This window comes from Flavobacterium cutihirudinis (assembly GCF_003385895.1).
GTDB lineage: Bacteria > Bacteroidota > Bacteroidia > Flavobacteriales > Flavobacteriaceae > Flavobacterium > Flavobacterium cutihirudinis.
Genome location: NZ_QRDQ01000008.1, coordinates 780,711 through 838,381, shown reverse-complemented (window position 1 = coordinate 838,381; position 57,671 = coordinate 780,711). Strand labels below are relative to the sequence as shown.

Here is a 57,671-nt window from a genome sequence, read left to right as displayed (position 1 = left end):
GAAATTAATGCAATATTTATTCGGGTAGAAAGATGCAACAATATCCAGCTTCTTATAAGTTCTAAACCGGTTTTTCCGGCAAATAGAAATAACTGCGCAAACAGAATTAAATAAATAAAATGAATATTCTGGTTTTGTATTCCGACATCGACAATACTCTGTGTCAGGAAAGGAAAAATTAGCTGCAATAAACTACTGGCCAATAAGCCAATACTCAACTGTATTAGAAATGATTTATAACGAAAAACATACTGAAACAAAAGCCCAAAACCCAGACCTTTATTATCTTCCTTATCAAAATCAGATTGAAAAAACTTTGGTGTTGCCTCTATCAATAGTGCAACTCCTTCTTTTGTTTGATCGTCAGCATTGTTTCCGATCCAGAATTTTAAAAAGTCTTCTCTATTGTATTCAATTAAACCAAAAGCAGGATCAGAGATGTAATAAATTCCTTTTTTGATTTTGTAAAGTACGACGTAATGATTTTTATTCCAATGCAAAATACAGGGAAGAGGCGCTTCGTTGAGTCTTTCGGCACTTAATTTTACACCTAATGTTCTAAAACCAATTTTTTCTGCGGCATCACTTAAAAAAAGCAAATTGCTTCCTTCACGAGTTGTTTCACTTATGTCTCTCAACTCCTGTATGTTGATTGTTTTGCCGTAATGTTTTGCAACAATTTTTAAACATGTGGGGCCACAATCTTTAAAATCTGCCTGTTTGTAATTGGTAAATTTTTTCAATCCTTAATTTGGGTTTAGCAACAGCAATTTATACAAAAATTCTTAAAAATGAACCATTAATTCAAAGAGACTGAATTTTTAATTTTTGGTTCTAAATATTTTTATTAAAAACAAAAAAGCTTTGCTGAAACAACAAAGCTTTGTAAAATAAATATGTAAAAGTTTATTGTGGCAAATTACAATTTTCTTCAATTGCAGCTCTGCAGTCATCGCTTCCAATAATAATAGCAGCAAGGATATTGGTATCCGGACAATAGCAGGCGAAAGCGCCAATTCCGCCGCCGTTAATACTTTTCTTTTCTTCGACAGTTAAAATTTCAACTCCTTCAAGATTTTTTAATTTTTTCATAATGTAGGTTTTTATTAATTGTTTTTTGATTTGCTCTACTTCAGTGATTAATGACAGCTGAAGCCCTGTCTTTTCGGGGAGATATTCTTCGTAGTAATTTTATTACTATTTTGATTTTGGAGAAAAAAAAGAGAGAACTAATTCCTCTCTATTCCTATTTTCGATAATATACTTTTTTCTCTAGGAGGTGGCACTTGTTTGACCCTAACCAAATAAAATCAATCCAAGTGACCAGTTATCCTGAGAATCCCGACACCAATCATCAATGTTGGGATATTTGCTCAATGTTCCACGATCGAGCGCCTATACTTTAAAAAAAACATGACTAAATTTTAAAAAGGCTTTATATTGTATATCTATCTTTTAATTTTAAAATTAACAGCAAAGACGATCTGAATCGCAAATGCCTGCTTCTGTATTTATCGGACAAACACCACCATTGGGTATCAAAATACATCCGGCTTCTATGGCATAAATCCAACATTCAGGAATTCCTCCTCCTATGTTCTTTTGCTCAGTCTTACTGATTCTCTGAGACCCGCTTAAATTAAGTAATTGTTTTATCATCGCTTTTCACTATTTTGGGTTAACAATCAGCTTTTTTTATAATCATTTAGGTATAAAACCAGACTTAAAATTTAGAACGTATCAGTAAAATATATTTTCAAATTTTACTTATTTGTACATTGTCTATCACCATCAGCCACTGCATAATGTTCTCCTGCTTTAACGGGTGCATTTGTGTCAGTGCTATCACAAGGAACTTCTCCAAAAATTGATTTTTGCTCGCTTGTTGTCAGCTTTTCAGCTCCTTCCAGGTTTAAAATTCTTTTTAACATAACATATTTATTAAAATCAATACTTCAATTATTTTTAAGACACTTGAAGCTTTCTGTCTTTGCCGAAACGATATTTATCTTTAGGCTATTTTTTCAAGAACTGTTTCTTTCTCTTCAGTAAAATCATTCAGAAAACACTTCAATTCGTTTAATTCGTATTCACTTGGAAACAACTTCTCATTTACAATTTTCACGGGAGTGTAATTAAAATTGTTTTTTGAGCACCATTCATATTGTTTGTTTATTTCCTGAATGGTCATCATACTGACATTTTCAACATGCCATTTTTTAAGCCACTTTTTAAGATTCATCCTTTTTATATACCAATCTGAAATAGCTTCAACCGTTTTTCCCGGTGTTGATCTGTTAATCGTTAAAAGTCTTTCGACAACAGTTTTGTATGGATTATCAGCATTTTCCGGATTTACATTAAATAAAATACTTAGAAAGATTTTATCCGGGAATTTTAAAACCAAATCGAATGCTTCCTTAAATGTTTTATAACAATGTCCACAACTCGGACTTAAAATTATTGTCAATTTTACAACCGCATTACGATTACCAAAACTCAATCCTCTTAAATCGTCAAAACCGTGCGTATAAGTAACTTTTTTAGAAAGAAAGTTCAACAACGAATAGTTTCTTTTGAATTTTTTTAAGTCTTTCAATGAATTTTCATTCTCCAAAATATTTTTCAAATGCCCTTTTATTACTAACCAAATTGGCATTAAAACAATAAATGAGAATAGAAAAGGAAAAATATTTTCAAAGCTAAATGAGAGCGTAAACAAATCTGATGCAAACCAGATAAGACTTTGTACAAAAATCAGAAATGAAACCGCTAAACACATTGTACACCATTTTTGAATCTCGAATTTCTGAATCCAAATTGACGATACAATTATTGGGATTGCTAATAAACTTAAAAATCCAATAAAAATTGATGACTCTAAAGGGCGTATAAGAATTGCGATTAAACTCGAGCTAAAAAACAACAATGGCAAATCTGAAAAATTGAAAAGCCAATTTTGATTTCCTTCATTAAAATTTATAACTGAGTTACAAGATGAATTGGAACTCAGATTACAAAATTTTGAAATGAAACTATTATTGAAACCTAACTTTTCCTGAACGATCAAAACACTGACAACCAAACCAAATGTCGATGTAATCAAGAAAATAAGACTGAATAAACTATACGGATTGTAAAAAAATGAAAGTCCTGTTAGCAAAACAAAAGGAAGAAAATATTTCAGCCAATTGTATTCGATTTTTAAATTCTCTCTGGAGATGGTCGTATTTGGCTCGATAGCAACAATTACACCATTCCAGTCCAAAAGGAATTTCTCATAAGGAATTTTTTGCATCCCTTTTTTTACCGTAGTGATACGAACGTAATTTTTAAATTTTTCAACGACTGAAAGTTCATCTTTGAAATAAGCCAAAAAGTTTTCCGGCAAATCGACGATCTGTTCTTTCGAAACTCTTACGGCAGCATTCTCTATCGACAACAAATCCAGCGAATCTGTTATCGCAAACAAGCTTGGATAATTTGGATGAGAAAGAAACAAATCTTTGAACTCATTTTTAATCTCCGAGTACTTGTTTATCTGAAGAAATTTTTGAACCAGTTTCAACATTTTTTTCGAATCGTTTAGTGCTTAATTACACTGCAAAGATTGGTGATTTTATTTAAAAAAAACGGGGGTATATACACATTTTATCAATTATACTACATACAATTTATAAATTATGCCTGTCAAAACACCACAACAACTACACTGAATATCAGATAATTACACTCAAAAAAGCGATACAAAAACCGTCAAAACCCAAATGTCGACCAAGGGTTTTGCTTTTTCTCTAGCTTTGACATATCAGTAATACAGATAGATAAAAAAGGAAAGATTTAAGGTTAAAAACTGAAGATTTTAAGGCTTAAAAATCATCAGAAAAAAGACAAAAATCTTTCATAAAAAGCAGTTTTTGATTCAAAATTTTAACCCGTAAAAAAGTACAAAATTAAAAGAAATTGAAACACTAAATAATAGAATAAAAGCACTAAATAAAAAATTTAAAAATCAAATTATAATCAATTCATCATGAAAAATAACAAAATGAAATTCGAAGATTTTGCAACAGACGTATTAACAAAAACGCAACAAAAAGCTGTTCGTGGCGGAGATGAAACTCCAATTGATCCAAAGAATGATCCATCAAAAGGAGGTAACAACGGAAACGGATAATATATAAAATCACATTATAATCAACTTATCATGAAAAATAACAAAATGAAATTCGAAGATTTTACAACAGACGTATTAACAAAAACACAACAAAAAGCTGTTCGTGGCGGAGATGAAACTCCAATTGACCCAAAAAACGACCCAAGTAAGGGAGGCAATAACGGGAACGGATAATATATAAAGCCCTCAAATAAAATATTCCGCAAATGATCCGATTTTCACAGGATCATTTGCGGAATATTATTTTCGAAACAATTACAAGTTTTAGTAACTCCTAAAATTTCCTACCTATATATAATACTATCAGAATTAAATATTGCTTGCAAACTGCGCCGGCGAAACTCCCGTTCGTTTACGAAATGATTTTGCAAACGAAACTGCGTTTTTAAATCCTACACTTTCTGCAATTGCCTGAGTAGAATATTTACGATACATATGATTGGTGATCATTTCATTAATCACATAATTAATCTTAAGTTCATTCGAGTATTCACCAAAAGATTTTCCGAATCGTTTATTTACAACATAAGATAAATAGGTTGTATTTGTCTTAATCTTTTTAGCTACATAAGGAAGCGTAAAATCAGCATTTAAATATTCCAGTTTGTTTTCCAGCGCCAATAATTTTTCTACAATTTTATTTTCTTTAGCTTCATCAATGCTCAAATTGGCATTTTCTTTTTTGAGCTGTACTTCTTCTAAATCTTCAGTTTCAACTGCTTCAACTACAACTGGGTTTTCTTTTTTCTCTAAATTCGCTTTAAACTCTTCAATTAAAGCATTCATTTTTTTGTGCGCCTTATTTTTATCTCTTATATTCTTTATAAGAGAAAATATAATTCCAACAACCAAGAGAACATAGAATACTTTTAGTGCTTTATTCCATAAAACTTCATTTCTATATTTTTCCTGAATACTTTCCATTTCAGTACCAAGATCTTCAACACCAAGCTTATAATTTACTTCCAGGGCTTCTTCTCTTAATTTGGTTTCTGATTTTTCATAAGTATCCAAATAAATTTTAGAATGTATATAGGCCTTTTCAGGCTCATTCATAATGTTATAAATCTTGGCCTGTAAATAATTCGACTTTAAATAATTTGCGTCTAAAGTTTTATTTTTCAAAGAAATAGAATCTACTTTCTTAAAACATATTAATGCTTTATCATATTTTTTACTCCAAAAATACAAGTCACCTAAATTGTAATTAGCAGCTTGAAATAAGACTTCAGAATTATTCTGTTTCGATAGAAATAAAATGTCAAAATAAGTTTTTTCAGCATTTACCAAATCTTTTTTTACCAAATAGATATTACCCAAACTCATCTTGGCGGCAATTTTATTACTTGCAAAATTTTCAGAATAAGTAACTGCCTTCTTATAAAAGTACTCTGCAGAATCCAATAAATGCATCTTGTCGCGATTCTTCATATAATACCCTTCATATGAACTACCCAAATCCATATTAATGTTACTCTTGCTGTTTTGAAACTGATCCTTGGAATATACGTTTTCATTTTTATTAATGAAATCGTTATTTTGCCTCAAATTCCTGATTGCCAATTGGTAATTTCCAATTTCTTCATTTATAAGTGCAATATTACTTTTGAATTTCACCATTTGAATCACATCATTGACTTCTGTCGAAAATTTGACTCCTTTTTGATAATTATCAAGCGCTTTTCCCAAATTACCCCTTTTCCATTCTGTTAAACCTCTATAATTAAAGACGTAACCGGTAAGTTTAGTTTTTTCAGAAGATGCAGGCATTTTATCCAAATGAGAAATTGCAGCTTTATAATTTTCATCAGATTTAGCTACATTTCCTTTAATTTGGTATAAATAGGAAGCAGCACTATAAGCAAATGCCAAATGCTTATCGTCAGTAGATTTCATCAATTTTACCGTATATGCCAAACCTGTATCGGCATTAGAATTCATGCTAAACCGAATTTTATCTTGCAGGTCTAAGTATTCCTGCTCGCTAATCTGAGTTTTCTGTGCAAACCCAGTAGCAAAAACAAGAAAAAGTAAAAAAGAGATGATTAGCCTCATTTATTTGTTTTTGGTATTCAAAAATAACTTATATATTTTCAATAAACTAAAATTAATTTACGACATCATTGTTAATTTTGTTACAAAATTAAAATATTATAACAATTTTGAATTGTTTTGTTATATTTATATTGCGTAAATTTGTTTTGAAAAACTATACAAAAATGAAACCAGACTTATTTCAATCTCCAGATTATTACAACCTTGACGATTTATTAACAGATGAGCACAAATTAGTACGCGAATCTGCCCGTGCATGGGTTAAAAGAGAAGTTTCTCCTATTATAGAAGAATATGCGCAAAAAGCAGAATTTCCTAAGCAAATTATAAAAGGACTTGGAGAAATAGGTGGTTTTGGCCCGTATATTCCGGTAGAATACGGAGGAGCAGGTTTAGACCAAATTTCTTATGGCTTAATTATGCAGGAAATCGAGCGTGGTGATTCTGGCGTAAGATCGACTTCATCGGTACAATCTTCTTTGGTAATGTACCCAATTTGGAAATACGGAAACGAAGAACAGCGAATGAAATATTTGCCAAAATTAGCAACCGGAGAATTAATTGGTTGTTTTGGATTAACGGAACCTGATCATGGTTCTGATCCGGGTAGTATGATTACCAATTTTAAAGATATGGGCGATCATTATCTTTTAAATGGTGCAAAAATGTGGATTTCAAACGCGCCATTTGCTGATATTGCTGTAGTTTGGGCAAAAAATGAAGAAGGAAGAATTCACGGTTTAATCGTTGAACGCGGCATGGACGGTTTTACAACTCCGGAAACTCATAATAAATGGTCACTTCGTGCATCTGCAACAGGAGAATTAATTTTTGATAATGTAAAAGTCCCAAAAGAGAATCTTTTACCAAACAAATCTGGTTTGGGAGCTCCGCTTGGTTGCTTGGATTCAGCACGTTACGGAATTGCCTGGGGCGCAATTGGTGCGGCAATGGATTGTTATGATACTGCTTTACGATATGCAAAAGAAAGAATTCAATTTGGAAAACCAATTGGAGGAACACAATTGCAACAGAAAAAATTGGCAGAAATGATTACCGAAATCACAAAAGCACAATTATTAACCTGGCGTTTAGGTGTTTTAAGAAACGAAGGAAAAGCAACAACGGCTCAAATTTCGATGGCAAAACGTAACAATGTCGACATGGCGATTCATATTGCACGCGAAGCCAGACAAATGTTGGGCGGAATGGGAATTACCGGCGAATACTCGATTATGCGCCACATGATGAACCTTGAAAGTGTAATTACTTATGAAGGAACTCATGACATTCATTTATTGATTACCGGAATGGATGTAACTGGAATTCCAGCATTTAAATCATAAACAACTATTAAATTATATACAAAAACAATTTAAAAAGCTTCTTCTAAACGAGAAGCTTTTTATCTTTGCACAAAATTTACTTAAATGAATATTGAAACTATAAACAATAGCATTCAACCTCAAAAAGACCAGCTTTTAAAACACTCTTTATACGGCAAAATTCAAAGTATTGATGACTTGCACAGTTTTTTAGAAAATCACGTTTTTGCTGTTTGGGATTTTATGTCATTGCTAAAAGCTTTACAAGCCAAACTTACCTGTACAACAACACCTTGGTTCGCAACAAAAAATCCTGAAACAAGGTATTTAATCAATGAAATTGTTCTTGCAGAAGAAACCGATTTAACAATTGACGGAAGAAGACAAAGCCATTACGAAATGTATCTGGAAGCAATGGAAGATTGCGGTGCGGACACAACAGGAATCAATACATTTTTATCCGAAGTACATTCGCTTCATAATATTTTTGTTGCGATTAAGCAAAGTTCGCTACATCCTGAAATAAAAGCTTTTTTAGACTTTACTTTTAGAGTTATTGAAGAAGGAAAACCGCATCAAATTGCTGCTGCATTTACCTTTGGAAGAGAAGATTTGATTCCGAGTATGTTTACCGAAATTCTGAAAAACTTTCAAAAAAATCTTCCAGAAGTTGATTTAGCAAAACTGCTTTATTACTTTGAAAGACATATTGAACTTGATGCTGACGAGCATGGCCCGATGGCAATGCAAATGATCACCGATTTGTGTGAAGATGATGCTCAAAAATGGAAAGAAGTTGAAGAAGTTTCGATTTTAGCTTTAGAAAAACGCATCGGACTTTGGAATGCTATTGAAGAAGAAATTCTCCTAAAAGCAGAAATGGTTTAAAAAACCAAAACAAGTTATTTAACGTAACTATTTGTTTAAAGAAGCCCGAACTAATTTAGACAAATTATGAAAACGCATTTTAAACAAATAGTTACCGTTATTCTCTCTATCTTTTTATTAAGCTGTAGTTCTGACGATTCCAGTTCTGGAAATACGGTGACACCGCCGGTAAATCCGCCAACCAATCCTACTACTCCTACGATGCCAATTGCAAAAAAGGTCAATTATCTTGCTTTGGGCGACAGTTATACCATTGGTCAAAGTGTTTGCGAAACCTGCCGATATCCGGAACAACTCAAAACGAGTTTAACTTCAATTTATCCTGAAACTACTTTTTCACTAAAAGTTATTGCTACAACAGGCTGGACAACAAGCAATTTGATTTCGGCAATAAACACGCAAAATCTAGATTCTAATTATGATTTGGTCACACTTTTAATTGGCGTCAACAATCAATATCAACATTTGGATTTTTCTGTTTACGAAAAAGAATTTCCGCAATTATTAAACAAGGCAATTTCTTTAGCAAAAGGCGACAACAAAAATGTTATTGTTCTTTCTATTCCGGATTATGCCTATACGCCTTTTACCAAAAATTATACAGAGCAAAATAGAATGAAAATTTCAAACGAAATCGATCAATACAACAATTTTGCTGAAAGTTATTGCATCACTAAAAACGTAGCTTTTATTTCAATTACTGATATTACCAGACAAGGATTAAACAATCCGAATTTGGTTGCATCAGATGGTTTACACCCTTCTGAAACTGCTTATAAAATGTTTGTGGAAAGAATGCTGTCAAAGGTTAAAATGATTTTACAGGATTAATTATTTTAAAAAAAACGATCATATAAAAAAATTGTCAATCATATTCACAATGATCATAGAGACGCGATTAATTGTGGAGACGCGATTAATCGCGTCTCTACCCGCTGTTGGGGAATGATGCATCAATAACATTTTTTTTGGATTGTTTTTATTTTCCACAAAATTTATCTTCATTCCAATTCATTGGATTCTTTTCTATATAATTTTGTATGGTTTCAAAAGATTTTTCATTTCTGATAATATGATCATGAAAACGGGATTGCCAACCAAAATCAGCATGCATTTTTCTCATTTCAAATGAGCATCTTCCTTTATACCATCTTATAATTCGTGAAATATTATCCTGTAGCATCGGGGTTTTGTTTCCGGCAAAACCACCTGTTTTATTTGTTGTTTCGGGTATCGGCATCGGTAGAGACGCGATTAATCGCGTCTCTACTACAAATTCGCATTCGGAAACCGATGCGTTTTTATCAATAATCAAAATTCCATGAACATGATTTGGCATAATCACAAAATTACCCAATTCTACATACGGAAAATGTTCCGGAATTTCCAGCCAAAATTTTTCTGCCAAAATACCTAATTCAGACGCAATAAATTGCGTCTCTACGATTTCTCCAAAAAAATGTTCTCTGTTTTGAGTACAAATCGTAATAAAATAAGCACCATTTGCACCATAATCCCAATTTTGCAATCGAGCTGATGAAATGCGATATTTATTTTGAAATTTTTGAGACATCGTATTTAAAAGGAATTTTTATATTCGAGAAGCCAATAAAAAAACCCCGAAATATATATTTCGGGGTTTGGTATTATATTTTTTTAAAATCTGCAGAAAGGAAGGGATTCGAACCCTCGATACAGTTACCCATATACTAGCTTTCCAGGCTAGCTCCTTAAACCACTCGGACACCTTTCTTTATTGGTCTGCAAATAACACAAAAAAAATCGAGTTACAAAAGTAAAATCAGATATTACTTTACATACTTTTTCTGAATTCATCGATAAATAATTTTACTGCTTTTTTTTGATACGCGCCCTCGATTGTTAATATAAAAGAATCTCGTTTCGTATTAACTCCCGTTATTTCTATTGCCTTAACATTGTTCCAGTCGCGAAGTGCTTTTTCGGTTACTATGGTTGCCCAATCGCTTTCTTCAACCAAACGCAAAAGTGCATGAACGGCATTTAATTCTATTGAAACTTTTGGTTTCATATTATTTTTCAAAAATAATTCATCGAGAAATTCTCTGGAATTAAATCCTTTTACAGGTAAAATAAGCGGAATATCCTCTATTTTTTTAAACGCAATTTTATCAAGAACTGCCAATTCATGTGTTCTCGAAACTGCCATAACCAACTGTGATGTAAATAATGGAATCTTCTGAAAAGGATACTCAATTTCATTTGACGAAATAACCAAAACCAGATCTAGTTCATTGTTCAGCAGTTTTTTTTCTAACGGTTCTGTAGTACCATATTCTACAACTAATTTTAAATGCGGATAGGTTTTGGCAAATAAATTAACGACTGGTAAAACCAATAACCCGAAAATATAGGTGACACCAATTCGTAATTCCCCGCCAATCATTTCATTCAAATCTTCAATTGCCTGTTTTCCGTTTTCTACATTTTCGACTACTTTTTTGGCATGAATCAAAAATACAGAACCCGCTTCGGTAAGTTGGACTTTTTTTCCAATCCTGACAAACAAAGGCATTCCGAGTTCTTCCTCCAGTTTTTTTATTTGCTGAGAAAGCCCGGATTGTGTTACAAAACATAATTCGGCTGCTTTTGTAAAATGCAAAACCTCAGCGGTTTTAATGAAATATTCGAGTTGATACAATTCCATATCGATAAGTTTTACTACTCATTATAAGTAAAATTATTAATTTTTCTAATGAAATCATAATCCCGACCTTTGTATTAAATAATTGAGGTCATGTTTAAAGCGTTAAAATCTAAAAATTTCAAACTGTTCTTTTATGGACAATCGGTTTCTGTTATCGGAACCTGGCTGCAAAAAACTGCTGTCAGCTGGATGGTTTACAGCATTACGGGTTCTGTTTTTTTATTGGGTTTAACCACTTTTTTAAGCATGATTCCTTCTCTGTTTCTGGCTCCGTTGGCCGGAAGTATCATTGGACGATATGACCGACACAAAGCCATGCTTTTATTGCAGTCTCTTGCTATGTTTCAGGCTGGAGCTTTAGCATTACTACTTTATCTTAAAATTTACAACATCAATTTTATTTTAGCACTGAGTTTATTTCAGGGAATCATAAATTCGTTTGATATGACTTGTAGACAAACCATGATGATTGATATTGTCGACAATAAAGAAGATTTGCCAAATGCGGTTGCCCTAAACTCGACTTTAAATAATTTCGCCCGAATTGCTGGTCCAGCTCTTGCCGGAATTATTCTGCATAATTATGGTGAAGACATTTGTTTCATTGGAAATTTCCTTAGTTATATTCCTGTTTTGATTTCGCTTTTAATGATGAAAATTACACCGCATATTAAAGCAGAGGACAAATTTAAGATGCTCGATGATTTTCTTGAAGGTCTGGATTATGTGAAAAAAGAAACTGAAATGGCAAGAATGCTTTTAATGCTAATGTGCAGTAGTTTATTTGTAATTTCTTTCAATACTTTGATGCCTGTTTTTGCTAAAGATATTTTTAGCGGAAACGCTCAGACTTTCAGTTGGTTCGAAAGTGCAGCCGGAATTGGTTCTATTATATCTGCTATTTATTTGGCTAATCTTAAAAAAGCAGACAATATGAGCAAAATAATGCTTGCTGCGAGTTTATTATTAGGTTTTAGCATTATTATACTTGCTTATTCAAATAGTTTGACAATCGCACTTATTTGCATGGCGCTCAGCGGCGTGGGAATGATGGCGCAAACCTCATCAATAAACATTTTTGTTCAGACACAAAGTTCTGTAAATATGCGATCCCGAAGTATTAGTTATTATTTAATGGCATATCAGGGAATGATTCCTGTGGGGAGTTTGATTGTTGGATATGTTTCCCATATCATAGGAACCAGACATACTGTGGCTTTACAGGGAATTATTTGTATTGTTTCTGTTATTGTATACTTGTATTACAAAAAACACAAATCTTCAGAAGAATTGGAAACTTGTCCGGTTCAGTATAGAAATTCCAAAAATTAAATTCTAACTGTGCGCAATCTTGTCATTTCGAGGAATGAGAAACTTTGCGGATATAGCAAACCCGAAAAGTTTTAAAAACCTGTCGGGTTTCATTGTATAATTTTTGTCGCATTTCTTATGTGATCCTTCCTTCGTCAGGATGACAAACTGTACGATTTTTTTCTTTTTTAAATGACCTTATATCACTTATATGGTGAAACTATTAAAGTGAAATCTCTCCACGAAGTGCCGTTTCAAAAATATCTTTAAAGTCGTTCTGCGGAATATTATGTCCCAACAAATACATCAATTTTGTAATGGCAGCTTCTGTAGTAATATCTTTTCCTGAAATAACTCCAAGCGATTTTAAAGCTGTACTGGTTTCGTATTGTCCCATGTTTACGCTTCCGCCTGAACATTGCGTAACATTTACGATATACATTCCGGATTTAATGGCTTTTTCAATTAAATTTAAAAACCAATCTTCCGTTGGTGCATTTCCGGAACCGTAAGTTTCTAAAACAATTCCGCGTAAATCGGGAGTCGCCAGAATTGACGCCAAAACAGCCTCGCTCATTCCTGGGAACATTTTTATGATGGCAACATGATTGTCTAAATTTTTGTGAACAATCAGATTGGCATTTTCTTTTATCGGAAGAAATAAATGTGAATTTAATTTTAGATGAACTCCAGACTCTACCAATTCAGGATAATTTGGTGCAGTAAAAGCTCTGAAATGTTCTGCATTTACTTTTGAAGTTCGGTTTCCGCGGTACAATTTATATTCAAAATACAAGCAAACTTCTGTAATAACCGGTTTTCCGTTTTCCTGAAGCGAAGCAATCTGAATTGCTGTTATCAGATTTTCTTTTGCATCGGTACGCAAATCTCCAATTGGCAACTGAGATCCTGTAAACACAACAGGTTTTGCTAAATTTTCCAGCATAAAACTCAACGCTGAAGCAGAATAAGACATCGTATCTGATCCGTGAAGAATTACAAAACCATCAAAAGAACTATAATTTGCTTCGATAATTTCAGCAATTTTTGTCCATTCCTTCGGATTCATATTCGATGAATCTATTGGATCTTCAAAAGAAACAGTTTCAATCTCACAATCCAATTGTTTGATTTCAGGAATCTTTTGCAATAATTTACTAAAATTAAATGCTTTAAGTGCTCCTGTTTCAAAATCTTTGCTCATACCGATGGTTCCGCCGGTATAAACCAATAATATTTTAGCTTTAGATGACATCCTGGTATTTCAATTTATTGACAACCGGATTGGCATACATGGCAAGGAATCCTTGTCTGGTAACTGGATTATCACTTCCGATACGCATTTCTAAACGACGTTCAAAAAGTGATTTTTCACTCTCTTTATATTTGTGAGCAAATTTATCAGTTGCATTTAGAATATCGTAGGCAATAAAATTAGTTGGCCATAATTGATAGTTTTTCAAAATGACATCATCAATTGTTTGTGCCAAAGCCTGAACTTGTTTGTTTACATTGTCATTTTCAGCAACAATTTGATCGATTTCTGTATCAAGAACATCTCCAACAGAAATATGTATTCTTTTTTTAGTTCCCATGATACCACTTAAAATGGTCATGAAATCTTCATTTTTATCTTTTACGTAAACTTCGTTGTTTGCTTCTGCCATTAATTGTGGCATTTTCAAAACATCAGTCGGGTCATATTCGTATGAAATTGAAACCGGCACGATTTTTAATTTCTTGAAATAATCCATCAAGTTAGGCTCGTCAGAACCCATTCCAATCATTTTTAAAACGCCTGGATTGGTTTCGTCATTTCCGTCTTTCGTTCTTCCTTCTCTTTGCGCAATCCAAACCGAACGATTTTCGCGAAGCAATAATTGTCCCATGTATTCAGCCAATAATTTAGAACTTTGCAACATTTCACGGGGCGTTAATCCTCTTAAAACTAAAAAGTTTCTATTCAATTTTGCTAAAGTTGACAGGAAAGCTTTTTTTACCAGATTATCTCCAATTGCCGAAGCTGTCATCACCAAACCGTGTTCGAACAAACAAACATTCAATAAAGTAGTATCCAAAAGAATATCTCTATGATTGGAGATAAACAAATAAGAAGTATTTGGTTCCAGTTTTTCAAAACCTGAAGTTGTAAGACCTTCAGAGCTTTTTTCTAAAACTTTCTGAATTGTATTGTAAATAAAATTGCATTGAAAATCACGAATAGAGTGAGTTTTCTTTAATTGTTCCTTCCAAACCTCATCTTCCACATCCGGAAAAGTAAAGTTCATCATGGTTTTCATCATAGGATGATTGACAACACCATGAAGTGCTTCATTTATTTCGGAATCATAAAACGGTCTAATGGCATCAAATCTCTGCATTATTTATTTGGGTTTAAGTGGGCAAAAGAACAAAAAAAAAATTAAAGTTTTGTAAGGCTTGGGTTAAATCCCAAAAACGTCTTTCGAATTTTGAGTTGTAATTGCTGCAATTTCTTCGGCAGAAATGCCATAAATATCGCTTAATTTGGCAATAACGTTGACTAAATAACTGCTTTCGTTTCGTTTTCCTCTATAAGGAATTGGTGCCAAATAAGGCGAATCGGTTTCTAAAACGATATGTTTTAAATCGATTTGACTTAAAAACTGATCGATTTTTCCGTTCTTAAAAGTCACCACTCCTCCAATTCCTAATTTCATATTGTAAGAAATCGCTTTCTGTGCTTGTTCTAAAGTTCCGGAAAAACAATGAAAAATCCCAAATAAATCTTCAGATTTTTCTTCTTCGAGCACTTCAAAAATCTCATCGAATGCTTCACGACAGTGAATTACGATTGGAAGTTGGTATTGTTTTGCTAATTGAATTTGTTTCTTAAAAGCAATTTGCTGTTCTTTAAGATGTGTTTTATCCCAATATAAATCGATCCCGATTTCGCCCACGGCGTAGAATTTTCGCTTTGATAATTCGGTTTCTACATGCGCCAATTCGTCCAGATAATTGTCTTTTACGTAAGTGGGATGCAAACCCATCATCAAAAAGATATTATCAGGATAATTTTTCTCCAAATCATACATCGACTGTGTTGCAGCGGCGTCGATTGCAGGAATAAAAAAACGTGTAATTCCGGCAGCAATAGCGCGCTGAATCATTTCGTCACGATCCTGATCAAATTCTTCTGAATATAAATGAGTGTGTGTATCGGTAATAATGGGTGTCGAATTCAATTGTCTAATTTTTTAAAGCTGTCAAAATTACGACAATATTAAAAGAATAGCAATTTTGTAGAGTTTAAGGGACGCGGATTTAACGGATTCACTTCGTGAAAACGCGGATAAAAGCGGATTCTTTCCGTAAAAAAGAAAACCTTTGTCAAAGTTTTAACCATTGACAAAGGTCTGTTTATTAAATTCTTTTAGATTGTCAGACTGAGCGAAGTCGAAGTCCCGCAAAGAGAATCGCCAATCGTTATCAAGTTACTTGCGTGTCCTTCGACTTCGCTCAGGATGACATATTTTACTTATTTCCCGGTTTCAATAAAAAGCAAAGCACGATCCAAAACCTCATCTTTTCCTTCCTGAATTCCTTTTATGGTTGGTTTTACTTCGATATCCGGAACGATTCCTATTCTTTGTGTTTCTCTTCCGTCTGGGTAAAAAACACCAATTCCTGAAAATAGTGTGTGGAATCCTTGAAAATCAAATTGACTTACATTTCCGTCTGCTCCAGCGGTCTGGCTTCCAATAATGGTTGTATTTCCAGCCGTTTGAAAACACATTGCTGTCCATTCTGACTGGCTTACTGATTTTTCGTTAAGCAAAACAATCACTCTTCCTTTGTAATTATCTTTGTTTTCAGAACCACTTTTTGATTCTCCGTCCCAAATAAATTTACCTGGATAATTATAATACGGACGCGTGTAAATTGCAAATTCTTTTTCCTGAGAATTTAAAAATTGTGATATTTCGCCAAAAGTTCCGTTTGGATAATTTCTCATATCGAAAACAATTGCTTTTGTAGTTTTTAATGCATCAATCATGGCTTGAATATTTCTCGGTTTTATAATTCCCATATCGACATAACCAATATTGTTGTCCAAAAGCTTAAACTTGTCTTTCTTTTTCATGGCTCCTTTTTTAAATTCATTTCTGTGAGACTCATGATAATCAAACCATGTCATGGTTTTGGTGATGTAATTGTTATCTTTAAAAAACTCCACTTTCACAGTTTCTGAGTACCCACTTAAAATTTTCTCAGCCAATTTGTCTAAATATGAAGGTTCATTTGATGCACAAATCAAATCTCTGTTTTCTGCCATTATCTCTCCAATTGTTTTATCATTAATTTTAGTAATTATCGTCCCAACCTTTATGTCATCTGCCTGAGCAAGACTATCTCCCAAAATTTCTGTAACGACCAATTTCTCCTCAATAATTTTTCCTTTTGCGGGAAAAAACAACTTCTGTTTACTAACTGCTAAAGACGAAGGATATAAATAAAACTCTGTATGACTGTCATCAATTCTTGAAACTAATTTTCTCATTGTCATATAAAAATCATTGTAATTCTGAGACTGAATTGCAAGAGGTATTATTTTTTCTAAAGTCAAATCCCATTTCTGATCCATTAAATATTTATTCGGAAAAAAATATTCTACTAAATTCCAGTACATAAATATCATTCTCAGTTTTGAATTCTTATTGGTAAAATCTGGATGCTCATAGCTTTCATTTTGCAGATAAACATTTCCAACATGTTCTCCACCATAAACGTAGAATTGTTCTCCTTGAAATCTATTCTGTTCTATAAATGTCAATTTCTTCGAAAGCTTTTTTGAAAACACTTTATCGTTATTTATCCAAGACAAATCGAAGTTTTTGTCAAAAAACTTAACGCCTTTTGACACCGAAATCGGAGCAATTTCTTTTACCGGACCAAGATCATCAATCCAGTTTTCGAGAATTAACGAAAACTCTTCTTTGGTTTGGGCTTTTTCTATTTTAGGAAGTTTTTCTAAAAGTTGATTGTCCCAATTTGTTTTTCCTCCCGCAACTTCCGGATGATAATATTTTAAAAAGCCCCATACTTTACAAGTTGCGACAAGTTTTTCAGTGTCAGAAACTTTCGTGGCGCTAAAAACAATTTGCGAAAAGGCAATAAAAAGTACTAAAGTAATTTTCTTCATGTTTGGTTCAGGTTAAGATAATAGCTTTTGGGTGCGTGTTTCTTTTAAAAAGAAAATCGAATTTAGAATTAAAATTCCAAATCCGATTGAGGTTTCCCGTAAATGAGAAAATATTTCGTGATGTATAACTTATTCTAAATCATCCAAAAGCAATTGCACTTCATCATAATCTTCATAATCCTGAGAAATAGTCTGCAATAGTTCTTTACATGATTTGTAATCTCTTTGTTTTAATTTTGACAATGCCAAATACCAAATCGCTTTTTCTTTGTAAGCCGAATTTCCGGATTTCAATTCGTTAAACACAGCTTCGGCTTTTAAAAACTGACTTTGTTCTAAAAGCGAAATTCCATAAAAATACTGTATTTCGGGTGTTTTTCCTTTCTCTAAAATGGCTTCAAAATGCGGAATTGCCAAAGAATATCTTTTACTATTAAACTCCTGCTCTGCTTGTTTTAAAGGTCCGCCTTCGCTTCCGCGTTCAGCAAAATCAGCTTGCTCTGGGTGGTTATAATCGGCAAAAACCGGATTCTGATTGTAATTAAAAAAGAACAAACCAAATAAAACTATAATCGATAATGCGACTGCAAAATACCATGGTTTTAATCCTATAGCTTTTGGCTTTTTGTTAAAATGCTCTTCTTCTATCTGGCTTAAATTTTCTTTAAATACCTCTCTTTCTTCAAACTCTTCAGATAACGGATTTGACTCTTTTGAAAGTTTCTGGTTTTCTTCAAATTCTTCCGTTTTGCCAATTAACTGAATTGCAGAATCATTCATTGTTCTTGCGTCTTCGACAATCGCGACTTCTGTATCTGAATTTTTTCTCAGCTCTTTTAGCCATTTTCTTTTACATAACAGAAAAAAATAGGAATCAAACGGACATGTTAATTGCATTGCATCTTTCTTTGCCTGATCGTACAGCAAAATCAAAACCTGATGAACAATGCTCTGAGCTTGCTCTTCGGTTCCACCATTATTCATGACAAAAAAAACGACTTTGGGCACAAATTTTTTGTAAATGGCTTGAATAATTGCCGAATCATTTGCAGCAAGTCCATCAATATACATTTGGTCTCGATGTATTTTAGTTTTATCCATAAAAAAGCTTTTGATCAGATAAAGTTAAAAAAGAATCTCAAATAATTTTAAATATAGAGTAACAAAAACGAAATCAGGTTAATGGCGATATTTTTAAAGAAGAAAAATCAGGAAATTATATCTCTTATATCGCTAGTTTATTGGCTGTAATTGGCTTATTTTTGATATTCAATCGGAATCGAAAATGGAAAATCTTCACGAAGTTCTCAAAAAAGAGAAATACAAAAAAATAAAATTCAAAGTTACTAAAACACAACATCTTGCGATAAAAGCAAAAATAAACGGCGTTGCCGGAAATTTCATTTTAGATACCGGAGCTTCAAATTCCTGTGTGGGTTTTGAAAGTATCGAACGATTTGAACTGGACGCAAAAAAATCAAAAACAAAAGCTTCAGGTGCTGGCGGTACCGGAATGAAGACTCAGATTTCGTCTGAAAATAAACTGCAGCTAGGAAGCTGGAAAAATAAAAATTTCAGTATTGTTATTTTTGATCTTTCGCACGTAAATGAAGCTTTAGCGTCGTACAAAGCGAAACCTGTTCACGGCATAATTGGCGCCGATGTTTTGTTGGAAGGAAAAGCAATTATCGATTATTATAATCATTATTTGTATTTGAAATAGTTTTAGAAATTTCTTTTAACAACCTTTATATCATATTTATTTGAGCTAGAGTTTTTTATTTATATTTGTTAAGCCCATTTTAACAAATCTAATACTATGAAAAAAACTCTACTCTGTTTTCTTTTCTTGTTTACCAATTTATTTTATGCTCAAATTAAAGATATTGTGCACTGTGCGGGCGATATTACATTTGATCTTACTGCACAAAAAACACTCTTAATTGGCAACTTAAATCCTGCTGAAACTACTGTCACTTATCATTTAAGTCAGGATGAAGCAACGAATAATTTGAAGCCGATTTCAAATCCTTCCAGTTTTGTCAGTGATGCTAGTTCCAAAACCATTTATGCAAGAATTGAAAATTCAGGAAATTTTACAACTAATTATTTTAATTTAATTGTTTCCAGTTATTTAGAAACAATTGCAACCGTTGATGGAATTTCTTGCGCAAATGAAAAAGGAACTATTACTGCTAAAGGATCTGGTGGACAATCACCTTACCAATATTCATTAGATGGACGTCCTTATTCAACTGCTAATGTATTTACTGATTTAGTTCCTGGGACTTATGTTGTAAACACAAAAGATAGTTTAGGCTGTTTATCATCGGTGGTTATAGTTGTTACTGCAAATGTTCCTATCGTAACAACTTTAACAAAAACAGATGTAAGTTGTTCTGGAATGAACGACGGAGCAATTTCAATAAATGCAGCTGGCGGAAATTTTCCTCTTACATATTCTCTTAAAAATTCTTCTGGAGTTGCAATAGTAAATTCTCAACAAACAACTGTTTTTGCAAATTTAGCCGCAGGAACTTATATCGTTGAAATTACTGATTCTAGAGGATGCACTATAATGATGCAAGTTATGATTTTAGAACCTACAATGCTGAATGTCGATCTTCAGGCAGATAACAAAACCCTTACAGTTAAGGCAACCGGCGGAAGTGGCGAATATGGATATTCATTAGATGGATTAAATTTTCAATCTGGTCCAGTTCTAAAAATTCCTAGTTATGGAACTTATCAAATAATTGTAAGAGATCAAAATGGATGTTCGTTTCTAAAATCTTTCACTATTAATCCGCCTGCTCCCTTAATCGACGGAAAGGAAGAAATAACTTTCGAATTTAAACCGGGACAAACTTTAAAAGATCTTCTTATTGAAGGAGAAAATATAAAATGGTATGGCAGTCCTAAACCTTTGGATGGTAAAATGAGTAAATCTAAAGAAGTAACTTTGCCAGAAACTACTGTTTTGGTTGATGGAACTACATATTACGCATCTCAAACTGTCGATGGAATTGAAAGTACAAAGCGTCTTGCGGTAACTGCAAAATTAAGTGGAAATCTTTCGACTCCTGATTTTGTTTTGCCTAATTTCAAAAATTATCCAAATCCGGTAGAACGCATTTTGAGCATCAGTAATACTTCAACCATAGATGAAATTGAAATCGTTTCTATCTCGGGAAAATCTATTTTATCGAAAAAAATAAATAATACACATTCCGAAATTGATCTGGTTTCTATTTCTTCCGGGTTTTATTTCTTAAAAGTAAGCTCCGAAGGTAAGACCAAAACAATAAAATTTATTAAAAAATAAAAAAAGCCCTCATGATCTAAAATGAGGGCTTTTTGATTTTTATACTATCTCTTCCGTTTCAATTTCTACTTTTGGAACCGAATGTTTTTTTAATGAAAAATAAGCGACAATTGTGCTCAACAACATTAAAAACCCTCCTAAAATAAATGGCGCTCCGGCAAATTTAAAAGGGGCATCGCTGTGGGTAAAAAAGTAAAATGTGTTGGCCATCATTGGCGGACCAATAATCGAAGACGCACTCATTAAACTCGTCAAAGTTCCTTGAATTTCGCCTTGTTCGCTTGGTGAAACTTTACTGGCTACCACCGATTGAAGCGCGGGACCGGCAATTCCGCCAAGACAATATGGAATTAGGAATACAAACATCATCCAGCTTTCTGTTGCAAAAGCAAACAACAACATCCCGATCGTGTATAATCCTAAACCTATATAAATGCTTTTTTCGTTTCCTATTTTCGGATTGATAAAACGAACTAATCCACCTTGTACCACACCGACCAATAAACCAATTATTCCTAATGAGATTCCAATCATTTTTTCATCCCAATTAAATTGATAAATAGTAAAGAAACTCCAATTGCTTTGCACAGCGTGTGAACCTACATACAAAAGAAATATTGCTGAAATCAATCCAATTAATTCCGGATGTTTTCTTAAACCTAAAATTGCTCCGACCGGATTTGCACGTTTCCAATCAAAATCTCTGCGGTTTTCTTTTTTAAGCGATTCAGGTAAAATAAAAAATCCATAAAGGAAATTCACCATACATAAAACGGCTGCTGCATAAAAAGGAACTCTAGATCCGTATTGGCCTAATAAACCGCCAATAACAGGCCCGATGATAAATCCTAATCCAAAAGCAGCACCAATCAAACCAAAGTTTTTTGCTCGGTTTTCGGCCGTACTTACATCTGCAATATAAGCAGAAGCTGTAGTAATACTTGCCCCAGTTACTCCGGCAATTATTCGTCCAATAAAAAGCCAAAGAATTGTCGGGGAAAAAGCCAGCAAAATATAATCCAATGAAAATCCGAAAAGGGAAATTAAGATGATTGGTCTTCTTCCAAATTTATCGCTTAAATTTCCAATTACAGGTGCAAATACAAATTGCGTTATCGCATACGCGAAAGTCAGCCAGCCGCCAATTTTTGCCGCTTCGCTGATATCGCCATGAATCAATTCTTCAATTAATTTCGGAATTACAGGAATAATAATTCCCCATCCGGTAATGTCAATTAACATGGTTATGAAAATGAAACCAATCGCCGCAGATTTATCTTTTTGTAGCATCGTAGTTTAGTAAGGTCATGCAAATAAACATATTTTAAAATTAACAATAAAAAAATCCCAAATTCCAATTAAGGAATTTGGGATTTACAAATCAAAAATTAAATCAATTAATGCGTATGTTTTGGATTAAAACCGTCTTCGCTTAATTCAGTTGGCGTGTAATCAGCCACCATTTCAGCTTCGTAGTCGATTTTTTCTCCTTTAGAGAATTTCTGAATCAATTTCTCCATGATATTATAAATTACAGGAACCACAATCAAGGTTAAGAATAATGAAGAAATTAATCCTCCAATAATTACCCAAGCCAAACCGTTTTTCCACTCTGCTCCTGCTCCTTTTGCCAATGCAATTGGGAACATACCAAATACCATCGCAATTGTTGTCATCAAGATCGGACGTAAACGAGCGTGATTCGCTTGAATTAATGCCGTTCTAATTGACTCTCCTGCTGCTCTTCTTTGGTTGGTATAATCGACCAACATGATCGCATTCTTACACACCAGACCAATCAACATGATGATACCTAAAATGGTAAAGATATTTAACGAGTTGTTTGTTAATGCCAGTGCCATCATTGCTCCAATGAACGAAAGCGGGATCGCAAACAATACTACGAATGGGTGCGCGAAACTGTCATACAAACTCACCATTACAAGGTAAACCAAAATAATAGCAGCTAATAATGCGATTCCTAAAGTACCAAATCCTTCAGACTGATTCTCTTGGTCACCACCCCAGATATAGTTTACTCCGGCTGGTTTTTTCAATTTATCCAATTTCACCTGCCATTGCTGAACGATTGTTCCAGATGGCACACCAACGTTTTGTCCTTTTACGGTTACAGACGCCGATTTATCTCTACGCTCTAACTGGCTAGGACCAGAACCTTCAGTAATATCTGCAAACTGAGACAATTTAATTTGCTGTCCTGCTGCATTGATAAAAATCAAATTACTAACGTCAGTAATACTTTTTCTGTCGAATGCATTGTATCTAATGTTGATATCATATTCGTATTCTCCAGCTCTGTATTTACCATCTGTATTTCCACTAAAAGCAGTTTGCATGGTTAAACCAACTGTTTGAAGCGTTAAACCTAAAGCAGCCATTTTATCACGATCTACTTTTACGTTAATTTCAGGGTTTCCGTCTTCAACCGTTAATTTGATCTCCGTTGTTCCAGGAATTGTACGCAATTCTGCTTCCGCTAATTTCGCAAAAGCCATTGCTGCTTCTGTTGATGGACCAGTAACGATCAATCCTAAAGTTGCATCTTCAGCAGTACCTAAGATACCAACAGGAACCGTTTTTACTTTTGCTCCAACTAATACTTTTTCAAGTTTACGTTTGATTTTTGCAGCATAAACATTCGCATCATCGGTACGATCTTTTTGCTCGATCATTTTTACGTCAATCTCTGCTTTGTATGCTGTAGCTTGTGATGCTCCAAAACCTTCAGAAGTTTGTCCTACCGTTGTAATTTGGCTATGAACATATTCCTGAGCTTTTAAGAAAGCTTCTGCTTTTTGTGTCATGAAGTTCGTTTGCTCTAACGAAGCATCTTTTGGCATCTCAATTTGTACTAAGAACTCTCCACTATCAGAAGAAGCAAAGAACTCTCCTCCAATGAAACCTCCACCCATTAATCCAACAGTTGAAGCAAGGAACAATACAATTACAACCGCAAAAGTTTTAATATAATGATCTAAACACCACGTCAATAAATGAGAAACCCAATCCGTGAAACGTGTTAAATAGCTTTCGAAACCAAGAATGATTCTTCCAAATAAATTCTTTCCTTCAATATGCTCTAATTTTCCGAAACGAGAAGATAACCAAGGAATAATTGTAAATGAAGCCAACAATGACAACATTGTTGAGATAATTACCGTAACACAGAACTGCGTGATGATATTAGAAACCAATCCTGAACTCATTGCGATTGGCAAGAATACTACAACAATTACTAATGTAATCGAAGTTACTGTTCCACCAATTTCAGCTGTTCCGTCATAAGATGCACGAATTCGGCTTTTACCCATTTCCATGTGCCTGTAGATATTCTCCAAAACCACAATCGCGTCATCCACAAGAATACCAACAACAAGAGATAATCCTAATAAACTCATTAAGTTTAATGTGTATCCCATTAAATAAATTCCGATGAAAGTTGCAATTAACGACGCAGGAATCGAAACCATTACAATTAATGAGTTTCTGATACTGTGAAGGAAAAACAACATTACAAATGCTACCAGAATTACCGCAATCAATAAATCGTGTACAACAGAATCTGCTGCTTCAAGAGTAAAGATTGTACTATCTTTTGCAACTTCAAGTTTTAAGTCATTTACTTTATAATCTTTTTCAAGTGTTGCAATTGTTTTTAATAATTGCTCACTTACTGCAACCGCATTTGCATCTGATTGTTTAACGATTTGCAAAACAATCGCACTTTTTTGATCTACACGCGAGATTTTCTCTGCGATTTTCTGAGTATCCTGAACGTCAGCGATATCACTTAAACGAATCTGAATTCCGTTTTGAGATGAAACCACCAAGTTTCTTAATTCTTCAACACTTTTATATTTTCCCGCTAAACGGATTAATATTTTCTGATTACGAGTCTGAATATTTCCTGTTGGGAAATCTAAGTTTGAAGTCAAAATATTTTGTTGAACCTGAGGAATAGATAATCCGTAACCCTGCATTTTTACTGCATCAAGATTTACCTGAATCTCACGTTCTTCACCACCAATAATATTTACCTGCGCAACACCTTGTACACGAGATAAAATAGGAGCAATTTTTTTATCAATTAAGTCATAAAACTCTGCTTCATCCATTTTTCCGTTGGCACCAAGCGTCATAATTGGTAAATCACTCAGCGAGAATTTGGTTAACGAAGGCGTTTCTGCATCATCCGGTAAATCACTAATAATGGCATTGATTTTACGCTGCGCATCATTCAAAGAGAAATCGACTTTTGCATTAGAAGTAAGCGTAATCGATACAATAGACAAACTCTCATATGATTTCGAATCAATTTTCTTGACATTCTCTAAGGAGGCAATCGCATCCTCAATTTTCTTGGTTACTGTATTTTCTACCTCACTTGGAGAAGCTCCAGGATAAATAGTAGAAATTGTAATAACGTTTTGTTCAAATTTTGGGATCAGCTCGTAGCCAAGTTGGCTGTAGCTGAACAATCCACCAAGGGTCAGAATTGTAAACAATACAATTACTAACGACGGACGTTTTATGGATATTTCGGCTAATTTCATATTTGTTGCTTTATGCTGTAGGCTGTAAGCAATAGGCTTTAGGCTTTTTTAAATGGCTTAAAGCTTATAGCTTACGGCTTAAAGCCAATAATTATTTAATAATTTCTACTGTATTACCGTCTTGTAAGTTAATTTGACCTGTAGTAATTACCTTTTCTCCATCTGATAATCCGCTGATGATTTCTACCTGATCTCCTAAAATTCTACCTGCAACAACTTTTTTCAATTTTGCAACACCGTTTTCAGCTACAAAAATTTCGTTACTGCTCACACTTCCAACAAATGCATTTCTAGGAACAACTGTTAAGTTTTGTTTTTGCTGTTTAGATGCAAAATTCGCTGTTCCGTACATACCTGCTTTTAAATCATTATTTGAATTGTTGATGATTTCAATTTCAACTGGGAAATTCAAACTTGCATCTGCTTTTGCTGCGATAAAAGTAATTTTTCCAGAAAAAGTTTTATCAGGATAAACACTTGCTGTAACATTAATGTTGTCACCTAATTTCAAACTTGCAACCTGATTTTCATTTACAGTTACAGTCAATTTTAATTTAGAAACGTTTACAATATCAAATAACGCTGTTGCTGGCATCCCTGTTAAGATAGATCCCGGCTCGATGTATTTTTTATTGATGAATCCGTTGATTGGCGCTTTTACTTTTGTATCACCAACATTGATGTTTGCTTGTTTCAAGTTAGACTCAGCATTTGTCAAAGCCAATTTTGCCTGATCTAATTGTTGTCTGGTTACACCACCCGTTTTAAAAGCATTTTCATATCTCGCATAATCTGATTTTGCGTTATTATAAACTGCCTGAGCTTGTTGTGCACTTACGTTAATGATATCACCTCTCATTGTCAATAAAGTCTGACCTACTTTTACGTAATCACCTTCTTTAGCCAAAACACTAATTACTTTTCCAGATTTTTCAGCAGAAAAAGTCAGTTCCTGAATTGGAGCAAAATTTCCATTAGCAACAAAATCCAAAGAAACAACTTCTGTTTTTACAGGAGTAACTTTTACAGAAACTGCAGCATTTTTCTCTGCTACGATATCTGTTTTTGCCTTGTTTTCTTTCTTATTGTTATTTAAAACATATCCAATCACACCCAAAGCTGCGATTATGATTACGATTGTTATAATAGTTTTCTTCATTGTAATTAGTTATTTAATAAGAGTTTTAAGTTCGCCTTTTGATTTGATTAATGCCACTTCGGCAATTTTATAATTTAAAACAGCTCTTGTGTAATTATTTTGAGCTTCCTGATTTGCGTTTTCAGCATCTAATAAATCGGTTAATGATGCTAAACCTTGAAGATAATTGTTTTTAGTATTACTCAAAATTTCGCCAGCCAAACGCATGTTTTCTTTTTGATTTTGAATCGTTACCATATTATTATCGATTTGCGCCATTGCATTTCTATAATCCAGATCTAGTGATAATTTAGTGTCTTTGATATCTTCCTGAAGTGTTCTAATATCAACATCTGCCTGTCTTACTCTTGCACGGGTTCCAAAACCTGTAAAGATCGGCACACTTAAATTTAATCCAATTCCCGAATAATCAGACCAGTAAACACCTGAAGATGGTTTTGCAAAAAGAGGAAATTCCGGTCCCTGACCAATGTAGTTATAACCTGCTGTCAGAGATAGTTTCGGATAATATTCAGCCTGAACTGCTTTCTTTTGGAAAATCAATAATTCTTCTTGTTTTTTCAAAAGCAGATATTCCGTTCTGTTTTCTACATTTGGAACCTCAGTTAATGATGCTGGAACTGCTTCAAATTCTTCTTTTGGGATAACAATTTGAGTTTCGATAGGCATACCCATATAAAACTTCAATGCATTTTCCTGTAATTCAACTTGGTTTTTAACTTGCTGACGATCTGTATCAATATTTGACATTTTTACAACAATACGATCTAAGTCAATTTTCTTAGCTAAACCATTATCATACTGTCCTTTTACGATATCATGAACTTTTGTTGTATTAACATAAGTGCTATCTAATAATTTTATTCTTTCGCGTTGTACGTAAACTGAATAATAATTATTTGCCACTCTTTCAATTACCTGCTCTTCTGTTAACTGATCGTTGATTTGATAAAATTCGCGAGTAGATTTTGCCGCTCTCAAACCTGTAAATACAGATTGATCAAACAATGCCTGAGTTAAATTTACTCCTGCACCTGATGTCCATTTTTGACCAAAAGTTGCCTGAATACTAGTTCCCGGCTGACCAAAAGAACCTCCATCAATTACACTTGTCTGCAAAATTGGATTGTAAGTTAAATTTCCGTTTGCGTGAATTTGAGGTAAAGCTCTCGAGCGAATTTCCTGAATTTGGTATTCGCTGTTTTCAACCTGTAGTTTTGCCTTTTTTGCGTCGGCTTTATTTTGAAGCGCATAATTAAGCGCGTCTTTTAAGGTTAAAGTGACTTGTGCATTGGCTGTCAGGCCAAGAGAGCACAAAAGTATTACAATTATTTTTTTCATAAATTATAGATTGACGATTAAGCGGTAATTTTTTTAAGTTGTTTCTCCAATTCCAATATTCCTTTTTGAGTTGCCATTGCTCTAGTATGATATTCCAAAGCCTCTAATTCTATTTGTTGTGCTTCTTTTTCTGAAACCGTAGTTTCATTGATATGAAAAATTAAAGTGTAATAAAATTTCACGTAGATATCGATATTCAAATCTTCACGATATAATCCATCACGAATTCCCTTCTCGATATTTGCTCTGAAATATTGTGTACACTGATCAATTTCATGAGACAATACATTTTGGTAAATCTCCGGATAATGTTTTTTCAATTGATAAATTGGCGAGGTATCAATATTGTTCTTAAACATATCACGAAACATTTCCCTTATTTCAAAGTTTTCATGAATCGAATTATAATTTTTTTCTACAATGGTATCAATTATTTCATGTACTTGCCTGTGAACCATAGAAGTACTTTCTTCGATTAAGACTTCTTTATTACAGAAATATTTGTAGATCGTTTTTTTCGAAATACACATTTCTCCTGCAATATCATCCATTGTAACACTTTTAAAACCGAGCTTTAAAAACAACTCGCTCGCTTTCGATATAATTTTCTCTTTCATTTTGATATTCAAATTGCATTACAAATATAGCTCGGAAACTAAAAACAGAAAAATAGTTTCCGTTATATTTGTAATAATTTTACATTAATTTATTCATTATGTAAGATTTATATGCTAAATTCCAGATTTGCAATAAGTTTGATGTCTCGTCCTAGTGCCAAACCGCCATTATGATTAAACGAATTATAATCTAAACCAAAGTCCTGACGTTTGATATCTCCCTTAATTTCAAAAGCTACTTTTTTCTCACCGTTATACGTATTAACGCCAATAAATTCGGCATCAAGTTCAACTACTTTTGTTACATCTTTTATAGTCAAATCGCCTTTAAAGAAATTGATATTATTATTCACTTTTTGAAATGAAGTCGATTTAAAACTAATTATCGGATGTTCGTTAACATCGAAAAAGTCCTGAAGCTGCAAATTAGTGTCAACATGCTGAAAACTATCATATTTGTTGTTTATATCTAAAGAAAACTCAACTGATGCATCTTCAATTTCATTATCTTCTATATTGACATAACCTCCAAATTTATTTGTTGTACCTCCTAAATAAGCAATTATCGAATGTCTCATTTTAATTAAAACATCTGATTGGCTAGAATCTAAAGTCCATGTAGTTTTCATAAGTGTCTGTTTTTAAATATTTTGCAAATTACTTAAGCTTCTTTTGGAAACTTTTACAGTGTTATGAGTTTCCAAATGCGGTGCAAATATAGACAGGAAACTCTGAATACCAAAAAAGTTTCCAAGTTTTTTAAAAAATAATTTTAAACGATTAGAAATGAGTTCGCTTTCAATTTCTTTAAACGAATCCCATCATTTAATTTTAAAAAATGAATAATTCACATTTGAATTGTATCTTTGAGCCTCGGAAATCAGAATTTTATTTTATGCACGATATCAGTCAGTACCAGGATTTTTTTATCACTTATTTAAAAAAACAAAGCATACGAAAAGAGCCTAAAAACCTTTATGAACCAATTGAATATATTTTAGGACTAGGAGGAAAACGAATGCGTCCGGTGCTTACGCTGATGGCTGCAGAAGTATTTGACACCAATTATGAAACAGCACTTCCGGCAGCAATGGCGGTAGAAGTTTTTCATAATTTTTCGCTTGTTCACGACGATATTATGGATGACGCTCCTTTAAGAAGAGGAGAAGTTACCGTTCATGAAAAATGGAACATCAATACCGGAATTCTTTCTGGCGATGCCATGCTTATTCTGGCTTATCAGTATTTCGAACAATACGAACCTGAAGTTTTTAGAAACTTAGCAAAACTATTCAGCAAAACAGCTCTTGAAGTTTGCGAAGGACAACAATGGGATGTTGATTTTGAAGAAAAAAACGATGTTACCATTCCGCAATATCTAAAAATGATTGAATATAAAACTGCCGTTTTGGTTGCTGCTGCTATGAAAATGGGCGCAATTGTTGCCAAAACTTCTGAAAAAGAAGCCGATTTAATTTATGATTTCGGACTGAATTTAGGATTGGCATTTCAGCTTCAGGACGATTATTTGGATGCATTTGGAGATCCGGAAACTTTTGGAAAACAAGTTGGAGGAGATATTATTGAGAACAAAAAAACCTATTTATATTTAAAAGCTTTAGAATTTTCAACTCCTGAAAAAGCTTCAGAATTAGAAAAATTATTTAGTTTACAATTGGATGATAATTCGGTAAAAATAGAAACAGCAAAAGCAATTTTTAATGAATCCGGAGCATCACAAGCCACGCAAGAAGCTATAGAAATGTACACTTTTAAAGCTTTTGAAACTTTAGAAAAAATGGACATCAATTCTGAAAAGAAAGATATTCTAAGAACATTTGGCGAGAATTTAATGGGCCGTAAGGTTTAGTGTTCAGTTATCAGTAGTTAGTGGTCAGTGTCAGTATTCAGTAAAAAAATCTACAATCTAAATCAGCAATCTAAAATCTAAAATCAAATGTTTGTAGCACCAGTAAACACGGAATCACTTTTAGCGCAAGCGCAGGCTGAGACTTTATATTTAAGTTTGATTGAGCAGATTAATAAAGATTTCAATTTGGCTAATGAAGGAATTGATTTTCCATTAAGCATTTCGCCAGACGAATTAAAGATTCAGCTTCACGAAAAAATCTACAGAATGATTCAGTACAAATTTGCTGAATATTTGAATTTACTTTATATAATTGATGTTCCAGAAAACGAAATCAAACAACTTGATGGATCAGATTTAGTTGTTTTGGCTGAACAAGTTGCTTTCTTGATTTTAAAAAGAGAATGGCAGAAGGTTTGGTTTCGAAATTATTATAAATAAGACTCTAAGTTGCTAAGATGCTGAGCTATTAAGTTTTTTTCTCATTTGGACGAACAATATTATGTAATTTATCTAATTCATTAATTAGTCCAAAACCTTCAGTATTTATTTTACTTCCTATAATTTGAAAACGAGCATTTTTAAAACAAATCTTTGCTATACCAACTGTTTTTGCATTTTTCTTGAAAATAAAAACATCTTTATACTCAGCAATACAGGCACAAGCATCATTTTTTAGCGAATCTTTTTCACTAAATACATTTTCAATACTCTTTTCATCTTTAATCGATAAATTTGATTTTTTGTAATTATGACTTAGAAGTGTTTTTTCAAAATCTTCTTGTGGAATATTATCAGGAAAAGAATGTATATAGATATTAATTAATTCTTTTTCTTTTTCAGTTTTGTTCTCTTTTTTAATGAGCTTAAAAAAATTATTCTCAGATAAATTTAAATAATAATGATCAATTCTATCAGAATCAAAAAAAGGTTGCAATTCTTTTTTTACAACCTTCTCATTATTAATATCTGATTTCTTAGAATTATTACAGCTTAAAACTAAAACTGCCGTAATTAAAAAAATAATTTTTCTCAAATTTCCATATTTAAAACTAGTCACTCAGAACTTTTAAACCTCTAAAAGTAGACCCGAACAAAAGGCATAAATCCTGAACCGTAAAGACTTTTATTCGGATTATACAAAACATCATAACGCCCACCAATTGTTACATTTTTTGTTCTGTAACCTGCACCCAGATATAGCGCAGTATTCCAATAACTATCTGAATAAGAAGGAAAATTAAAAGTAGCTTCATATTGAGTGTCGACTCTTACTTGCTCTAATTCAGCAGACAACTGAATTTCAGGAATTGGATTTACTAAGCCGATAAGACTTCCACCCCAAACGAAAGATTCGTAATAATTTTTTTGATATAAATAACCAAATTGTAGACCTGCTCCAACAGCCACAACCTCATTAACGTTATAAATAGCACTTGGCATAACCGAGATATTGGTGTATCCTGATCCGAAACCTAATCCGAGTCCGCCACCAAATTGAACTTTATCCCAGAAGTGATTACTGTTGTCAATGACATAGTTTTGCTGTCCTGATACATTGGTTGAAAATAAAACTGCCAAAATCACAAAAAAAGAATTGAAAACGATTGAAATTTGATTTTTATTCATACTTAACGTTTATTTTAACAAATTTTTACGTAAAAGTACGTAAAAAAAAGATTTAAATAAATGCGATTGTTGTACTTTTGCGTTTCTATATAACAAAAAAGTATATTCACTCAATATTATGGATAGGTTTTCATTTTTAAACGCAGCGCATACCGAGTTTTTTGCACAATTATACGATCAATATTTAGTTAACCCAGACAGTGTAGAACCTAGCTGGAGAAGTTTTTTTCAAGGTTTTGACTTTGGAATGACTACATATAATGACGAAAATCCAGTGCAAACTATCGTTGAGTACGCGACTAGCGATAATACAGATTATAGTCAGATTTCTGAAAAACTAAAGAAAGAATTCAACGTTTTAAAATTAATTGACGGATACCGTACGCGCGGGCATTTATTCACAAAAACAAATCCAGTTCGTGACCGTAGAACTTCATCTCCAACTTTGGACATCGAAAACTTCGGATTAACTACAGCTGACCTTTCGACTGTTTTTGATGCTGCACAAACAATTGGAATGGTTCCTTCTTCTTTACAAGACATCGTAAATCGCCTTAAAGCTATTTACTGCCAGCACATTGGTATTGAATATATGTATATCAGAAATCCTGGCGTTGTAAAATGGATTCAGGATAAATTGGCTGTAAATGTTAATCAGCCAAATTTCTCTACAGAAGAAAAGAAAACGATCTTAAATAAATTAAACGAAGCGGTATCTTTCGAGAACTTCCTTCATACTAAATATGTTGGACAAAAACGTTTCTCATTAGAAGGTGGAGAATCAATCATCCCAGCTCTTGACGCTTTAATTGAGCAAGCTGCTGAAAAAGGTGTTGAACAATTCGTAATGGGAATGGCACACCGTGGTCGTTTGAACGTTTTGGCAAACATCTTCGGGAAATCTACTCAGGATATCTTTGGTGAGTTTGACGGAAAAGATTACGATCAGGAATATTTTGATGGTGACGTAAAATACCACTTAGGTCTTACGGCTGACAAAAAAACAAGATCAGGAAAAAGTATCAACATCAATTTAGCACCAAACCCTTCTCACTTAGAAACGGTTGGAGCTGTAATTGAAGGTATCACTAGAGCAAAACAAGATAAATATTACAATGACGATTTCTCTAAAGTATTGCCAATTGCGGTACACGGAGATGCTGCAATCGCAGGTCAGGGTATTCTTTATGAAATTATTCAGATGGCGCAACTTGACGGTTACAAAACTGGAGGAACAATCCATATTGTAATCAACAACCAAGTTGGATTTACAACAAACTACTTAGACGCTCGTTCATCAACTTACTGTACAGACGTTGCTAAAGTAACTTTATCTCCTGTATTACACGTAAATGCTGATGATGCTGAAGCTGTTGTACACGCTGTATCTTTCGCATTAGACTACAGAATGCAATTTGGACGTGACGTATTTATCGATTTATTAGGATACAGAAAATATGGTCACAACGAAGGTGATGAGCCTCGTTTTACGCAGCCGGTTTTATATAAAATCATTGCTAAACATAAAAATCCAAGAGATATTTACGCAGAGAAATTATTGTCTGACGGTGTAATCGATGCTTCTTATGTAAACGGTTTAGAAAAACAATACAAATCTCAATTAGAAGAAAACTTAGAAGCTTCTCGTAAAAAAGATTTAACAATCATTACTCCATTCATGAAAAACGAATGGGACGGATTTGTTCAGGTAACTGATACACAAATGCTTCAAAAAGTGGACACTACTTTTGACAAAAAAGGATTGGATTCTATCATCAAAACAATTTCAACTTTACCGGAAGACAAAAAGTTCATCAATAAAATAACTAAAATTGTTACGGATAGAAAAACTGGTTACGACAATAACACCGTAGATTGGGGAACTGCTGAGGCATTAGCTTACGGTTCACTTTTGACTGAAGGATTTGATGTTCGTATTTCTGGTCAGGATGTTGAAAGAGGAACTTTCTCTCACCGTCACGCTGTAGTAAAAGTGGAAGATTCTGAAGAAGAAGTAATTCTTTTAGATGCTATTGAAAACAAAAAAGGGAAATTTGGTGTATTCAACTCTCTTTTATCTGAATATGGGGTTTTAGGTTTTGATTATGGATATGCATTAGCAAACCCGAAAGCCTTAACAATTTGGGAAGCACAATTTGGAGATTTCTCTAACGGAGCTCAAATCATGATTGACCAATACATTTCATGTGGAGAAGATAAATGGAACAACCAAAACGGTATTGTTTTATTATTACCTCACGGATATGAAGGACAAGGTGCAGAACACTCTTCTGCAAGAATGGAGCGTTACTTACAACTTTGCGCAAGACATAATATGTATGTTGCCGATTGTACAACTCCTGCCAACTTCTTCCACTTGTTGAGAAGACAAATGAAAACGAATTTCCGTAAACCATTGGTAGTTTTCTCTCCAAAAAGTTTATTGCGTGATCCAAGATGTGTATCTACAGTTGAAGAAATCGCAAACGGAAGTTTCCAGGAAACAATTGACGATACTACAGTAAACAAAAAAGACGTTAAAACTTTAGTTTTCGTTACAGGTAAATTCTACTACGACATTGTAGCTGAAAGAGAAAACAACGGAAGAAATGACGTTGCTGTTGTTCGTATCGAGCAATTATTCCCTTTCCCAGCGGAGCAAATCAAAGCAATCATTGCACAATATCCAAATGCAGATGATTATGTTTGGGCTCAGGAAGAACCTAAAAACATGGGAGCTTACAGCTTTATGTTAATGAACTTTGATCTTGTAAAATGGAGATTAGCTTCGTTAAAAGCATACTCTGCTCCTGCATCAGGAAGCTATACACGTGCTAAACGTCGTCACGCAGATGCAATTAGAATGGTATTCGATAAAAATTTATTCAGATAATAAAAAAAATTGTTTCAAGTTTCATGTTCCAAGTTTCAAGTTTAACAACCTGAAATCTGAAATCTGAAACCATAAAAACCTTAAACAAAAACAAAGATGATTTTAGAAATGAAAGTCCCATCACCAGGGGAATCAATAAAAGAAGTTGAAATTGCAACTTGGTTAGTAAAAGACGGAGATTATGTAGAGAAAGATCAGGCGATTGCTGAAGTTGATTCAGACAAAGCTACTCTTGAATTACCTGCTGAAATGAGCGGTGTAATTACACTAAAAGCTGAAGAAGGTGATACAGTAGCAGTTGGTGCTGTAGTTTGTTTAATTGATACAGATGCTGCAAAACCAGCAGGAAGCGCTCCGGCGGCACCAGCGGCTGAGGCACCGAAAGCGGAAGCTCCTAAAGCTGAGGCTCCAAAAGCAGCTCCAGCTCCGGCAGCAGCAAGTTATGCAGCTGGAACTCCATCTCCTGCAGCAAGAAAAATATTAGATGAAAAAAATATTGCTCCAGCTTCAGTTTCAGGAACTGGAAAAGGAGGAAGAATTACTAAAGATGACGCTGTAAATGCAGTACCTTCTATGGGAACTCCAACTGGAGGAAGCCGTGGAACTGAGCGTACAAAATTATCTATGTTACGTCGTAAAGTAGCAGAAAGATTAGTTTCAGCTAAAAATGAAACGGCTATGCTTACTACTTTCAACGAAGTAAACATGACGCCAATCAACCAAATTCGTAATGAATACAAAGATGCTTTCAAAGCTAAACATGGTGGTTTAGGTTTAGGTTTCATGTCATTCTTTACAAAAGCAGTTACAAGAGCTTTAGAATTATATCCAGATGTTAACTCAATGATGGATGGTGATTACAAAATCGCTTACGATTTTGCTGACATCTCAATCGCGGTTTCTGGACCAAAAGGATTAATGGTTCCTGTTGTTCGTAATGCTGAACTTTTAACTTTCCGTGGAATTGAAGCTGAAATCAAAAGATTGGCTTTAAGAGCTCGTGATGGTCAAATTACAGTTGACGATATGACTGGAGGAACTTTCACAATTACAAATGGTGGTGTTTTCGGTAGTATGTTATCTACTCCAATCATCAACCCTCCTCAGTCAGGAATCTTAGGAATGCACAACATCATTGAGCGTCCGATTGCTGTAAACGGAAAAGTGGAGATTCATCCAATGATGTATGTTGCTCTTTCTTACGATCACAGAATCATCGACGGACGTGAGTCTGTTGGTTTCTTGGTTGCTGTAAAAGAAGCTTTAGAAAATCCAGTAGAATTATTGATGAATGGCGATGCTAAACGTGCTTTAGAATTGTAATTTATAGTAATTTTCAACAATAATAAAGAACCTGTTCATTAATTTGAACAGGTTTTTTTGCTTAAGATTAGCTTAATTTTAGCTTAAGATGTTAATTTTTTAAAGAAATGTAAATTTTACCATTTAAAAAATATTTTATTTAGAATAAATAAGAATAGCTTGTATAGTTGATGCTCATCAATTAAATTTGCGCTATTAAAATCAATTCTAAATAAAAATGAAATATAAAATTACCATTTCTTTTTTGAGTTTTTGTTTTTTCCTTTTAGCTGCAACGACAATCTCAGCTCAAGAAAAAGCAACAATTAAAGGTCAAGTCGATCTAACCAATAAGGAAACTGCAGACAACGTTTCGATTGTATTAAAAGGAACTAAAATTGGAACCAATACAGACAGTAAAGGTTATTACGAGATTAAAAACTTAAAACCTGGAACGTATGTAATTAAAGTTTCATCGGTTGGATATTCATCAAAAGAGAAAAGCATTTCTTTAAATGCCGGAGATGAAGTAGTAGAAAATTTCACTATCAGTTCAAACTCAGAACAATTAGATGAAATTGTAATTAACGGAACTGGCAAAAAAAACACATTTGCCCGTAAAGAAACACAACAAGTATCAAGATTGCCACTTAAAAATCTTGAAAACCCACAGGTTTACACTACAATTACTGGTGAACTTCTAAAAGAACAAGTTGTTACCAATATTGATGACGCTCTTAAAAATGCTCCGGGATTAACGCAACTTTGGGCTTCAACAGGACGTGGCGGAGACGGTGCAGGATATTTTTCTTTAAGAGGATTTGCTGTACAACCAACGATGATAAATGGATTACCTGGACTTTCTAACGGAAGTTTAGACCCTGCAAATATTGACAGAATCGAGGTTATAAAAGGACCTTCGGGAACATTGTTTGGAAGTAGTTTAATTTCATACGGTGGTTTGATTAATATTACAACTAAAAAACCTTACGACCATTTTGGTGGCGAAGTAAGTTATACTGCAGGAAGCTATGGTTTAAATAGAGTAACTGCTGACGTAAACACTCCATTAGACGATGAACATAAAATCAATTTCCGTCTAAATACAGCTTATCATTCAGAAGATAGTTTTCAGGATTCAGGTTTTAGAAAATCTTTCTTCTTTGCTCCGTCATTATCTTACGAAGCAACTGACAGATTATCATTTTTAATTAACACGGAATTCCTAAGCAGCGAAAGTACAAATCCTACTATGTTGTTTTTAGACAGAAGTTCTCCATTAAGAGTTCACAATATTGACGAACTTGGTTATGATAACAAACGTTCGTATACAAGTAATGAGTTAACACTTAAAACGCCTTCGTATAGTCTTCAAGGGCAAATGAATTATAAAATTTCAGATCAATGGACTTCGCAAACTGTACTAGCGCGAAGCTCTACAAAATCTCAAGGATATTATGCTTATTTGTATGAGATTACAAATAGCGGATTGTTTCCAGACATTAAGAACGGAATCGTATTGGGAAGATCTTTCACCAATAATGATTCAAGTACGTTAACTACCGATATTCAACAAAACTTCATCGGAGACTTTAAAATCGGTAATCTAAGAAATCGAATTGTTGCCGGATTGGATTATTTCAACAGAATGCAAATTGATAACGGTACAGATTATGCTTATAATGAAAGCTTAATTTATATTGGTTCGGATCCTTTGCAAACTGTAAATGAGGATGTTTTCGGAATTACTGATCCTGCAAGTTATATTACAGATGGTGATAATGGAATTTTATCTAAAGCTCATGCTGACTCTGTACTAGCAAATAAAGGAGTGAACAACAGCAAACAAAAACAGGAAACATTCAGTGCATATGTTTCTAATGTTATCAATATTACTCCTGCGCTTTCTGCAATGGCAAGTTTACGTATGGATCGTTTTATGAATACTGGTGACGTAACAACAAAAGCTGACGACTTCAACCAGACTACTTTCTCTCCAAAATTTGGTTTAGTTTATCAGCCAATTATTGACAAAGTATCTCTTTTTGCAAACTACATGGACGGATTTGTTAACCCATCGCCTATTACTGATGTGTTACCTGACGGGTCAAGACAACCAAGAACTTTTAAACCTGAACACGCTACCCAATTTGAAGTTGGTACAAAATTAAATGTGTTTAGCGATAAATTGTACGCTACATTTAGCTACTATGATACAAAAGTAAAAGATATGGTTTACACTGATTATGGCGCAACTACTACAATCAGTTATCAGGATGGCGGCCAAAGAAACAAAGGTTTTGAGGCTGAAATCGTAGCAAACCCAGTTCAAGGACTTAATATCGTTTTTGGATATAGCTATAACGACGCACTTTTAACACAAGGTTTAGCTGATTTCGTAAACCACAGACCAGAAAGTGCTGGACCACAAAACCTAGCAAACCTTTGGGCAAGTTATAAATTTGTTGAAGGTGACCTAAAAGGATTTGGTTTAGGATTTGGTGGTAACTATGCAAGTGATAACAAAATCATGAACAGAACTGTTGCCGGAGTATTTACAATTCCTGAATATACTGTATTGAATTCATCTATTTTTTACGGAACAGAAAAATATACTTTGACATTAAAAATCAACAATATCGCAAATGAAGATATTTATGACGGATGGTCGACAGTACACCCAAAAGATGCAAGAAGCGCTGTAGCAAGCTTCTCTTATAGATTTTAATTAATAAAAAACACCTTTCTGATTTTACAGAAAGGTGTTTTTAAATTTTAAAGATTATGATAACAATTGCCAGTCTTATCGTTTTTTTAGCTTTCTACACATTGTATTACACCTCAAAAAGAGCGGTATTATCATATGATTTGGGTTTTGAAAAATGGATGCAGAAAAATCCAAAACAAACCAAAATTATCGGTCTGCTACTTTTGCTTTCGGCCTACACAATGTGGCTTTTTACACAATCTCTTGGCTGTGGCACCTTGATGTTTTTTATTCAGCTGATGACCGTTGGAAGTCTTATAATTATTCTGACTCCATTAAAAAAAGTAAACAGCAAAGCACTTTTAGCGCTGTTAATTTTTATCGCGATTTTAGAACTTTATTACAACTAAAAACCTTTACTAACCTTATGCCAGCAAATCCAAAATATTTAACCCCTTCCTTTTGGCCTCGTTTTCTCAAAATAACCGCTGCAATTTTAGGAGGATACTTTGTATCAATTACCTTTCATCTTGCTTTGGCTGCATGGTTTAATCGTGCAGCGATTTTAATGACAATGGCATTTACAGGATTTATTCTTTGGGTAGCGCTTATGGTAATTGCTTTTTTGGCGAAAAGCGGTTGGAAAATTTGGGGTATTTATATTCTTTTAAGTTTGCTTTTTTGTCTTTTCATTTATCTTGGTCAAACCTATAATCAACCGGCGCATTAACCTATGAACAACCGTCATTATAATATCTATTTTCACACACATACTGTCAGCGGTATTGTCATTAGTGTGGTTTTATTTGTAATTTTCTTCGCTGGATCTTTTTCTTTTTTTAGAGATGATATCATCAATTGGGAAAGAAGTGAATCTACAGTACTAACAAGAGAAATTCAGTTGGACTACAATGATGCATTACAACATCTTGACAAAAAATATATTCTCGACGGAAGAAACATTACTATTTCTAAACCTTCTCTGGAAAATAGGGTTGCCGTTTATATGGAAGGCACCAAAGATACTTTGGCTCCAGCCAAACAAAAAGAAGGGCAGTTTTTCTATCTGGACAACAAAAACTACAAATCATACACTTACGAAGAATCATATTCTTTGGGAGAATTATTATATCGTCTGCATTTCTTTGCACAGATTCCGTATCCTGTAGGATATTACCTTTCCGGATTTACCGCTTTATTTTTCTTATTTGCTATTGTAACTGGAGTTTTGCTGCATTGGAAAAAAATTGTTTCTAACTTTTATATTTTCCGTCCAAAAGAAAAATTAAAAACACTTTGGACAGATGCACATACTGCTTTAGGAATGATTGGGCTTCCGTTTCAGTTTGTTTATGCCGTTACAGGTGCCTTTTTTATGATCAAACTTTTAATCGTTGCACCCGCCGTTATGGCCCTATACGATGGAGACGAGAATAAATTATACAAAGAACTGGAGTACAACGATACCGATTATAAATTTGAAAACAAAAAATTAGCCAATCCTTTCAATGTAAACCAGCTAGTAGAAAAAGCAAAAAGCAATTGGTCTGACTTCGAAATTACACGCGTTTTTATTCAAAATTATGGCGATGCTAACATGCATGTTGTAGTGGAAGGCGAATTATTAAGCCACAAAAAATTTACAGGAATTGGTAAAATTGTCTACCGAATTGCCGACGGAAAAGTGGTTGCAAAAAAAGATCCTGTATCTCAAAACAATTATCTGGATGTTGTAAAAAATGTTTTATACCGAATCCACTTTGGTGATTATGGCGGATATGCTTTAAAAATCGTAAGTTTTATTCTAGGGATCATTACATGTTTTGTAATTATTTCAGGAGTTATGATTTGGTTGGTTGCGAGACAAAAAAACAATCTGCCGGAAAAGAAAAGACGTTTCAATGCAGCAGTTGTTCGAATCTATTTAGCAATTTGTTTAAGTATGTATCCTATTACTGCTTTGGCTTTTATCGGAAGCAAAATTTTCTATCCATTAACGCAATCCAATTTATTCGCACTTTATTTTGGCGGATGGCTTGTATTGGCAGTCTTCTTTATCATTAAAAAGAATGACGCATTTACAAACAAATTCTGTCTGATTTCGGGAAGTATTTTAGGATTTTTAATTCCGGTTACAAACGGTATCATAACAGGAGAATGGTTTTGGACATCATTTATGCACAACAAGATTCAGATTTTCTTTATTGATGTTTTCTGGATTTTCCTGGCTTCCATTTCATTATACGTTGCTTATCATTTAAAACCTAAAAAAGAAAATTAGTCTCTAAAATGCCTTTTTAATTTATTACATTTTTTTTCCTATAGTTCAAACTTTACAATTGGTCATATAAACTATTAGTCTTACTTTTGCTCAATCAATATTTATTCTAAATAAAATGAAGGGGAAATTTACGGTAATGCTAATTTGTTTTTGTTTTTTATTATTTACACAAACATCTGCTTTAGCACAGCAAAAAACTGTTATAAAAGGAACTATTACGGCCGTAAATGGCGAACCGTTAGAAAATGTTTCCGTTCAATTGAAAGGAACTAAAATTGGTGCTCTTACCGACAGCCAAGGTTTATACGAAATAAAGAACATCAATTCAGGAAGTTATACTTTACGTGTTTCGGCACTTGGCCACACTTCAAAAGAAAAGAAAATTATTGTTGAAGGTGAAGCTGAAATTATAGAAAATTTCACCATTTCTACGAATACTGAAGAACTTGAAGAAGTTTTTATTAAAGGAAACATCAATAAATACAATAAATCTGAGAGTCCTTTTGTCTCAAAAATGCAGATTAAAAATCTTGAAAACTCACAAGTTTATAGTGTTGTTACTAAAAGTTTGATGAGAGATCAATTGGTTATCAACCAAGACGACGCCTTAAAAAATGTTCCTGGATTGTATCAACTTTGGGCCGCAACCGGAAAAGTTGGTGATGGTGGTTCTTATTTCGCTTCACGCGGATTTGTTACGCAAAGTTTGTTAAGAGACGGAATTGCCGGAAAAATCACGAATAGTGTTGATGCGGCGAATCTCGAAAGAATTGAAAGTATAAAAGGCCCGTCGGCAACACTTTTTGGAAGTATTTTGACTTCTTACGGCGGATTAATTAATAGAGTTACCAAAAAACCAACAGAAACTTTTAGAGGAGACATCAGTTATCAATCCGGAAGTTATGGTTTAAACCGATTGTCAGCCGATTTCAATACGCCTTTGAATGATGATAAAACCGCTCTCTTACGAATTAACGCGGCTTACAATGATGCAAATACTTTTCAGGACTACGGGAAAAACAGAAGTTACTTTTTTGCTCCCTCTTTTTTGTATAAAATCAATGACAAACTAGCAATTTCTATTGATGCCGAATTATCAAGTGTTAATTCATCATCGCCAGCATTTACTTATATTCCGTACGGGCAAACTCCAAAAAGCATCAATTTATATAATGCCAATGAAATTGCCAGAGATTGGAAAAGATCTTTTACGGGCGGCGAATTCATGATGAATACTAAAACGGCTAATATTTTTGCACAAGCGCAGTATCAAATCAATGAAAACTGGAAATCGCAGACCATTTTTAGTTCAAGTGCCAATCAATCTGACGGACCTCAGGCCTGGTTTTATTTGTTAGGAAACAACAAAATGTCTAGAAATGCCTGGAATATGGTCGGAAAAGACAATATTGTCGAGTTTCAACAAAACTTTAATGGGCAGACAGAACTTTTTGGAATGAAACATCAACTGCTTTTTGGCGGTGATATTCTAAGATCTGAAACGAACAGCAGTCTGGGATATCTTGGCGGCGATCCAAACAATCCGTTTAAAACAGATTATGACATTGTCGATTATTCTGCAGCAAATTCTAATTATTACAATTTCAATCCAAATAATATTGAGCCGTTATTTGTAAATGGTTATCAGTATAGAACAATAACTTCCTTAACCACTTATAGCTTATATGCTGCAGATGTGATCAATATTACGGATCAGTTAATTTTATCTGTTGCCCTACGTTTTGATCATTATAAGAATAATGGAACTTACGATCCTTCAACCAATATTAATTCGGGAGCTTTTTCGCAAAATGCTTTTTCTCCAAAACTTGGACTTGTTTACCAAATCATAAAAGACAAAGTCGCTGTTTTTGGAAACTACCAAAATAGCTTCAAAAACATTGGTTACTTGTTTGCCAACGTAAACGGAAATCCGGAATTAAAACAATTTGATCCTGAAAAAGCAAATCAATTTGAAGCTGGTTTAAAATTAAACATAGTAGAAAATAAACTTAGCGCCAATTTAAGTTACTATAATATTGACGTAAAAAATATTGTTCGCGCAGGACAAGTGGTTAACACAAATGTTCAGGACGGAAACCAAACAAGCAAAGGTTTTGAAGTTGAAGTTACTGCAAATCCGTTTTCTGGTTTAAATCTTATTTTTGGATATGCCAATAATGATAGCAAACTAAACAATGCGAATGCCGATGTAAATGGTTTAAGACCTGAAACAGCTGGCCCTGAAAACCTAATTAATTATTGGATTAGTTATAGTTTACAAACATCTAAACTAAGAGGATTAGGTTTTGGTATTGGAGGAAATTCTGGTAGTGAAACTTTTGTTTATAACCGAAACCCAACGGGTTCAGGAAATCCTGCAGATGTTGAAACTTTTGTATTGCCTTCCTATTCTATCGTAAACGCAACTTTATATTATGATCAGCCAAAATACAGACTTTCATTAAAAGTAGACAACCTAACAGACGAACTTTATTTTAATGGTTATACCACTGTAAATGTACAAGCGCCAAGAACTTTTATGGGAAGTATAACGTATAAATTTTAAGTTCAATTATAAATGAACTTCATCTAGCGATATGCCTTTTAATGGTATTTTTGCCAGAAAAAAGAATTCTTTCTAAAAAATGAGTTTCAAAACGAAAATACGTTTTCTTCATAAATGGCTCGGATTAATTTCCGGGCTTATTGTTTTTATTGTCTGCATTACGGGCTGTATTTTCTGTTTTCACGACGAAATAAAAGACATTACCCGAAAAGAATGGCGTTTGGTTGAACCTCAAAACAAACCTTTTCTTCTTCCTTCAGTTTTAGCAGAAAAAGCAAAAGAAATTGTTCCAAAAAACAAAACAAGTATGGTGGCTTATTACGGAAAAAACCGTTCGGCGATCGTTTATACTTACTCGGACACAGAAAACTTATATCTTTATTTTAATCCGTATACAGGTCAATATTTAAAAACCGAAAATCCTAAAACCGATTTTTTTATTATAATCGAATACATTCATTTGTATTTGCTTTTGCCTGATTATATTGGAAAACACGTCATCGGCGGCGCAACAATCATTTTTGTTTTATTGCTGATTTCTGGAATTATTCAGTGGTGGCCAAAACGAAAAAGTGATATTAAAAGAAGTTTTACCATTAAATGGAATGCCAAATGGCGCCGCGTAAATTATGATTGGCATAATACTTCCGGATTTTACATTGCATTAATCGCACTTATTCTAGCGATTACAGGTTTGACTTTTACCTATGAGTGGGTTGGCGACGGCATTTACAAAACCTTTAATTTTGGTGGAGATAAAGCGATTGAAACCAAAACTCCTGTAATTGACACCACAAAATTCAAAATAAATTCAGTTACAGCAATTGACAAAGCTTTTGCACAAACCCAGAAACTTCAACCAAAAGCCGAAATGTTTTTCATAATGATTCCGCAACAAAAAGGAGATATTGTGAGCACGGGTGCTTATCCGCATACGTTGCGCTATGATCAGCAGAGCAATTATTACTTTCATCCATCAGACGGAAAATTAATTAAGAGTCAGACTTTTGATAATAAAACATTAGGATTACAAGTGGTCGAAATGAACTACGGTATCCACACCGGACAGGTTCTGGATCTACCTGGAAAAATTTTAGCATTTACCGTTAGTTTGCTTGCTTCGGCTTTACCAGTTACGGGTTTTATAATTTGGTTTGGACGCAGGAAAAAATCTAAAAAAAGAGCATAAAAAAACCGCTTCAATAAAGCGGTTTTTTTATAATTCGTCGAAATCAATCAATTAATTTCTGTTTGCTAAAGCATTTTTCTGTAAACTTTTCACTGAGCTAACTTTACTGTCAACATAAGCTACTTCTTTTAGACTGTCTTCATTAAAGAAAATCCATTTTCCAGTTTTCACTCCGTTTGTGTATTCTCCAACGGCTTTTTTATTTCCTTTTTCGTCATAAGATACCCAAACACCATCTAATTTACCATCCTTAAAAAAGCCTTCTTGCTGCACTTTACCATTTTCATAGTAATAAGTAGCTTTCACTGTGTTTCCAACGGCTTCTAATTCAGGTTTTGTTTCCTGCGCAATTAACATTCCTGAGAACAACAACGCAGCCAAAATAACACTCTTTTTCATATCTGTAGGTATTAATGTTAAGAAATCTTTATCAAATATAGTCAAATGTTTACATTAAAAAAACTTTTACTTAACAATTTGGTAACATTGAATAAAAACTTAACATTGAAAATAGTGCAAAAACAAAAAAACCAGTGCTCAGGCACCGGTTTTGCTTGTAATTTCAAAAAAAAGAAATGTTACGATAACGTTATCGATTTTATAAATAAATTACTTCAATAATGTATTTAATTGTTCTTCTAGTTTTGGATCTGAAGGTCGTGATGCATCAGAACTTACGACATTACCCTGAGGATCAATTAGTATAAATCTTGGAATTCCTGTTACACCATAATTCATAACAAAGTCAGACTCCCAATCTTTATCAGCAAATAATTGAACACCGCCCAACTTTTTATCGGTTACAAATTTCTTCCACTTTTCATTATCTTTTGCTTTATCGATAGAGATACTCACAAACTCGATGTTTTTATTATGATATTTCTCTTCCATCTTTTGTAAGTACGGAATCTCAGCTCTACAAGGCGCACACCAGGTTGCCCAAAGATCAATGTAAATATATTTGCCCTTTAAGTCAGCCAGTTTTGTTTTTCCGCCTTTAAAATTTTCATAATCAAATTCAGGCGAAGGTTTTCCTGTCATTTTATTAGCCTTTGCTGTTCTTTCATATTCCTGAGAGGCATATTGATAAAAACCTTCGAAACTACTTTTCAGAGCAGTCTTAAATTCAGGATCAAAATCACCTTTCTCAAGACTTTCTGTATCCGCCTTCAATTTAGTGTCAAGCGAGGTGGCAAAGGCAGTAGCTTCCTGAGAAAAAGCTTCGTTTTGAAACTTTTCATCTTTTAAAGCCTGCTGTGCCAGGAAATTACTTTCATTAATTCCTTTTCCTTTATAAACAATAGTTTCATCAAATTCTTTGGCATCCATTGTTAAGTTGACTTCGGAGTCCGGTTTTAAATAAATATTGGAAGATTCGATACCATCAGAAAACACATAAAATCCTTTTGGAGCTTCAAATGAAGCTGCGAAAACACCTTTTTTATCAATTGGAATAACTTGTCTAAAATTATTTCTCCCCTTAATTACTAATGTATCACTGTTTCTATTAGCGATTTTAGCCGTAAACTTTACTTGATTCTTAACCTGACCGATAAGGTTCAAAGCGCTAAAAATCAACAATCCCGTAACAAAAAGTTTTTTCATAGATAATATAATTTGTTTTTAGTGATTCAAATCTAAATAAATAACAGCTTTGAAATTTCAGAATTAACAAAATATTTAAAATTATAAGCATCAAGTTTATCAGTTTACTATATTATCTTGAATTTTGTGTTTACTTTTGCAGTCTAAAATTTTGATCATGTATAGAAGTCATAATTGCGGCGAATTAAACGCTTCAAATATCAACACCGAAGTTACACTTGCGGGATGGGTTCAAAAATCACGCGATAAAGGATTTATGAATTGGGTCGATTTACGCGACCGTTATGGAATTACTCAGCTTATTTTCGACGAAAGTCGTACCGATAAAACCGTTTTTGAATTGGCAAAAACTCTTGGACGTGAATTTGTAATTCAGGTAAAAGGAACTGTTATTGAGCGTGAAGCCAAAAACAAAAATATTCCAACTGGTGAAATCGAAATTTTAGTTTCTGAATTAACGATTTTAAACTCTGCACTTACACCTCCATTTACAATTGAAGATGAAACTGACGGTGGAGAAGACATCAGAATGAAATACCGTTATTTGGATATCAGAAGAAATCCTGTAAAAAACAGTTTATTATTCCGTCATAAAGTAGCGATGGAAGTTCGTAAATATCTATCTGATTTAGATTTCTGCGAAGTTGAAACACCTTACTTAATCAAATCAACTCCAGAAGGAGCGAGAGATTTCGTTGTACCAAGCCGTATGAACGAAGGACAATTTTATGCATTACCACAATCTCCACAAACTTTCAAACAACTTTTGATGGTTGGTGGAATGGATAAATATTTCCAAATCGTAAAATGTTTCCGTGACGAAGATTTACGTGCAGACCGTCAGCCTGAGTTTACTCAGATTGACTGCGAAATGGCATTTGTTGAACAAGAAGACATTTTGAATGTTTTTGAAGGCTTGACAAGACATTTATTAAAAGAAATTAAAGGCATTGAAGTAGAGAAATTCCCAAGAATTACTTACGACTATGCTATGAAAACATACGGAAATGACAAACCGGACATTCGTTTTGGGATGAAATTTGGTGAGTTAAACGAATTTGCACAACATAAAGAATTCCCTGTATTTAATACAGCTGAATTAGTTGTGGGAATTGCAGTTCCAGGAGCAGGAAATTACACTCGTAAAGAGATTGATGGATTAATTGACTGGGTTAAACGCCCTCAAGTTGGCGCATCTGGAATGGTGTATGTAAAATGCAACGAAGACGGAACTTATAAATCATCTGTAGATAAATTCTACGACAACGATGATTTGACAAATTGGGCAAAAGCAACAGAAGCGAATCCAGGAGATATGATTTTTGTACTTTCTGGACCTGCAAACAAAACAAGAGCACAACTTTCTGCTTTACGTATGGAATTGGCAACTCGTTTAGGTTTACGTAAACCTGAAGAATTTGCTCCGTTATGGGTTGTAGATTTCCCATTATTAGAACTTGACGAAGAAAGCGGTCGTTACCATGCAATGCACCACCCATTTACTTCTCCAAAACCAGAAGATATGGCTTTACTGGAAACAGAACCAGGAAAAGTTCGTGCAAATGCTTACGATATGGTTTTGAACGGAAACGAAATTGGTGGAGGTTCTATTCGTATTCACGATAAAGCGACACAACAATTAATGTTCAAATATTTAGGATTTACCGAGGAAGAAGCAAAAGCACAATTCGGATTCTTAATGGATGCTTTCCAATTTGGAGCACCGCCACATGGAGGACTAGCTTTTGGTTTGGATAGATTAGTTGCAATTTTAGGAGGTCAGGAAACTATTAGAGATTTTATTGCTTTCCCTAAAAACAATTCCGGGCGTGATGTTATGATCGATGCTCCGTCTGCAATCGATGATGCACAATTAAAAGAATTGCACATTAAAATTGATGCTATATAAATTCTAAAAAAACTAAATCATAGTAAAAAAGCAGCTAAAATTTTAGCTGCTTTTTTATTTCTAAATCTTTAAGAATAATTGCATATTTTACATTTATTAAAATAAAGAATTCCTACAATTCCATTTTTGTTATATTCCTACAATAAATGATTCTCAAATTATGGTATTTCATATAAATATAGTTGCAATAAACCACGTAAAAACACTGTAAATCAATAATTTTTACAAAAAATTAACATGTACATGTCTTTTGTATTGGTTAATATGTTACATTTGCTTTATTATAAATTATTATTACAATTACAATGCGTACAGGTACAGTAAAATTTTTCAATGAATCTAAAGGTTATGGATTCATTACAGACGAAGAAACAGGAAAGGACATCTTCGTTCACGCTTCAGGAATTAACGCGGAAGAATTACGCGAAGGTGACCGTGTAAGCTACGAAGAAGAAGAAGGAAGAAAAGGGAAAGTTGCTGCTAAAGTAGCAGTAATCTAAGAAAAATATAGCAATTTATTTTTTTTGCCTCTGAATGGTTTTCAAAACGTCCCGAAGTATCGGGACGTTTTTTTTTGCTCATTTCTTAAAAAAATATTAAAAAATGAGAATCTTATTTATAATCAATAAAAATTAGGCGCAAACGCGGATTGACAGCATACTTATATCCCCCTTTAGTTTGTGATTTACATAGCTGAAAGTTATCTTTGTGGCTTATTCTTTAAGTAAAAAATCCTAAGATTATGCAATCTGATCAGTACAGTTACATTCCTATTTTAATGCAGTTCATTTTAGCTGTTGGTTTCGTGGTAGGAACAATCATTATTTCCGGAAAATTAGGTCCAAAAAGAACCTCAGAAGTTAAAGATAAAAACTTTGAGTGTGGTATCGAATCTGTTGGTAATGCACGTATTCCTTTCTCCGTAAAATATTTCCTTGTTGCTATTCTGTTTGTATTGTTTGACGTAGAGGTAATTTTCCTTTATCCATGGGCAGTAAACTTTAAAGACCTTGGAATTGAAGGAATGCTTAAAATGATTGTTTTCATGGCATTGCTTTTAGTTGGTTTCTTTTACATCATCAAGAAGAAAGCACTAGAGTGGGAATAAAACGATTTTAGATTTTAGATTTCTAATTTTAGATTATTCATCTGAAATTAAAATTTAAAATTTAAACTCAATTGAATTTAATAGTGATTTAAAAAATTGACTTTACTTTTTACGATTTCAAAAAAAATAAAATCTAAAGTCAGAAATCTAAAATAAAAATGAGCGATTCAAATGTAAATATGGTTGCGCCACCTGAGGGAGTTGTAGGAGAAGGTTTCTTCGCTACAAAACTAAATGACGTTGTTGGTTTGGCACGCGCGAATTCTCTTTGGCCTTTACCTTTTGCAACATCTTGCTGCGGAATTGAGTTTATGGCAACAATGGCTTCACATTACGATTTAGCACGATTTGGTTCTGAACGTGTGAGTTTCTCTCCTCGTCAAGCTGATATGCTTTTAGTAATGGGAACTATTTCTAAAAAAATGGCGCCGATTTTAAGACAAGTTTACGAACAAATGTCTGAACCTCGTTGGGTTATTGCTGTTGGGGCATGTGCTTCATCAGGAGGAGTTTTCGACACTTACTCAGTTCTTCAGGGAATTGACAAAGTAATTCCGGTTGACGTTTACGTTCCGGGATGTCCTCCAAGACCAGAACAAATCGTAGACGGAGTTATGAGGTTACAAGATTTAGTAAAAAGCGAATCTGTTAGACGCAGAAGCTCTCCGGAATATCAAGAATTATTAGCTTCCTATAACATTTCATAAGATGGCTTTAGAAAACACCCTGATTCAGGATAAACTTATTGAAACATTCGACACTAATGTTTTCAATTTTCAGCAAGAAAGAGATATTTTTTCAATAGAAACGACTGCTGACAAAATCACAGCATTGATACTGTTCCTTAAAAATGATGCCGATTTACAATTTCATTTTTTAACAGATTTATGCGGTGTTCATTATCCGGATAATGAGCAAGATCGTCAGTTTGCAATAGTTTATCATTTGCATAACTGGATCGAAAACAAACGTATCAGAATAAAAGTTTATTTAGACGGTGAAAAACCGGAAATAAAATCCATTACAAATATTTTCTTGAGTTCAAACTGGATGGAAAGAGAAACTTACGATTTCTACGGAATCAATTTTATTGGTCACCCACAATTGAAACGTATTTTGAACATGGATGAAATGGTGTCTTTCCCAATGAGAAAAGAATTCCCAATGGAAGACAGCGGAAGAACGGACAAAGACGACAGATTCTTTGGAAGAACAACAACAAATTGCTAAAAAATAATTCAACATTATAAAATGTCAGAACTATTATTACCACCAGAGCATCGTTATGCTAAAATAATTAAAGAGAGACACAATGAAGACGGAAGCGAGCTTTCGGTACTGAATTTAGGTCCTACCCACCCGGCTACTCACGGTATTTTTCAGAATATCCTTTTAATGGATGGTGAAAGAATTCTTGAAGCGGAACCAACTGTTGGTTACATTCACAGAGCTTTTGAAAAAATTGCTGAAAATCGCCCTTTTTACCAAATTACACCTCTTACTGACCGCATGAACTATTGTTCCTCTCCTATTAACAATATGGGATGGTGGATGACTTTAGAGAAACTGTTAGGTGTTGAAGTTCCTAAGCGAGCACAATATTTAAGAGTTATTGTAATGGAGTTGGCCCGTATTACAGACCACTTAATCTGTAACTCAATTCTGGGTGTTGATACTGGTGCGTATACTGGTTTCTTATACGTTTTTCAATTTAGAGAAAAAATCTACGAAATCTACGAAGAAATTTGTGGCGCTCGTTTGACTACAAATATGGGAAGAATTGGTGGTTTTGAAAGAGACTGGTCTCCGGAAGCTTTCAGAAAACTAGATATTTTCCTTGAAGAATTTCCAGTTGCCTGGAAAGAATTCGAAAACTTATTCGAAAGAAACAGAATTTTCCTTGACAGAACTGTAAACGTAGGTGCAATTTCAGCAGAAAAAGCAATGGCTTACGGATTTACAGGTCCAAACTTACGTGCTGCGGGAATCGATTACGACGTTCGTGTTGCACAACCTTATTCATCTTACGAAGATTTTGATTTTATTGTTCCTGTCGGAAAATCAGGTGATACATACGATCGTTTCTGTGTTCGTAATGCTGAAGTTTGGGAAAGTTTAAGCATTATTCGTCAGGCTTTGGATAAAATGCCAGCCGGAAACGAATACCATGCTGAAGTTCCTGATTACTACCTTCCTCCAAAAGAAGATGTTTATAATAATATGGAATCTTTAATCTATCACTTCAAAATCGTCATGGGAGAAGTTCCTGTTCCGGTTGCCGAAATTTACCACCCTGTTGAAGGAGGAAATGGAGAGATTGGATTCTATTTAGTTACAGACGGAAGTAGAACTCCATATAGATTACATTTCAGAAGACCTTGCTTTATTTATTACCAGGCATATCCAGAAATGATTAAAGGATCGTTGCTTTCTGATGCAATTGTTATTTTATCGTCCCTAAATGTAATTGCAGGAGAATTAGACGCGTAAAAAAATTGTGCCTTTGCGCCTTTGTGGCAAAACAAGAATAAAATGGAAAGAAAACATTACAAACAAGAAATAAATATGACTGAGGCATTGATCGCTCGTATCAATGAATTGATCAGTCATTATCCTGAGGGCAAACAAAAATCGGCTTTATTGCCTGTTTTACATGAGGTTCAGGATGCACACAACAACTGGTTAAGTATTGAACTGCAAGATAAAGTTGCCGAAATTCTTCAGATTAAACCAATTGAGGTTTATGAAGTGGTTACTTTTTACACCATGTTCAACCAAAAGCCAATTGGAAAATACATGTTTGAGTTTTGCCAGACATCTTGCTGTTGTTTGAGCGGTGCCGAAAATTTAATGGATTATACTTCTGAAAAATTAGGCATTAAAATGGGAGAAACAACTCCTGACGGAATGTTTACAATCGCTGGTGTAGAATGTTTAGGTGCTTGCGGATACGCTCCAATGATGCAGTTAGGTGATTTCTACAAAGAGAAATTGACAGAAGAAAAAATCGATCAGCTAATCGCTGATTGTAAAGAGGATAAAATAATATTACACGATAAATAAGATGTCACAAAAAATATTATTAGATAAAATCAATATTCCTGGAATTAAAACCTACGAAGTTTATCGTCAAAACGGCGGATACGCTTCTGTAGAAAAAGCTTTAAAAACACTTACACCAGATGAAGTTACTGAAGAAGTAAAAAAATCAGGTCTTCGTGGTCGTGGTGGCGCGGGTTTCCCTGCCGGAATGAAATGGAGTTTTATTGACAAAAAATCAGGAAAACCAAGACACTTAGTTTGTAACGCGGACGAATCTGAACCGGGAACTTTCAAAGATCGTTATTTGATGGAATTTATTCCTCACTTATTGATCGAGGGAATGATTACTTCTAGTTACGCTTTAGGTGCAAACCTTTCATATATCTACATTCGTGGAGAATATATGTGGGTTTTCAAAATTTTAGAAAGAGCAATCGCCGAGGCTAAAGCTGCAGGTTGGTTAGGAAAAAATATATTAGGTTCAGGTTACGATCTTGAACTTCATGTTCACTGTGGAGCTGGAGCTTATATCTGTGGAGAAGAAACTGCACTTATTGAGTCTTTAGAAGGTAAAAGAGGAAATCCTCGTATTAAACCACCTTTCCCAGCGGTTTCAGGACTTTGGGCAAATCCAACAGTGGTAAACAACGTTGAAACTATTGCAACGGTGCCTTGGATTGTAAACAATTCTGGTGATGATTATGCTAAAATTGGAATTGGACGCTCTACGGGAACTAAATTAATTTCTGCTTCTGGACACATCAAAAATCCTGGAGTTTATGAAATTGAGTTAGGTTTAAGCGTTGACGAATTCATGAATTCTGATGAATATTTAGGAGGAATGTCTTCAAGCCGTCCATTAAAAGCTTTTGTACCGGGAGGTTCTTCTGTGCCGATTTTACCAGCTGAATTGATTTTCAAAACAGCAAACGGAGAAGATCGTTTAATGACTTACGAATCTTTAAGTGATGGTGGTTTTGCTACCGGATCAATGTTAGGTTCTGGAGGATTTATTGTTTATAACGACACTGCTTGTGTTGTTAGAAACACTTGGAACTTTGCTCGTTTCTACCACCACGAATCTTGCGGACAATGTACACCTTGCCGTGAAGGAACAGGATGGTTAGAAAAAATATTATGGAGAATCGAAAACGGTCAAGGCCGTGAAGAAGATATCGAATTACTTTGGAGCATTCAGAGTAAAATTGAAGGAAACACAATTTGTCCTCTTGGTGACGCCGCTTCTTGGCCAGTAGCAGCAGCGATTCGTCACTTTAGAGATGAATTCGAATATCACGTTCGTTTCCCTGAAAAAATTAAAAATAGAGATCACTTTGTTGCTGAGCCTTTTTCACAAGTTAAACACTTAGTAGGCGGTAAAGTAATCGTATAAAAATAAAAAGCAGAAAGTTATAAAGTTCATAATGTTAAAAAGGACAGCAATTCTTTTCAATATTCCGACTTTCAACAAAAAAGTTTAAAATAGTTTAAAGTTTCAAGTTTTTTTAGTTTCAAGTGAAAACGTGAAACCTGAAACCTGAAACTAAAAAAACAAAATAAAGAGATGAAAGTAACCATAGACGGTCAAAGTATAGACGTAGAGCCAGGAACAACGATCCTGCAGGCTGCACGTATGATTGGTGGAGATTTGGTACCGCCAGCCATGTGCTATTACTCAAAATTAAAAGGCAGCGGTGGAAAATGTCGTTGTTGTTTAGTTGAAGTTTCAAAAGGTAGTGAAGCTGACCCAAGACCAATGCCAAAATTAATGGCATCTTGTGTAACAGGATGTATGGATGGTATGGAAGTAAACAGTAAATCTTCTGCCAGAGTTACCGAAGCGCGTAAATCTGTAACAGAGTTTTTATTGATTAACCACCCGTTAGACTGCCCTATTTGTGATCAGGCTGGCGAATGTGATCTTCAAAACTTAAGTTTTGAGCACGGAAACCCGAAATCACGTTTTATTGAAGAAAAAAGAACATTTGAACCAGAAGATATTGGTCCAAATATTCAACTACATATGAACCGTTGTATCTTATGTCAAAGATGCGTGCAAGTTGCAGATCAATTGACAGACAACAGAGTTCACGGAGTATTAGATCGTGGTGACCATGCTAATATTTCAACTGGAATTTCTAAAGCAATCGACAATGAGTTTTCTGGAAACATGATTGACGTTTGTCCGGTTGGAGCTTTAACTGACAAAACTTTCCGTTTTAAATCAAGAGTTTGGTTTAACAAACCGTATAACGCGCACAGAGAATGTACTACTCCAGGATGTTGTGGAAAAACAACAGTTTGGATGTTTGGTGGAGAAATTCAGCGTGTGACTGGTCGTAAAGATGAGTATCATGAAGTGGAAGAATTCATTTGTAATTCTTGCCGTTTTGATCACAAAAACGTTAATGACTGGGTTATTGAAGGTCCAAGAGAATTTGAAAAAGATTCTGTTATCAACCAAAATAACTATACTCAAAAATTAGAGAAAGTTGAAATCGACACTGAAAAGAATATTCTTTTAGGTAGAGATATTGACCGTAAAAAAATTAGTATGGCCGCAATTCCATTAACCACAAACGATAAAAAATAAGAAATGGAAAGTGCATTTATTATAGAAAAAAGTGTTGTTATTGTTGTCGTTTTTGCGGTAACCATGATTATGGCAATGTATTCTACCTGGGCGGAACGTAAAGTTGCTGCTTTCCTTCAGGATCGTGTTGGACCAAACCGTGCAGGTTGGGGAGGTTTATTGCAACCTCTGGCCGATGGTATGAAATTATTCTCGAAAGAAGAATTTTTCCCAAACACACCAAACAAATTTTTATTCGTTGTAGGTCCTGCAATTGCCATGAGTACAGCTTTAATGACAAGTGCTGTAATTCCTTGGGGAGACAAACTTCATCTTTTTGGAAGAGACATTTACCTTCAGGCAACTGATGTAAATATTGCTTTATTGTACATTTTTGGAGTTCTTTCTGTTGGAGTTTATGGTATCATGATTGGTGGATGGGCTTCTAACAATAAATTCTCATTAATGGGAGCTGTTCGTGCAGCTTCTCAAATGGTTTCTTATGAAATTGCAATGGGATTATCAATGATTGCTTTATTGATGATGACCGGAACAATGAGTTTAAAAGAAATTTCATTACAGCAGTCAGGGATGAACTGGAATGTTTTTTATCAGCCGGTATCATTTTTAATTTTCTTAATTTGTTCATTTGCAGAAACTAACAGAACACCTTTCGATTTAGCAGAATGTGAAAACGAATTAATTGGAGGTTACCATACAGAATATTCATCAATGAAAATGGGATTCTATTTGTTTGCTGAATATGCAAGTATGTTTATCTCTGCTACTATTATTTCTGTTTTATTCTTTGGAGGTTACAACTATCCGGGAATGCAATGGATGGTAGAAAATGTTGGAGTTAACACAGCAAATCTTTTAGGAATTGGAGTATTATTTGTAAAAATATGTTTCTTCATATTCTTCTATATGTGGGTACGTTGGACGATTCCAAGATTTAGATATGACCAATTAATGAACTTAGGCTGGAGAATTTTGATTCCGCTTTCGATTATTAATATTATGATTACGGGTGCTGTTATATTGAGACACGATATCATAGCAGCTTTAGGATTCTAAGAACCGTAATGCCCTAGCCCCGATAGAAGCGGCATCCTTTTGTGGTGGGGTTCACCACAAAAGATACAGCGGATAGCGGGATTAGCTTCAAATAAAAAACAAAATAGATTTGAATTTGATTAACCAAATTGTAAATCATAAACTATAATAGTAAAAATGTCAATAGAAACTATATCATTATCGGGTAGAAAAAAAGTGGTCTCTAATAAAGAGATGACTTTTATTGAGCGATTGTATCTTGTGGCGATTGTAAAAGGTTTGTTTATTACATTAAAACACCTTTTTAGAAAAAAAATTACGATTCATTATCCTGAGCAGGTTCGTGAAATGAGTCCGGTTTATCGTGGTCAGCACATGCTGAAACGTGATGAACAAGGCCGTGAAAACTGTACTGCCTGCGGATTATGTGCTTTATCATGCCCTGCAGAAGCAATCACAATGAAAGCTGCTGAACGTAAAGCAGATGAAAAACATTTATACAGAGAAGAGAAGTATGCTGAAATCTATGAGATTAATATGCTACGTTGTATTTTCTGTGGTTTGTGTGAAGAAGCTTGTCCAAAGGACGCTATCTACCTGACAACATCTAAGGTTTTAGTTCCTGCCAGCTATGAAAGAGAAGATTTCATTTTTGGAAAGGATAAATTGGTAATGCCTCTTGAAATGGCTATCAAAAATGCTCAACTTAATAACGCTAACTAATGATACATATTCCTGATTTTGCACACGCGACAACTGTACAAATTATATTTTGTTTCTTAGCGTTTATCACGGTAATGACTGCTTTTCTAACTATTTTTAGCAGAAACCCTATTCACTCAGCTATTTATCTAGTGATTTGTTTCTTCTCTATTGCCGGACATTACTTATTATTGAATTCACAATTTTTAGCTATTGTACATATCATAGTATATTCTGGAGCAATCATGATTTTGTTCCTGTTTACGATTATGTTAATGAACCTCAATGAACAAAAAGATGTTCATCGACCAAGGATTACACGTTTGGGGGCTATTGTTTCTTTCTGTTTGATTGTGATTGTTTTGATTGCAATTTTCATCAATTCAAAACCAATTGTTGGGGAATATGATTCAACAGGCGAAGATTTCCAGTCTATCAAAGTATTGGGTAAAATATTACTGAACGAATATATGGTACCGTTTGAATTTGCTTCAATCTTACTTTTGGTTGCGATGATTGGAACTGTATTATTGTCTAAAAAAGAAAAATTAAATAAATAATGGGTAATATATTAAATCAAATAGGTATTGAAAATTA

52 protein-coding genes and 1 tRNA gene (2 of these 53 cut by a window edge) are annotated in these 57,671 nt (G+C 34.0%); 30 read left to right on the top strand and 23 right to left on the bottom strand.

Annotated elements, in window-relative coordinates; translation table 11 throughout:
- The 4 genes from BD847_RS09360 to BD847_RS09350 form a co-directional block, all read right to left on the bottom strand.
- Positions 1 to 743, bottom strand: the 5' end (the start) of a protein-coding gene (locus tag BD847_RS09360; protein ID WP_115888011.1) for a peptidase domain-containing ABC transporter. It extends 1,450 nt beyond the left edge of the window; 743 of the gene's 2,193 nt are visible here — the first part of the coding sequence; the start codon lies at positions 741 to 743; its stop codon lies off the left edge, out of view.
- A gap of 163 nt (positions 744 to 906) precedes the next feature.
- Positions 907 to 1,092 carry a hypothetical protein gene (locus tag BD847_RS09355; RefSeq protein WP_115888010.1) on the bottom strand — a complete coding sequence of 62 codons (186 nt, stop codon included), beginning with the start codon at positions 1,090 to 1,092 and terminating at the stop codon, positions 907 to 909.
- 671 nt (positions 1,093 to 1,763) lie between these two features.
- Positions 1,764 to 1,931 (bottom strand): hypothetical protein, encoded by a 168-nt coding sequence (locus BD847_RS20835; RefSeq protein ID WP_167443843.1) that lies wholly within the window; start codon positions 1,929 to 1,931, stop codon positions 1,764 to 1,766.
- An 80-nt stretch (positions 1,932 to 2,011) separates the two neighbouring features.
- Positions 2,012 to 3,571 carry a vitamin K epoxide reductase family protein gene (locus BD847_RS09350; protein ID WP_115888009.1) on the bottom strand — a complete coding sequence of 520 codons (1,560 nt, stop codon included), beginning with the start codon at positions 3,569 to 3,571 and terminating at the stop codon, positions 2,012 to 2,014.
- Between the two features lie 462 nt (positions 3,572 to 4,033).
- Between BD847_RS09350 and BD847_RS09345 the strand changes: the two genes are divergently transcribed.
- Both BD847_RS09345 and BD847_RS09340 read left to right on the top strand, forming a co-directional pair.
- On the top strand, positions 4,034 to 4,177 hold the full coding sequence (locus tag BD847_RS09345) for an rSAM-modified peptide (RefSeq protein WP_115888008.1): 144 nt from the start codon (positions 4,034 to 4,036) through the stop codon (positions 4,175 to 4,177).
- Positions 4,178 to 4,207: 30 nt separating this feature from the next.
- Complete coding sequence (locus BD847_RS09340; protein WP_115888007.1) at positions 4,208 to 4,351, top strand: rSAM-modified peptide; 144 nt, start codon at positions 4,208 to 4,210, stop codon at positions 4,349 to 4,351.
- A 135-nt stretch (positions 4,352 to 4,486) separates the two neighbouring features.
- Here BD847_RS09340 and BD847_RS09335 read toward each other — a convergent pair whose 3' ends face one another.
- Positions 4,487 to 6,232, bottom strand: coding sequence for a helix-turn-helix domain-containing protein (locus BD847_RS09335; RefSeq protein WP_115888006.1), 1,746 nt, complete (start codon positions 6,230 to 6,232; stop codon positions 4,487 to 4,489).
- A 164-nt stretch (positions 6,233 to 6,396) separates the two neighbouring features.
- Here BD847_RS09335 and BD847_RS09330 point away from each other — a divergent pair, with 164 nt between their 5' ends.
- The 3 genes from BD847_RS09330 to BD847_RS09320 all read left to right on the top strand — a co-directional run bounded on the left by BD847_RS09330 (position 6,397) and on the right by BD847_RS09320 (position 9,276).
- The gene (locus tag BD847_RS09330; protein WP_115888348.1) at positions 6,397 to 7,578 is read left to right on the top strand and encodes an acyl-CoA dehydrogenase family protein; all 1,182 of its coding nucleotides are present in this window, start codon (positions 6,397 to 6,399) and stop codon (positions 7,576 to 7,578) included.
- Positions 7,579 to 7,662: 84 nt separating this feature from the next.
- On the top strand, positions 7,663 to 8,445 hold the full coding sequence (locus BD847_RS09325; RefSeq protein WP_115888005.1) for a DUF3050 domain-containing protein: 783 nt from the start codon (positions 7,663 to 7,665) through the stop codon (positions 8,443 to 8,445).
- Between the two features lie 66 nt (positions 8,446 to 8,511).
- The gene (locus tag BD847_RS09320) at positions 8,512 to 9,276 is read left to right on the top strand and encodes an SGNH/GDSL hydrolase family protein (protein WP_115888004.1); all 765 of its coding nucleotides are present in this window, start codon (positions 8,512 to 8,514) and stop codon (positions 9,274 to 9,276) included.
- 148 nt (positions 9,277 to 9,424) lie between these two features.
- Here BD847_RS09320 and BD847_RS09315 read toward each other — a convergent pair whose 3' ends face one another.
- The 3 genes from BD847_RS09315 to BD847_RS09305 form a co-directional block, all read right to left on the bottom strand.
- Entirely contained in the window at positions 9,425 to 10,018 is a 594-nt protein-coding gene (locus tag BD847_RS09315) for a transposase (RefSeq protein WP_115888003.1), read from the bottom strand.
- Between the two features lie 93 nt (positions 10,019 to 10,111).
- Positions 10,112 to 10,198 (bottom strand) — tRNA-Ser (locus tag BD847_RS09310).
- Between the two features lie 60 nt (positions 10,199 to 10,258).
- Positions 10,259 to 11,131 carry a LysR substrate-binding domain-containing protein gene (locus tag BD847_RS09305; RefSeq protein WP_115888002.1) on the bottom strand — a complete coding sequence of 291 codons (873 nt, stop codon included), beginning with the start codon at positions 11,129 to 11,131 and terminating at the stop codon, positions 10,259 to 10,261.
- Between the two features lie 90 nt (positions 11,132 to 11,221).
- Between BD847_RS09305 and BD847_RS09300 the strand changes: the two genes are divergently transcribed.
- Positions 11,222 to 12,463: an MFS transporter gene (locus tag BD847_RS09300; RefSeq protein ID WP_115888001.1), complete on the top strand. Its 1,242-nt coding sequence runs from the start codon at positions 11,222 to 11,224 to the stop codon at positions 12,461 to 12,463.
- Between the two features lie 202 nt (positions 12,464 to 12,665).
- On the opposite strand, the gene BD847_RS09295 is transcribed toward BD847_RS09300, so the two are convergent.
- The 5 genes from BD847_RS09295 to BD847_RS09275 all read right to left on the bottom strand — a co-directional run bounded on the left by BD847_RS09295 (position 12,666) and on the right by BD847_RS09275 (position 18,725).
- Positions 12,666 to 13,697 (bottom strand): asparaginase, encoded by a 1,032-nt coding sequence (locus BD847_RS09295; RefSeq protein WP_115888000.1) that lies wholly within the window; start codon positions 13,695 to 13,697, stop codon positions 12,666 to 12,668.
- Entirely contained in the window at positions 13,687 to 14,823 is a 1,137-nt protein-coding gene (locus BD847_RS09290; RefSeq protein WP_115887999.1) for a 1-acyl-sn-glycerol-3-phosphate acyltransferase, read from the bottom strand. The genes BD847_RS09295 and BD847_RS09290 overlap by 11 nt, the downstream gene beginning before the upstream one ends.
- A gap of 63 nt (positions 14,824 to 14,886) precedes the next feature.
- Positions 14,887 to 15,666, bottom strand: coding sequence for a TatD family hydrolase (locus tag BD847_RS09285; protein ID WP_115887998.1), 780 nt, complete (start codon positions 15,664 to 15,666; stop codon positions 14,887 to 14,889).
- 293 nt (positions 15,667 to 15,959) lie between these two features.
- Positions 15,960 to 17,624: a S41 family peptidase gene (locus tag BD847_RS09280; RefSeq protein WP_115887997.1), complete on the bottom strand. Its 1,665-nt coding sequence runs from the start codon at positions 17,622 to 17,624 to the stop codon at positions 15,960 to 15,962.
- A 129-nt stretch (positions 17,625 to 17,753) separates the two neighbouring features.
- Positions 17,754 to 18,725, bottom strand: a complete 972-nt coding sequence (locus tag BD847_RS09275) for a sigma-70 RNA polymerase sigma factor region 4 domain-containing protein (protein WP_115887996.1) — start codon at positions 18,723 to 18,725, stop codon at positions 17,754 to 17,756.
- A 184-nt stretch (positions 18,726 to 18,909) separates the two neighbouring features.
- Between BD847_RS09275 and BD847_RS09270 the strand changes: the two genes are divergently transcribed.
- Complete coding sequence (locus BD847_RS09270; RefSeq protein WP_115887995.1) at positions 18,910 to 19,347, top strand: retropepsin-like aspartic protease; 438 nt, start codon at positions 18,910 to 18,912, stop codon at positions 19,345 to 19,347.
- A 96-nt stretch (positions 19,348 to 19,443) separates the two neighbouring features.
- Entirely contained in the window at positions 19,444 to 20,949 is a 1,506-nt protein-coding gene (locus BD847_RS09265; RefSeq protein ID WP_115887994.1) for a T9SS type A sorting domain-containing protein, read from the top strand.
- 39 nt (positions 20,950 to 20,988) lie between these two features.
- Here BD847_RS09265 and BD847_RS09260 read toward each other — a convergent pair whose 3' ends face one another.
- From BD847_RS09260 to BD847_RS09235, 6 genes are all read right to left on the bottom strand, one after another.
- A complete protein-coding gene (locus BD847_RS09260) occupies positions 20,989 to 22,239 on the bottom strand; it encodes a TCR/Tet family MFS transporter (RefSeq protein ID WP_115887993.1) in 1,251 nt (416 codons plus the stop codon).
- 107 nt (positions 22,240 to 22,346) lie between these two features.
- Positions 22,347 to 25,523, bottom strand: coding sequence for an efflux RND transporter permease subunit (locus tag BD847_RS09255; RefSeq protein WP_115887992.1), 3,177 nt, complete (start codon positions 25,521 to 25,523; stop codon positions 22,347 to 22,349).
- Positions 25,524 to 25,614: 91 nt separating this feature from the next.
- A complete protein-coding gene (locus tag BD847_RS09250) occupies positions 25,615 to 26,682 on the bottom strand; it encodes an efflux RND transporter periplasmic adaptor subunit (protein ID WP_115887991.1) in 1,068 nt (355 codons plus the stop codon).
- Positions 26,683 to 26,691: 9 nt separating this feature from the next.
- Complete coding sequence (locus tag BD847_RS09245; RefSeq protein ID WP_115887990.1) at positions 26,692 to 28,023, bottom strand: TolC family protein; 1,332 nt, start codon at positions 28,021 to 28,023, stop codon at positions 26,692 to 26,694.
- A gap of 17 nt (positions 28,024 to 28,040) precedes the next feature.
- Positions 28,041 to 28,640: a TetR/AcrR family transcriptional regulator gene (locus BD847_RS09240; protein WP_115887989.1), complete on the bottom strand. Its 600-nt coding sequence runs from the start codon at positions 28,638 to 28,640 to the stop codon at positions 28,041 to 28,043.
- A 107-nt stretch (positions 28,641 to 28,747) separates the two neighbouring features.
- A complete protein-coding gene (locus tag BD847_RS09235) occupies positions 28,748 to 29,269 on the bottom strand; it encodes a YceI family protein (RefSeq protein ID WP_115887988.1) in 522 nt (173 codons plus the stop codon).
- A gap of 266 nt (positions 29,270 to 29,535) precedes the next feature.
- On the opposite strand from BD847_RS09235, the gene BD847_RS09230 reads away from it, so the two are divergent.
- Entirely contained in the window at positions 29,536 to 30,510 is a 975-nt protein-coding gene (locus BD847_RS09230) for a polyprenyl synthetase family protein (protein WP_115887987.1), read from the top strand.
- A gap of 87 nt (positions 30,511 to 30,597) precedes the next feature.
- Positions 30,598 to 30,951, top strand: a complete 354-nt coding sequence (locus tag BD847_RS09225; protein ID WP_115887986.1) for a hypothetical protein — start codon at positions 30,598 to 30,600, stop codon at positions 30,949 to 30,951.
- 28 nt (positions 30,952 to 30,979) lie between these two features.
- Here BD847_RS09225 and BD847_RS09220 read toward each other — a convergent pair whose 3' ends face one another.
- Positions 30,980 to 31,546 carry a hypothetical protein gene (locus BD847_RS09220; protein ID WP_147298507.1) on the bottom strand — a complete coding sequence of 189 codons (567 nt, stop codon included), beginning with the start codon at positions 31,544 to 31,546 and terminating at the stop codon, positions 30,980 to 30,982.
- Positions 31,547 to 31,587: 41 nt separating this feature from the next.
- Positions 31,588 to 32,139 (bottom strand): hypothetical protein, encoded by a 552-nt coding sequence (locus tag BD847_RS09215; RefSeq protein WP_115887984.1) that lies wholly within the window; start codon positions 32,137 to 32,139, stop codon positions 31,588 to 31,590.
- A 118-nt stretch (positions 32,140 to 32,257) separates the two neighbouring features.
- On the opposite strand from BD847_RS09215, the gene BD847_RS09210 reads away from it, so the two are divergent.
- The 7 genes from BD847_RS09210 to BD847_RS09175 all read left to right on the top strand — a co-directional run bounded on the left by BD847_RS09210 (position 32,258) and on the right by BD847_RS09175 (position 45,080).
- Entirely contained in the window at positions 32,258 to 35,032 is a 2,775-nt protein-coding gene (locus BD847_RS09210) for a 2-oxoglutarate dehydrogenase E1 component (protein ID WP_115887983.1), read from the top strand.
- A gap of 96 nt (positions 35,033 to 35,128) precedes the next feature.
- Positions 35,129 to 36,355: a 2-oxoglutarate dehydrogenase complex dihydrolipoyllysine-residue succinyltransferase gene (gene odhB / locus BD847_RS09205; RefSeq protein WP_115887982.1), complete on the top strand. Its 1,227-nt coding sequence runs from the start codon at positions 35,129 to 35,131 to the stop codon at positions 36,353 to 36,355.
- Between the two features lie 217 nt (positions 36,356 to 36,572).
- Positions 36,573 to 39,062: a TonB-dependent receptor gene (locus BD847_RS09200; protein ID WP_115887981.1), complete on the top strand. Its 2,490-nt coding sequence runs from the start codon at positions 36,573 to 36,575 to the stop codon at positions 39,060 to 39,062.
- 406 nt (positions 39,063 to 39,468) lie between these two features.
- Positions 39,469 to 39,771, top strand: a complete 303-nt coding sequence (locus BD847_RS09190) for a hypothetical protein (RefSeq protein WP_115887979.1) — start codon at positions 39,469 to 39,471, stop codon at positions 39,769 to 39,771.
- A 3-nt stretch (positions 39,772 to 39,774) separates the two neighbouring features.
- The gene (locus tag BD847_RS09185; protein WP_115887978.1) at positions 39,775 to 41,322 is read left to right on the top strand and encodes a PepSY-associated TM helix domain-containing protein; all 1,548 of its coding nucleotides are present in this window, start codon (positions 39,775 to 39,777) and stop codon (positions 41,320 to 41,322) included.
- A gap of 115 nt (positions 41,323 to 41,437) precedes the next feature.
- On the top strand, positions 41,438 to 43,891 hold the full coding sequence (locus BD847_RS09180; RefSeq protein ID WP_115887977.1) for a TonB-dependent receptor: 2,454 nt from the start codon (positions 41,438 to 41,440) through the stop codon (positions 43,889 to 43,891).
- Between the two features lie 79 nt (positions 43,892 to 43,970).
- Positions 43,971 to 45,080, top strand: coding sequence for a PepSY-associated TM helix domain-containing protein (locus BD847_RS09175; protein WP_115887976.1), 1,110 nt, complete (start codon positions 43,971 to 43,973; stop codon positions 45,078 to 45,080).
- A 51-nt stretch (positions 45,081 to 45,131) separates the two neighbouring features.
- Here BD847_RS09175 and BD847_RS09170 read toward each other — a convergent pair whose 3' ends face one another.
- Together BD847_RS09170 and BD847_RS09165 are read right to left on the bottom strand one after the other, a co-directional pair.
- Positions 45,132 to 45,479 carry a toxin-antitoxin system YwqK family antitoxin gene (locus BD847_RS09170; RefSeq protein WP_115887975.1) on the bottom strand — a complete coding sequence of 116 codons (348 nt, stop codon included), beginning with the start codon at positions 45,477 to 45,479 and terminating at the stop codon, positions 45,132 to 45,134.
- 210 nt (positions 45,480 to 45,689) lie between these two features.
- Complete coding sequence (locus BD847_RS09165; protein ID WP_115887974.1) at positions 45,690 to 46,685, bottom strand: TlpA family protein disulfide reductase; 996 nt, start codon at positions 46,683 to 46,685, stop codon at positions 45,690 to 45,692.
- A gap of 157 nt (positions 46,686 to 46,842) precedes the next feature.
- Between BD847_RS09165 and aspS the strand changes: the two genes are divergently transcribed.
- From aspS to nuoK, 13 genes are all read left to right on the top strand, one after another.
- Positions 46,843 to 48,594 carry an aspartate--tRNA ligase gene (gene aspS, locus BD847_RS09160; protein ID WP_115887973.1) on the top strand — a complete coding sequence of 584 codons (1,752 nt, stop codon included), beginning with the start codon at positions 46,843 to 46,845 and terminating at the stop codon, positions 48,592 to 48,594.
- Positions 48,595 to 48,899: 305 nt separating this feature from the next.
- The gene (locus tag BD847_RS09155; RefSeq protein WP_007137066.1) at positions 48,900 to 49,094 is read left to right on the top strand and encodes a cold-shock protein; all 195 of its coding nucleotides are present in this window, start codon (positions 48,900 to 48,902) and stop codon (positions 49,092 to 49,094) included.
- A gap of 242 nt (positions 49,095 to 49,336) precedes the next feature.
- Positions 49,337 to 49,702, top strand: a complete 366-nt coding sequence (locus BD847_RS09150) for an NADH-quinone oxidoreductase subunit A (protein WP_035646215.1) — start codon at positions 49,337 to 49,339, stop codon at positions 49,700 to 49,702.
- Positions 49,703 to 49,860: 158 nt separating this feature from the next.
- Positions 49,861 to 50,409 carry an NADH-quinone oxidoreductase subunit B gene (locus BD847_RS09145; RefSeq protein WP_089059751.1) on the top strand — a complete coding sequence of 183 codons (549 nt, stop codon included), beginning with the start codon at positions 49,861 to 49,863 and terminating at the stop codon, positions 50,407 to 50,409.
- 1 nt (position 50,410) lies between these two features.
- Positions 50,411 to 50,932, top strand: coding sequence for an NADH-quinone oxidoreductase subunit C (locus BD847_RS09140; protein WP_115887972.1), 522 nt, complete (start codon positions 50,411 to 50,413; stop codon positions 50,930 to 50,932).
- A gap of 21 nt (positions 50,933 to 50,953) precedes the next feature.
- A complete protein-coding gene (locus BD847_RS09135; protein ID WP_115887971.1) occupies positions 50,954 to 52,192 on the top strand; it encodes an NADH-quinone oxidoreductase subunit D in 1,239 nt (412 codons plus the stop codon).
- A 42-nt stretch (positions 52,193 to 52,234) separates the two neighbouring features.
- Positions 52,235 to 52,765, top strand: a complete 531-nt coding sequence (locus BD847_RS09130) for a complex I 24 kDa subunit family protein (RefSeq protein WP_115887970.1) — start codon at positions 52,235 to 52,237, stop codon at positions 52,763 to 52,765.
- A 1-nt stretch (position 52,766) separates the two neighbouring features.
- Positions 52,767 to 54,137 (top strand): NADH-quinone oxidoreductase subunit NuoF, encoded by a 1,371-nt coding sequence (gene nuoF / locus BD847_RS09125; RefSeq protein WP_035646227.1) that lies wholly within the window; start codon positions 52,767 to 52,769, stop codon positions 54,135 to 54,137.
- A gap of 171 nt (positions 54,138 to 54,308) precedes the next feature.
- Positions 54,309 to 55,337, top strand: coding sequence for a 2Fe-2S iron-sulfur cluster-binding protein (locus BD847_RS09120; RefSeq protein WP_115887969.1), 1,029 nt, complete (start codon positions 54,309 to 54,311; stop codon positions 55,335 to 55,337).
- Positions 55,338 to 55,340: 3 nt separating this feature from the next.
- On the top strand, positions 55,341 to 56,393 hold the full coding sequence (nuoH, locus tag BD847_RS09115; RefSeq protein WP_115887968.1) for an NADH-quinone oxidoreductase subunit NuoH: 1,053 nt from the start codon (positions 55,341 to 55,343) through the stop codon (positions 56,391 to 56,393).
- A gap of 156 nt (positions 56,394 to 56,549) precedes the next feature.
- Positions 56,550 to 57,095, top strand: coding sequence for a NuoI/complex I 23 kDa subunit family protein (locus BD847_RS09110; RefSeq protein WP_115887967.1), 546 nt, complete (start codon positions 56,550 to 56,552; stop codon positions 57,093 to 57,095).
- Positions 57,095 to 57,634 (top strand): NADH-quinone oxidoreductase subunit J family protein, encoded by a 540-nt coding sequence (locus BD847_RS09105; protein WP_115887966.1) that lies wholly within the window; start codon positions 57,095 to 57,097, stop codon positions 57,632 to 57,634. The genes BD847_RS09110 and BD847_RS09105 overlap by 1 nt, the downstream gene beginning before the upstream one ends.
- A protein-coding gene (gene nuoK, locus BD847_RS09100; protein WP_012023318.1) for an NADH-quinone oxidoreductase subunit NuoK crosses the window boundary here: on the top strand, positions 57,634 to 57,671 show its 5' portion. 283 nt of this gene lie beyond the right edge of the window; 38 of the gene's 321 nt are visible here — the first part of the coding sequence; it begins with the start codon at positions 57,634 to 57,636; its stop codon lies off the right edge, out of view. The genes BD847_RS09105 and nuoK overlap by 1 nt, the downstream gene beginning before the upstream one ends.

Coding starts and splice junctions, on each gene's coding strand:
- BD847_RS09120 (WP_115887969.1), top strand. CDS start 54,309: ATGAAAGTAACCATAGACGGTCAAAGTATAGACGTAGAGCCAGGAACA.
- BD847_RS09340 (WP_115888007.1), top strand. CDS start 4,208: ATGAAAAATAACAAAATGAAATTCGAAGATTTTACAACAGACGTATTA.
- BD847_RS09210 (WP_115887983.1), top strand. CDS start 32,258: ATGGATAGGTTTTCATTTTTAAACGCAGCGCATACCGAGTTTTTTGCA.
- BD847_RS09175 (WP_115887976.1), top strand. CDS start 43,971: ATGAGTTTCAAAACGAAAATACGTTTTCTTCATAAATGGCTCGGATTA.
- BD847_RS09165 (WP_115887974.1), bottom strand. CDS start 46,685: ATGAAAAAACTTTTTGTTACGGGATTGTTGATTTTTAGCGCTTTGAAC.
- BD847_RS09265 (WP_115887994.1), top strand. CDS start 19,444: ATGAAAAAAACTCTACTCTGTTTTCTTTTCTTGTTTACCAATTTATTT.
- BD847_RS09300 (WP_115888001.1), top strand. CDS start 11,222: ATGTTTAAAGCGTTAAAATCTAAAAATTTCAAACTGTTCTTTTATGGA.
- BD847_RS09290 (WP_115887999.1), bottom strand. CDS start 14,823: ATGCAGAGATTTGATGCCATTAGACCGTTTTATGATTCCGAAATAAAT.
- BD847_RS09200 (WP_115887981.1), top strand. CDS start 36,573: ATGAAATATAAAATTACCATTTCTTTTTTGAGTTTTTGTTTTTTCCTT.
- BD847_RS09130 (WP_115887970.1), top strand. CDS start 52,235: ATGGAAAGAAAACATTACAAACAAGAAATAAATATGACTGAGGCATTG.
- aspS (WP_115887973.1), top strand. CDS start 46,843: ATGTATAGAAGTCATAATTGCGGCGAATTAAACGCTTCAAATATCAAC.
- BD847_RS09110 (WP_115887967.1), top strand. CDS start 56,550: ATGTCAATAGAAACTATATCATTATCGGGTAGAAAAAAAGTGGTCTCT.
- BD847_RS09315 (WP_115888003.1), bottom strand. CDS start 10,018: ATGTCTCAAAAATTTCAAAATAAATATCGCATTTCATCAGCTCGATTG.
- BD847_RS09280 (WP_115887997.1), bottom strand. CDS start 17,624: ATGAAGAAAATTACTTTAGTACTTTTTATTGCCTTTTCGCAAATTGTT.
- BD847_RS09355 (WP_115888010.1), bottom strand. CDS start 1,092: ATGAAAAAATTAAAAAATCTTGAAGGAGTTGAAATTTTAACTGTCGAA.
- BD847_RS09335 (WP_115888006.1), bottom strand. CDS start 6,232: ATGAGGCTAATCATCTCTTTTTTACTTTTTCTTGTTTTTGCTACTGGG.
- BD847_RS09250 (WP_115887991.1), bottom strand. CDS start 26,682: ATGAAGAAAACTATTATAACAATCGTAATCATAATCGCAGCTTTGGGT.
- BD847_RS09135 (WP_115887971.1), top strand. CDS start 50,954: ATGTCAGAACTATTATTACCACCAGAGCATCGTTATGCTAAAATAATT.
- nuoH (WP_115887968.1), top strand. CDS start 55,341: ATGGAAAGTGCATTTATTATAGAAAAAAGTGTTGTTATTGTTGTCGTT.
- BD847_RS09275 (WP_115887996.1), bottom strand. CDS start 18,725: ATGGATAAAACTAAAATACATCGAGACCAAATGTATATTGATGGACTT.
- BD847_RS09105 (WP_115887966.1), top strand. CDS start 57,095: ATGATACATATTCCTGATTTTGCACACGCGACAACTGTACAAATTATA.
- nuoF (WP_035646227.1), top strand. CDS start 52,767: ATGTCACAAAAAATATTATTAGATAAAATCAATATTCCTGGAATTAAA.
- BD847_RS09345 (WP_115888008.1), top strand. CDS start 4,034: ATGAAAAATAACAAAATGAAATTCGAAGATTTTGCAACAGACGTATTA.
- BD847_RS09325 (WP_115888005.1), top strand. CDS start 7,663: ATGAATATTGAAACTATAAACAATAGCATTCAACCTCAAAAAGACCAG.
- BD847_RS09225 (WP_115887986.1), top strand. CDS start 30,598: ATGTTTGTAGCACCAGTAAACACGGAATCACTTTTAGCGCAAGCGCAG.
- BD847_RS09270 (WP_115887995.1), top strand. CDS start 18,910: ATGGAAAATCTTCACGAAGTTCTCAAAAAAGAGAAATACAAAAAAATA.
- BD847_RS09180 (WP_115887977.1), top strand. CDS start 41,438: ATGAAGGGGAAATTTACGGTAATGCTAATTTGTTTTTGTTTTTTATTA.
- BD847_RS09140 (WP_115887972.1), top strand. CDS start 50,411: ATGGCTTTAGAAAACACCCTGATTCAGGATAAACTTATTGAAACATTC.
- BD847_RS09305 (WP_115888002.1), bottom strand. CDS start 11,131: ATGGAATTGTATCAACTCGAATATTTCATTAAAACCGCTGAGGTTTTG.
- odhB (WP_115887982.1), top strand. CDS start 35,129: ATGATTTTAGAAATGAAAGTCCCATCACCAGGGGAATCAATAAAAGAA.
- BD847_RS09330 (WP_115888348.1), top strand. CDS start 6,397: ATGAAACCAGACTTATTTCAATCTCCAGATTATTACAACCTTGACGAT.
- BD847_RS09295 (WP_115888000.1), bottom strand. CDS start 13,697: ATGTCATCTAAAGCTAAAATATTATTGGTTTATACCGGCGGAACCATC.
- BD847_RS09320 (WP_115888004.1), top strand. CDS start 8,512: ATGAAAACGCATTTTAAACAAATAGTTACCGTTATTCTCTCTATCTTT.
- BD847_RS09155 (WP_007137066.1), top strand. CDS start 48,900: ATGCGTACAGGTACAGTAAAATTTTTCAATGAATCTAAAGGTTATGGA.
- BD847_RS09230 (WP_115887987.1), top strand. CDS start 29,536: ATGCACGATATCAGTCAGTACCAGGATTTTTTTATCACTTATTTAAAA.
- BD847_RS09245 (WP_115887990.1), bottom strand. CDS start 28,023: ATGAAAAAAATAATTGTAATACTTTTGTGCTCTCTTGGCCTGACAGCC.
- BD847_RS09350 (WP_115888009.1), bottom strand. CDS start 3,571: ATGTTGAAACTGGTTCAAAAATTTCTTCAGATAAACAAGTACTCGGAG.
- BD847_RS09255 (WP_115887992.1), bottom strand. CDS start 25,523: ATGAAATTAGCCGAAATATCCATAAAACGTCCGTCGTTAGTAATTGTA.
- BD847_RS09185 (WP_115887978.1), top strand. CDS start 39,775: ATGAACAACCGTCATTATAATATCTATTTTCACACACATACTGTCAGC.
- BD847_RS09145 (WP_089059751.1), top strand. CDS start 49,861: ATGAGCGATTCAAATGTAAATATGGTTGCGCCACCTGAGGGAGTTGTA.
- BD847_RS09215 (WP_115887984.1), bottom strand. CDS start 32,139: ATGAATAAAAATCAAATTTCAATCGTTTTCAATTCTTTTTTTGTGATT.
- BD847_RS09190 (WP_115887979.1), top strand. CDS start 39,469: ATGCCAGCAAATCCAAAATATTTAACCCCTTCCTTTTGGCCTCGTTTT.
- BD847_RS09240 (WP_115887989.1), bottom strand. CDS start 28,640: ATGAAAGAGAAAATTATATCGAAAGCGAGCGAGTTGTTTTTAAAGCTC.
- BD847_RS09170 (WP_115887975.1), bottom strand. CDS start 45,479: ATGAAAAAGAGTGTTATTTTGGCTGCGTTGTTGTTCTCAGGAATGTTA.
- BD847_RS09260 (WP_115887993.1), bottom strand. CDS start 22,239: ATGCTACAAAAAGATAAATCTGCGGCGATTGGTTTCATTTTCATAACC.
- BD847_RS09150 (WP_035646215.1), top strand. CDS start 49,337: ATGCAATCTGATCAGTACAGTTACATTCCTATTTTAATGCAGTTCATT.
- BD847_RS09235 (WP_115887988.1), bottom strand. CDS start 29,269: ATGAAAACTACATGGACTTTAGATTCTAGCCAATCAGATGTTTTAATT.
- BD847_RS20835 (WP_167443843.1), bottom strand. CDS start 1,931: ATGTTAAAAAGAATTTTAAACCTGGAAGGAGCTGAAAAGCTGACAACA.